The organism is Xanthomonas albilineans, from assembly GCF_009931595.1.
Lineage (GTDB): Bacteria > Pseudomonadota > Gammaproteobacteria > Xanthomonadales > Xanthomonadaceae > Xanthomonas_A > Xanthomonas_A albilineans.
The window spans coordinates 288,358-346,028 of the sequence record NZ_CP046570.1 but is presented as its reverse complement, the minus strand read 5'-3'; the positions used below and the strand labels follow the sequence as shown (position 1 = coordinate 346,028).

Here is a 57,671-nt window from a genome sequence, read left to right as displayed (position 1 = left end):
GGCCTGAGCGTGGTCGGTCTGTTCCTGGCCGCCAGTTATCCGTATCTGAAGCGCTATACCTATCTGCCGCAGGTTTACCTGGGCATGGCCTTCGGCTGGGGCATTCCGATGGCCTTCGCGGCGGTGCGTGGCGAGGTGCCCGCGCTGGGCTGGCTGCTGTACGCGACCAACATCCTGTGGTCCACCGCCTACGACACATGGTACGCGATGGTCGACCGCGAAGACGATCTGCGCGCTGGATCCAAGTCCACCGCGATCCTGTTCGGCAAACTGGACCTGCTCATCCAGGGCATCCTGTACACGCTGATGTTCGTCGCGCTAGTCTGCGTCGGCCAACGCGCCGCGCTGGGAATCTGCTACTGGGCCGCACTGGGCGTCGCCGCGCTGCTGGTGGCAAGCGAATTCTTCATCGCACGGCATCGCGAACGCGCTGCGTGCTTCCGCGTGTTCTTGCACAACAATTGGGTGGGCCTGACGATCTTCGTCGGCATCGCCGTCGCGCTGGCGCTGCGCGCGCGGTAGCTTCCGCGCGCCGGCGATGCGCAATTTCTCCAACCATCGCGTCGGAAACCATTGCGGTCATTGGCTCTGTCCACTCGCCGCGAAAAACACGCCAGACGCCACGGCTGCAAGACATGCTCCACCGCAGCGGATCGGCAGCACGTGGCGCTCACGGCACCCGCGCCACCACCCAGGCATCGACCCTGGTCACGCCCGCGCGACGCAACGCCTGCGCGGCCGCATGCAGCGTCGCGCCGGTGGTCATCACATCGTCGATCAATGCCACATGCGCCGGTAACACCGCCGGATCCGGCACGGCGAACGCACCGCGCAGGTTGCGCCGACGTGCCCGCGCATCCAGCTCGGACTGCGCAACGGTCGCACGCACGCGCTGCAAACCGTGGCACACCGGCACATCCAGCGCGCGCGCCAGCGGCCGCGCCAATTCCAGCGCCTGATCGTAACCGCGCTCACGCAGCCGCGCGGTATGCAGCGGTATCGGTAGCAATGCCTGCGGACGCGGCAACGCCGCACAGCGCGCCTGCAACAGCGCCGCCAGCAGGCGCCCGGCAACCAGATCCTGATGGAATTTGAACCGACGCAGCAGGCCATCGACCGGCGCGGCATACACACAGGCGCTGACCACCAGGTGCAGCGGCGGCGGGCAACGTTGGCAGGCACCACACAGCTGGTCCGCATCCAGTCCCGGCAACGGCAGCGCACAGTGACGACAGGCATGGGCGTTCCACGGCAAGGCATCGCAGCAGGCCGGACACAGATCCAACCCAGGCGCGCCTGGCTCGGTGCAGACCAGGCAACGCTCCGGCAGCAAGCGACGCTGTAACCATCGCCAGCAGCCGTCAACCCGATTTGCGATAGCGAAGTTGACAGGGCTTTCCATGCTCACCAGACTGCCCGCTTTCGCAGCCGCCTACAGTCAGGAAACCCCCATGCACGCTGTCGTCCGACACGACTGGCAACGCCAGGAATTACTCGCGCTGTTCGATCTGCCATTCCCGGAACTGCTGCATCGCGCCGCCCAGGTCCACCGCGAACACTTCGACCCGGCGCAGGTGCAAGTGTCCACGCTGCTCTCGGTGAAGACCGGCGGCTGCCCCGAAGACTGCGCATACTGCCCACAGGCGCAGCGCTACAACACCGGCGTGGAAGCGCAGAAATTGATGAGCACCGAAGCGGTTCTGAGCAAGGCACGTCAGGCCAAGGCCGCTGGCGCATCGCGGTTCTGCATGGGCGCGGCCTGGCGCTCGCCGAAGGAACGCGACATCCCCAAGGTGGCGGAGATGATCCGTGAAGTGAAAGCGCTGGGCCTGGAAACCTGCGCCACCCTGGGCATGCTCGACGGCGCGCAGGCGCAGGCGCTGAAGGCCGCCGGGCTGGACTACTACAACCACAATCTGGATACCGCCCCGGATTTTTACGACACCATCATCCACACCCGCCAATACCAGGATCGTCTGGACACCCTGGCCCACGTGCGCGACGCCGGCCTGAAAACCTGCTGCGGCGGCATCGTGGGCATGGGCGAGTCGCGCGACCAGCGCGCCGGGCTGCTGCAAGCCCTGGCCAATCTGCCTGTGCATCCGGACTCGGTGCCGATCAACCGCCTGGTGCAGGTCGCCGGCACGCCCCTGCACGGCACCGCCGAACTGGATGCGTTCGAATTCGTGCGTACCATCGCCGTTGCCCGCATCGTCATGCCGCAGGCGATGGTACGGTTGTCGGCCGGGCGCGAGAGCATGAGCGACGAATTGCAGGCACTGTGCTTCTGCGCTGGCGCCAACTCGATCTTCTATGGCGAGAAACTGTTGACCACCGGCAATCCGGACACCGAGCGCGATCAGGCGCTGTTCGCGCGGCTGGGGCTGCGGCCGATGCAGGTGATGGTGGATGCCGACGCGCACGATCATCCCGGCACCGTGCATGCGGACATCACCACGCCGACCGACACGCCCCACGACACCGCGCTGGCCTGACCCGCGAGGGTGGCACCGTCCCAACGCATCCATCGGCCCGGTCATATCGGCCATCATCGCCACGCGCTACGCTAACTGGTCAATTTGCCCGCACCCACCGCCATGGCCCGCCCCGACCTACACGACCGCCTTCAGTCCTTGCGCAGCTTGCGTCAGGCGCATGGTCGTCTACGCGTGCGGCGCAGCGTGGGCCGGCGCGATGGCGTTCGCCTGGAACTGGACGGCCGCTGGCTGACCGGCTTCTGCAGCAACGATTACCTGGGCCTGGCGCAGCAATTCGAGGTAATCGCGGCACTGCAGGACGCGGCTGCACGCGACGGGGTTGGGTCCACCGGCTCGCACCTGATCTGCGGCCACCACGCGCTACACGACACGCTGGAACGCGAGATCGCCGACTGGCTCGGCTACCCGCAAGCACTGCTGTTCAGCAGCGGCTTTATCGCCAATCTCGCCGTACAGCAGGCACTGTTGAGCGAAGAGGATGACGTGTGCGTGCAGGACCGGCTCAATCACGCCAGCCTGCTCGACGCCGCCCGCCTGGCTGGCTGCCGCCTGCGCCGCTATCCGCACCTGGACGCCGAGGGTGCGATGCGCCAGCTCAAACACGCCGCCGAGGGCGCGGCGATGCTCGCCACCGACGGAGTGTTCAGCATGGATGGCGACATCGCCCCGCTGCGCGCGTTGGCGCTGGTCGCGCGTACACAACAAGCGTTGTTGTATGTGGACGATGCCCACGGCGTCGGCGTCGTCGGTCCGCATGGCCGCGGCTGCGTGGCCGAGGCCGGACTCGGCGCGGACGAGGTGCCGTTGCAGTTGGTGACGTTGGGCAAGGCACTGGGTGGTTATGGCGCGGTGGTGGTCGGCAACCCCGTGCTGATCCAACACCTGGCCGAAACCGCACGTCCGTATCTCTACACCACCGCGCTACCACCGGCGCAAGCCGCCGCCACGCTGGCCGCGGTCAAGTTGGCGCGGCGCGACCAATGGCGGCGCGAGCGTCTGCTCGAACTGATCGCGGCGTTCCGCGGCGGCGCGCGCCACCATGGCCTGGAGCTGATGGCCTCGGAGACGCCGATCCAGCCCCTGCTGTGCGGCGACGAGACCAGCGCGCTGGCACTGTCGGCAGCGCTGGAAGAGGCCGGGTTTCTGGTCTCGGCGATCCGCCCGCCAACCGTGCAGGAAGGCAAGTCGCGGCTGCGGGTGACGCTGTCGGCCTTACACACGCAAACGCAAGTGCAGGCGCTGCTGGATGCGCTGGCATTGGCCCGAGACCGTCTGGCGGCGCATCCGCTCAGCGTGCCCGCGTGAGCGAAAGGACGCGCGCTGCATGTCCCCGTGGACGACGCTGTTCGAGCTCGGTTGCCGCCACAGATGGCGCCGTATTGGCGACCTCCCCATTGCCTATGGCGGATGTCGCACGCTGACGTGCCTCGGAGTGGTCATGGGCTGGCAGCGCTACAACGACGACGGACCGAACACCGCGCCGCCTCGCTCCTGCTGACGCTGCGCGTGGCACGCCGAATGAAATTGCCACGATCTCCTCTTTACCTTCGCGACGACGAGCGACGATGCACATCGAAACCCTGGGACATGGCCCCGATCTGGTCCTGCTGCACGGGTGGGCACTGAACGGCGGCATCTTCGCACCGCTGCTCGAACGCCTGTCGGCGCAGTACCGCATGCACGTCGTGGACCTACCCGGACATGGCCACAGCCGCGAGGACGACACGCCGCTGGCACTGCCGCATGTGGTCAGCGCAATCGCCGCGGCCACACCGCCAGCGGTGTGGCTGGGCTGGTCGCTGGGCGGCTTGTTCGCGCTGCATGCCGCCGCAACCCAACCGCAAGTGCGTGGCCTGGCAATGCTGGCGGCAACGCCACGCTTCGTCCGCGGCAGCGATTGGCCGCATGCGGTGGCACCGGAGGTATTCGCCCAGTTCGGCCACGACCTGACGGAGGACTACCGCGGCACGCTGGACCGGTTCCTGGCACTGGACACGCTCGGCTCGGCGCACGCGCAGGCCGAATTGCGCACATTGCGCGCCACCCTCGGCGCACGCAGCGAGCCCGATGCGCAGGTGCTGCAGGACGGACTGACGCTGCTCGAACGCAGCGATCTGCGCCGCGCCCTGCCCAGCCTGCGCGTGCCCAGCCTGTGGATCGGCGGCCAACGCGACCGCTTGGTTCCGCCCGCGGGCATGGCCGCCGCCGCCGCGCTGGCGCCGAACGCACAGTCGTTATGCATCAAGGGGGGCGGCCACGCGCCGTTCCTTGGTCATGCAGACGACGTCGCCGAGGCGCTAGACGGATTTCTCTCCGCACTGGCGTAACGCCGTATCGCCAGAGGCATGCGCGGCGCTGGCTGCCAGCGTCGCGATATCCGATCATCGCCGAGTCATTCAAACGGAGCGCGCGCATGGATCTGGGAATCGCCGGCAAATGGGCGCTGGTCTGCGCCGCAAGCAAAGGGCTGGGCCTGGGCTGCGCGCGGGCGTTGGTCGACGAAGGTGTACACGTGACGATCGTGGCGCGCGGTCAGGAAACGCTGGAGGCGGCCGCGGCGCATCTGCGCACACGGCCTGGACGCGGCGAGGTGATCGCCGTGGCGGCGGATATCGCCACCGAATCCGGCCGCGCCACCGCACTGGCTGCCTGCCCGCAGGTGGATATCCTCATCAACAATGCGGGTGGCCCACCACCGGGGGACTTCCGCACTTGGGAACGCGAGGACTGGCTGCGTGCACTGGACGCCAACATGCTGGCGCCGATCGCCTTGATCCGCGCCACCGTCGACGCGATGCAGGCACGCGGTTTCGGCCGCATCGTCAACATCACCTCGGCCGCGGTCAAGGCGCCGATCGACAGCCTGGGCTTGTCCAATGGCGCGCGCGCCGGCTTGACCGGCTTCGTCGCCGGGCTGGCACGACGCACGGTGGCATACAACGTCACCCTCAACAACCTGCTGCCCGGTCAGTTCGACACCGACCGACTGCGTGGCAACATCGCCCACGCCGCGCAACGCGAAGGCGTGGATGCGGCAACCCTGACCGCGCGCAAGCACAGCCAGATCCCTGCCGGACGTTTCGGCACGGCCGAGGAATTCGGCGCGGTCTGCGCTTTCCTGTGCAGCGTGCAGGCCGGTTATCTCAGTGGACAGAATCTGCTACTGGACGGCGGCAGCTATCCGGGGACGTTCTAGGAGCAGGACTCGGGAAAACATGTCCGCAACCGGCGATGCGACATGGATGGTGCCAACCCTCTGCAACGCCACTGCGCAGGGCCGCGCGCTGCCTCGCGGCCACGGCACCAGGCGTCTGGCCGTAGCAATAGGCGATAATGCGGCGATGACGTCCTCTGCATTCGACCCTCAGCATATCCGCCGGGCATTTTCGCGTGCCGCCGCCAGCTACGACGCTACCGCGGCGCTACAGCACGAAGTCGAAAAACGCCTGCTGGAGTCGCTGGACTATCTCGGCGACCGCGTACCGCAAGTGGTGCTGGACGTGGGCAGCGGACCAGCGCATGCCGCGGCGACGATGAAAAAGCGCTGGCCACGCGCGCAGGTGATCGCCCTGGATCAGGCACTGCCGATGTTGCAGCAAGCCAAGCGCCATGCCGGCTGGTGGAAACCGTTCGGTCGCATCTGCGCCGATGCACGCGCGCTACCACTGGCCGAACATAGCGTCGATGTGATTTTCAGCAATCTCTGCCTGCAGTGGGTCGAAGATCTACCGGCGGTGTTCGCCGGCTTCCGTCGCATCCTGCGCCCCGGCGGCCTGTTATTGTGCTCCAGCTTCGGCCCGGACACGCTGATCGAACTGCGCGAGGCCTTCGCCCAGGCAGATCGCGAAACACCGCACGTGAGCCACTTCGCGCCGATCGCACAGTTCGGCGATGCACTGATGCTGGCGGGTTTCCGCGACCCGGTGCTGGACCGCGACCTGTTCACCCTGACCTATCCCGATCTCACCGCATTGATGCGCGAACTGCGCGCGATCGGCGCCACCAACGCGCTGCACGCGCGCCGCCACACGCTGACCGGACGCGGTCGTTTCGACGCCGCCAGCGCCGCCTACGCAGCGCTGCGCACCTCCGAAGGCAGTCTACCCAGCAGTTGGGAAGTGATCTACGCACACGCCTGGGCGCCCCCGCCGGGCACACCGATCCGCGAAGCCCACGGCGAGATCGCCGCAATACCGCTGTCGGCGATCCCGATCCGCCGCCGCGACGCAGTCAGATAGCGCGCGACCAGCATCTGATTTCGGTAAGGTCCCAGGCGCGAATCAGGCCGGGACATGATCGATCCAACCATGCAGCATATTGCGATTGCCGACCCGGACAACCTTGCCGCTTGTGGCCAAGATGGTCGCTACGCATTGCGCGGCGGACGGCACGCTTGCACACAGCGTCAGTTGGCCTGCTCCAGCAGATCACGATGGAAGAAATAGACCTCCTGGAGCAGAAAGGGCCACCGCGTCTGGAAGCTGCGGAAACGGCTGCTCGGAGTCGAAGAAGCCAAGGCGTCGATCTGCAATTCCCGACATAACCTTAGCGCGCGCGCCATGTGCAGGGGATCGCTGACCACAATGACGCGACGCAGCCCATGCGCACGCATGATCTGACGCGCTTGGATCAAGTTTTGCCGGGTGGTCCGCGAGATCGTCTCGATCAAAACCGCGTCGGCAGGCACACCCTGACGCAGCGCATAGCGGCGCGCCACCTGCGCCTCGGCGAAGCGGGCACCGTTACCGAAGCCACCGGTGAAGATCAGCGTTGGCGCATAGCCGCGTCGGTATAAGTCCAGCGCATGGCGGATGCGCTCCTCGAATACCGGCGAGGGCTTGGCGTCGTAGGCGGCGGCGCCGAGTACGATGATGGCATCGGCCGGCGCGGCCTGATCGCGATCACCGACCCAGACGATGTAGATCACCACGCCCAATAGCCACAGCCCCAGCAGGACGCACAGGCGAATGGTCCAGAGCAGCCAGCCACACCATCGCCGCGACTTCGAACCGTGCTTCACGGAAATGTCTCCGAATCGGGGTGGCCGGCACACAGGCTCCTCACCCCGCAGGGCACGGCTAAGCCGGTCAGCACCGCCCTGCGTGCCATCTGTGAGTACGCCTTTCCTTCAGGCTTGAACGCCTTGCCCCGCGCCGCTCTCCTCATCGCATCCTCGCGGCGCGCAAGGACTTCGGTGTAATCGTGCGGCAGGGCGACGTCACGACCGCCCAGGGTGCTGCTCCGTTCGTCGCAGATGGTTCGGCGAGCCTGCGCATACTGCACGCGCCCACGACAGCGTCCGGCGCCCGCGAATGCAGCACCATCGGGGTGAACTGGGCATGGGTGGCAATACGCGCCAGCGCCATGACGTCGCCGGATTCGGGCAAGCAACATGAGACCATGCGCAAAAGGTTAACGTATCGTCCCGAACGCACAGCGTCGGCGGCCGCCATCAAGTGACCGCTGTTGCACGCGACTTAAGTATTTAACCAACCGACACACGAATTAAGGACGCATTCAATGCAGCAGGCCGAATCTGTCATTCAGCCCCCTGGACAGCAAATACCATGACACTGCGCCTGATCTGCGCCGCTGGATTGCTCGCCACGTTGGGTGGCTGCGCTACTTACGATTATGCAGGCGGTAACGAGGGCGGCTACTACCGCGGTGCACCCTCGGTCGAGTATCGCTACCCCGCCGGCTACTCCGAGTACGCCTACCCGTACGGGATGGCTCCCTACGCCTATGGTCCCGGATACTACGGATACTACGGGTATTACAGTTACGGGGTTCCGTACTACTACTACCATCGCGACAGCTACCACGGCGGCGATGGCCCGCCACGCCCCCATCCGGTGCTCATGCCACCGAGCGGAGGCATCGGTATTCCGTCGCCATTGCGTCAACAAACCGTCGATCGCCCGCCACGCTCCCATCCGATGCTCGTGCCACGGGGCGGAGGCATTGGTATCCGGACGCCATTGCGTTAAAATCGACGATGGCGCGGTCGCGGCCATCGTCGCTACGGCAACGGCTGGTACTTATGCTGCGGCTGCTTGCACTGCACCCTAGTAACCTTGGGCGCAGCAATGTGACACGCAACACATTACAAGCCTTATCAGGGGCTTGCGGCGGTGCCACTGCAAGACGCACTCTAGCTCCTACGGCGTGCCGCTTACGTCGCTTCACGACCTGATAGAGTTGCCATCGTCTTAATGTCGACGTCCGACAGGGAATTTGGATCCCCCCTGTTCCAGCCCTGTCGGATGTCGGCGCCCAAAACAAAAGCCCCGGTCAGCCAGCCGGGGCTTTTTGCTTTCAAGCATCGATCGACCTCGGCCACGGTCAAAAAAAGGGCCGGTAGTCCCCCGACTACCGGCCCCGGCTCCCCCGACGCACGCGTGACTGGCCCCTGTTCCAATTCCAGTCATGCGCCCCTGACGCATTTGCCACGTCGGGTGCAGTGGGGATATCTGCAGATTGCGTGCCAACTTGAGACTCGAACCTGCAAATTGTGATTTACATCACAAATAATTTTGTGTTTTACACGGCCTTAAACCTGCACCACACTTTTGCCCGCACCCACGCCGGCTGACGAGTACCCCATGAGCGACTCCTCCTTCTACCGCTATGACGTGATCGTGATCGGCGGCGGCCATGCCGGCACCGAGGCGGCGCTGGCCTCCGCCCGTGCCGGCGCGGGCACCCTGCTGCTGACCCACAACATGGAAACGGTGGGAGCGATGAGCTGCAACCCAGCCATCGGCGGCATCGGCAAAGGCCACCTGGTCAAGGAAATCGACGCACTAGGGGGGGCCATGGCGCAGGCCGCCGATCTGGCCGGCATCCAGTGGCGCACCCTCAATGCCTCCAAGGGTCCGGCGGTACGCGCTACCCGCTGCCAAGCCGACCGTAGCCTTTACCGCAACGCGATCCGACGACTGGTCGAGGCCCAACCCAACCTGACCGTGTTCCAGGCCGCCGTCGACGATCTGGTCATGGACGGCGAGCGCGTGCGCGGTGTGCTGACCCAGACCGGGTTGCGTTTCGAAGCGGGCGCGGTGGTGCTGACCGCCGGCACCTTCCTTGCCGGCAAAATCCACATCGGCCAGACCCAGTACGCCGGCGGCCGCGCTGGCGACCCACCAGCCACCGCGCTGGCGCAAGCGCTGCGCGACGGCCGCTTCGGCGTGGATCGGCTCAAGACCGGTACCCCGCCACGCATCGATGGCCGCAGCCTGGACTACACGGCGATGGAAGAGCAGCCTGGCGACGCGCCGCTGCCGGTGATGTCCTTCCTCGGCGATGTCGCCCAGCATCCGCGCCAGGTGTCGTGCTGGATCACCCACACCACCGAACGCACCCACGCCATCATCCGCGGCGCACTGGACCGCTCGCCGTTGTACACCGGCCAGATCGAGGGCATCGGCCCGCGCTACTGCCCCTCGATCGAGGACAAAGTGGTGCGCTTCGCCGAGAAAGCCAGCCACCAGATCTTCGTCGAGCCGGAGGGCCTGGACGTGGTCGAGATCTATCCCAACGGCATCTCCACCTCGCTACCGTTCGACGTGCAGCTGGAGTTGGTGCGCTCGATCCGCGGGTTCGAGCGGGCGCATATCACCCGCCCTGGCTACGCAATCGAATACGACTTCTTCGACCCGCGCGGACTGAAGGCTTCGCTGGAGACCAAGGCCATGCCTGGGCTGTTCTTTGCCGGGCAGATCAACGGCACCACCGGCTACGAGGAAGCCGCCGCCCAGGGCCTGATCGCCGGGCTCAACGCCGCGCGTCAGGTACAGGGGCTGGAACCGTGGTCGCCGCGCCGCGACCAGGCCTACATCGGCGTGCTGATCGACGATCTGATCACGCACGGCACCAGCGAGCCGTACCGTATGTTCACCAGTCGCGCCGAGTACCGGCTGCAACTGCGCGAAGACAACGCCGACGCGCGCCTGACCGGTATCGGCCGCGAGTTGGGTCTAGTCGATGAAGCGCGCTGGGCGCGGTTCCAGACCAAGCAGGACGCGGTGGCGCGCGAGAACGAACGCCTGCGCGGGTTCTGGGCCACCCCAAGCAACGCGCTGGGACGCGAGGTGGCGGCGACGCTGGGCGTGGCGGTCAGCCGCGAGACCAACGTGCTGGACTTGATCAAGCGCCCGGAACTGGACTACGCCGCGCTGATGCGGGTGCCATTGCTGGGGCCGGGCGTGGCCGATACGCAGGTGGCCGAACAGGTCGAGATCGGGATCAAATACGCCGGCTACCTGGAGCGCCAGCGCGAAGAAATCGCGCGCCAGCAGCGCCACGAGGACACTACGATCCCGACCGCGTTCGACTACGCGCAAGTGCGCGGACTATCGGCCGAAGTGCAGCAAAAGCTTCAGCGCGTGCGCCCACAGACCGTCGGTCAGGCACAGCGCATCCCCGGCATGACTCCGGCGGCGATTTCGCTGCTACTGGTGCACCTGGAGCGCGCGCGCCGCAGCCGGGTGGCGTAACCGGCGGGCGAGCGCGATCGCCGCTGCGCGTCTACGCCTGCGCGGCGACCGGCAACAGGCGCTGACGCAGCTGCAACGCGGCCAGGTCGATGACCTCGCCCGCCGCGCGCAACACGGCACCCATACTGACGAAACCGTGGATCATGCCCGGGTACACGCGCATGGTCACCTCCACGCCCGCCTGGCGCAGCCGCTGCGCGTAGTGCAGACCTTCGTCGTACAGCGCATCGCGATCGGCCAGCACCACCAGCGCTGGCGCGACGCCGGCCACGTCCGGAGCCAGTGCCGGCGAGATGCGCCAATCCGTGGTCACCACCGGGTCCGGGAGCAATTTACTGTCGAAAAAGCGCATCGCCGCCTCGGTCAGCGGCGGAATAACCGCGTTTTGCACGCGCGAAGGAAACGGATTGTCCGGCCGTGCGTCGGTCAACGGATACACCAGCACCTGGCAGCGCAAAGAGATGCCCGCATCACGCGCGGCCAGCGCGGCACTTGCCGCCAGCGCACCACCGATGCTGTCGCCGGCGATCGCCAGACGCTGCGGATCGGCGCCGACCTCGGCGGAATTGGCGGCCAGCCATTGCACCACCGCGATCACGTCCTCGATGCCGGCCGGGGCCGGATGTTCTGGCGCGAGCCGGTAATCCACCGCCAGCACCTGGCAGCCGGCGCGCGCCGCCAGTTGCCGGCAGATGTCGTCGTGCGAGTCGAGATCGCCGAGCACACCCCCACCGCCGTGCACATAGACGCAGGTAGGCGCCGGCAGCGACTCCACTCCAACTGGCCGGTACAGACGCAGCGGCACTGGTCCACACGGGCCCGGCGCCTGCGCCCCGCGCACCTCGGCCATCTCCAAAGGCGGAAAGCCGAACTGCGACCCTAATGCAGAAAACTTCGCGCGCGCGGCGGGCAACGGCAATTGCTCTATCGGCGGTTGCCCGGACTGTTTCATCTGATCGAAAAAACGAACGACATCTGGATCGAAGTACATCGTTAACCCTCCCCGACGGCTGCGGAAACTGTTGCATCAAGATTGTTATTTTCAATAACCATTTTCGCAAATAAACGCAATCGCAGTGCGAGGCATGGATCGCGCCGCGATCATGCGACCAGCACCGATGACACCCTGCGATGGGCGCCAAGCGCAGGCACGACAAGGCAATACACGCCACTTCGCCTAGCCAGGTCATAGTGAAGCCGCCACGTCACCGCATTGCGCCGCAACATGGGCGTGCGCGAAGATGCGCGCCGCGGATCAATCGTCGCTGGCGGCGGCTTCACGGCCCTGTTGACGGATGAGCGCTTCCTGGCGTGCATCCTCGATCGAGGCACGCACCGCACGCACGTCGGCACGGCGGGTGTCGAACGCGAAACGACCGCTGAGCGGGCTATCCGGGAGCAGCGCGCCCTTCTCGTAGAGCGCCCACATCTCTTCGCCGTAATGGGTGACGTTGAGGTCGGGGGCGAAGCGACCCAGGCAGTCGCGCAGGTTGTGCACGTCGCGCAACAGCATGGCACGCGCAGCGTTATTGCCGGCAGCGCTGACCACCTGCGGAAAATCGATCACCACCGGGCCATCGGCGGCGACCAGCACGTTGTATTCGGACAGATCGCCATGGATCAGGCCCAGGCACAGCATCTTGGCCACATCGCCGATCAGCCGGGCGTGGAAGGCGCGTGCTTGCTCCGGCAGCAATTCCACTTCGCTCAGCCGCGGCGCGCTCTGCCCCTCGGCATCAGTGACCAGTTCCATCAACAACACACCGTGGAAGTAGCCACGCGGCTGCGGCACATGCACGCCAGCATCCACCAGTTGATACAACGTATTGGCCTCGGTGTCCTTCCACGCGGCCTCCTGTTCGCGACGACCGAACTTGGTGGCCTTGCCCATCGCCCGCGACTGACGGCTGCCGCGTACCTTGCGTCCCTCCTGATACTGCACCCGCGCCTGGAAACTGCGCTGGGCCATGTCCTTGTAGACCTTGGCGCACAGCACGTCGTCGCCAGCCTGGACCACGTAGACTGCCGCCTCCTTGCCACTCTTGAGCGGACGCAGCACGCCATCGATAACGCCGTCATCGATCAGCGGTTGCAGGCCCGGGGGAATCTTCATCGGTTGCAGGACCACCATGCGTGGGGAAATGCGATTATGGCCTAAGCCTGCCACAGTACCGAGACGCATATACCACTGCAGCACAGCGCCGACCGCGAACGATGCGCCAATGACCTTCTGCGCGGCGCATCGCGGGCGATGTCGCAGCACCGCCCGCGTTGGCACGGATACCAGACTCCCGCACAGGCGGGCACTGACGCCAATCGTAACCGTGCCCGACCAACCGTCAGGGTGTACCAACCTGGGCGTCGGCACCACCACCCAACACCTGGTACAGCGTCACCCGATTGCTGGCATCCTGCAAACGCAGTGCGATCAACGCCTGCTGCGCAGCGAACAGCGAGCGCTGTGCATCCAGCACCGCCAGGTGACCATCCAGGCCAGCACGGTAGCGCGCGTCGGCCAGCGTGTAGCTGCGTTGACTGGCGTCGACCAACGCCTGCTGCGCGGTGAGTTGCGCTTCCATATGATCCTTCGCAGCCAGGGCATCGGCGACTTCGGCGAAAGCGGACTGAATCGCCTTCTCGTACTGCGCCACCGCGATGTCCTTGCCGATCTTGGAGGCGTCGAGCGACGCCTTCAACGCACCGCCATGGAAGATCGGCGCGGTGATGCTGGGCACGAACGACCAGGTGCGGGCGCCGGCCGAGAACAACGTGGACAAGGCATCGCTACTGCGGCCGGTGGACGCGGTGAGGCTCAGCGACGGAAAGAACGCCGCGCGGGCCGCGCCGATGTCGGCATTGGCCGCCTGCAAACTGTGCTCGGCGGCAAGCACATCCGGACGTTTCAGCAGCACCGACGAGGACAGGTGCGCTGGCACCGGTGCCAGCGCAACGCTGCGATCGATCGCCTGCGCGCTCGGCAATAACGCCGCGTCCACGGGAGCACCCACCAGCAACTGCAAGGCATCGCGCGCCTGCGCCAACTGCGTGGCGGCGCTGGCGGCACTCACCCGCGCGGCTTCGACACTGGTCTGCTGTTGGGCCAAGTCCAGCGCCGACACGGTACCGACGCTGTGCTGGCGTTCGGTCAATTGCAACGTCTGCGTCTGGCTGTCCAGGGTCTGCTGCGCGAGCGCGAGTTGCGCCTGATCGGCGGCGACCGTCAGCCATGCCGCGGCAACCTGCGCAATCAGGCTCAGACGCACGCTGCGCTGGGTTTGCGCACTGGCCAGCCAGTTCTGCAACGCCTCCTGCTTGAGGCTGCGCAATTGCCCGAACAAATCCAACTGCCAACTGCTGAGACCAACCTGCAACGTATCGCTGACGTTGATCTGCGAAACACCCGTATCGCTACTGGCGGCGCTGACTCGCTCGCGGTTCTGGCTCGCGCTGGCATCCAGCGACGGCAACTGCGCGGCGCGCTGGATGCGGTACTGCGCGCGCGCCTTGTCGATCGAGAGCATCGCCACGCGCAGGTCGCGGTTGTTTTGCAACGCAAGCGCGATGGTCTGGCGCAAGCGCGGATCCAGAAACACCGCCTGCCAATCCGGCATCACCAGCGTATCGGCGGGCTGGCCCGCAGCGTGCGCGGCGCTTGCATCGGCAGCGGCAAGATTCGCAGGCACCGGCGCCGCCGGGCGCACGTAGTGCGGCGCCAGGGTGCAACCGGCCAACGCCAGTAACGTGGCGGCAGCCACGCTCGCACGGCAGAGCGCGCTCATGACCCCACCTCCTCGCTCGCCACCCTGCGCTCGGGGAACAGGCGGCGCACGATCACATAGAACAACGGGACGAAGAACAGGCCCAGAGTGATCGAGGCCAACGTACCGCCAGTGACACCGGTGCCCAGCGAGTGACGCGCGGCCGAGCCGGCACCGTGACTGAACATCAGCGGCAGCACGCCAAGCAGGAACGCCAGCGAGGTCATCAGAATCGGCCGCAAGCGCATCTGCACCGCGTGCAGAGTCGCGGCCAGCAGGCTTTCACCGCGATGTTCCAGATCGCGGGCGAACTCGACGATGAGGATGCCGTTTTTGGCCGACAAACCAACCGTCGTGAGCAGGCCCACCTGGAAGTAGACATCGTTCTCCAGGCCCCGCAGGGTCATCAGCAGCACTGCGCCAAAAATGCCTACCGGCACCGCAAGCATCACCGCGAACGGGATCGACCAACTTTCGTACAACCCCGCCAGGCACAGGAACACGAACAACAGCGAAATCGCGTACAGCGCCGGTGCCTGGTTGGCAGACAACTTCTCTTGATAGGCCATATCAGACCAGGCATAGCCAAAGCCATGCGGCAGTTGCTTGCTCAACTCCGCCATCTCGTCCATCGCCGCGCCGGAGCTGACCCCCAACCTCGCCTGCCCGGTGAGTTCCATCGCCGACACGCCGTTGTAACGTTCCAGCGCCGCCGGCGCGCTGGTCCAGCGGGAGGTGGTGAAGGCGGACATCGGCACCATGTCGCCGCCGGTGTTGCGTACTGTCCAGCGCTCCACGTCCTGCGGCGCCATGCGTGTATGCGCGTCGCCCTGCACGTATACCTTCTTGATGCGGCCCTTGTAGATGAAGTTGTTGACGAAGTCGCCACCGAGCGCACTGTTGAGCGTGGCATTGATGTCGCCCGGATCCACGCCCAGCGCCTGCGCCTTGTTGTCGTCGATCTTGACCGCATACACCGGCGCATCCTCCAGGCTGGCGTAGCGCACATTCATCAACTTGGGATCATCCGCAGCCAGGCGCAGCAGCTTGTCGCGCGCGGCCAACAGGGCAGCGTGGCCAGCGCCTTCGTAGTCCATCAACTCGAAGGTGAAACCGGAAGCGTCGCCGAGGCCGGTGATCGCCGGCGGCGAGGTCACGAACAGATCCGCATCGGGCACGTCGGCCAAGGCCTTTTTGAGGCGTTCGGCAATGGTCGCGGCATCATCGTCGCGGTCGTCCCAATCCTTCAAACGCACGAAGGCCATGCCGACGTTCTGGCCGGAGCCGGTGACGCTGAAGCCGGCGGAAGACAGTACCGAGCGGACTCCAGGATCCTTCATCGCGACCTGGGTCAGCCGGTCTGCCACCATTTGGGTCTGCTCCAGGGTGGAACCCGCCGGCAGCTTGACCAGCACGTTGAGCATGCCCTCGTCCTCGTCGGGCAGAAAGGCGCCAGGCAAACGCCACAGCAGCACACCGGTGACGACCAGCAGCAACGCGTAGGCGAGCAAACCCAGCGCACGCTGTCCAAGCACACGCTCGACCACTGCGCGGTAGCGCTCGGACATATGACGAAAGCGCGTGTTGAACCAGATAAAGAACCAGCCAAGACGACCGTGCGAACCGATTGGTGCTTCGCCCTGGTGCAGCGGCTTGAGGATGGTCACGCACAGCGCCGGGGTCAGGGTCATCGCCACCAACACCGACAGGATCATCGAGGCGGCGATGGTGATCGAGAACTGCCGGTAGATCACCCCGGTGACGCCATTGAAGAAGGCCATCGGCACGAACACCGCCGTCAGTACCAGCACGATGCCGATCAGCGCGCCGCCGATTTGTTGCATCGAGCGCAGGGTCGCTTCTTTCGGTGACAGCCCTTCCTGGCCCATGACCCGCTCCACGTTCTCCACGACCACGATCGCATCGTCCACCAGCAGGCCGATCGCCAACACCATCGCGAACATGGTCAACGTGTTGATCGAGTAGCCGAACGCGGCGAGTACACCAAAGGTACCCATCAGCACCACCGGCACCGCGATGGTCGGGATCAGCGTGGCGCGCCAGTTCTGCAGGAACAGATACATCACCGCCACGACCAGCAGCACCGCCTCGATCAGGGTGATGACCACTTCCTTGATCGAGGTGATGACGAACGGGGTACTGCTGAAAGCGACATGGTAGTTGTAGCCATGCGGCCAGTACTGTTTGAGTTCGCCCAGGCGCTTTTCGATCGCCTTGGACACCTCGACCGCGTTGGCGTCGGAGTTGAGCTCGATACCCAGCGACGCCGAGGGTTTGCCGTTGAAGCGGGAAAGGGTGCCGTAGGTTTCCGGACCCAGGCCGATCCTGGCCACGTCGGATAAGTGCACGGCGGCACCGTCGGGATCGCTCTTGAGCACGATCGCGCCGAACTGCGCCGGCGTCTGCAAGCGGCTGCGGGTGGTCACGGTCGCATCCAGGCGCTGCCCCCGCAGCGACGGCTGGCCGCCGAGCTCGCCCGCCGACACGTCGGTATTCTGCGATTGCAGCGCGTTCTCCACATCCGATGGCATCAACGCGTACTTACGCAGCTTTTCCGGGTCCAGCCAGATGCGCATGGCGTACTCCGAACCAATCGGCTGGATATTGCCCACGCCGCTGATGCGGCTGATCTGGTCGTCAATGCGCGACTCCATGTAATTGGCGACATCAAAACTGTCCATGCTGCCGTCGTCGGAGGTGAACGCCACCACTTCGAACAGCGAACCGCTGGACTTGGTGATGATCAAGCCGTTCTGCTGCACCGCCTGCGGCAGGATCGACATCACCGACTGCAACTGGTTCTGCACCTGCACCTGGGCGGTGTCGGGGTTGGTCCCGGTCTGGAACACCAGATTGACCTGCGCAGTGCCGTCCGAAGCACTGGTGGAGGTCATGTACAGCAGATGATCCAGGCTTTGCTGCGACTGCTCGATCAACTGAGTGACGGTGTTTTCCACGGTCTGCGCCGAGGCACCGTTGTAGGTGGCGCGCACGGTGATGGTCGGCGGGGCCATCTGCGGATAGCGTTCGACCGGCAACGCATGGATGGCCAGCATGCCGATCAGGACGATCACGATGGCCATGACCCAGGCCACCATCGGGTGGTTGACGAAGAAGCGCGACATGCGGAAGTCCTCAGTCGGCCTGGGCGGCGCCAGGCACCGTTGGCGCGGCGTCGAGTTCGGCGGCGCTGACCGGATATGGCGTCACCGTCTTGCCGATCTCGGCGCGGCTGCCGTTCACCACGATGAGCCGCTCGCCCGGCTTGAGTCCGTCCTCCACCACCCAATCGTGGCCCAGCGCGTCGCCAGTGCGAATGTGGCGTTCCACCACCCGGTTATGCGCGTCGAGCAGCTTGACCAGCGGCTCGCCCTTGCTGTCGCGCGTGACCGCCTGCTGCGGCACCAAGATTGCGCCCTGATTGGTGGCCATCGGCAGCACCGCGCGTAGATACATGCCTGGCAAAAGCAGATGTTCCGGATTGGGGACCACCGCACGCAGGGTAACGTTGCCGGTACCGGCGTTGACCTGGGTACCGACGAACTCCAACGTGCCCGCATGCGGATACGTACTGCCGTCCTCCAAGCGCACCTGCACCTGTGCCTTGCCGTCGATGGCGCGGATGCGTCCAGCGTCGAGCTGGCGGCGCAGCGCCAGGATCTGCGTACTGGACTGAGTGACGTCCAGATAGATCGGGTCCAGTCGCTGGATCGTGGTCAGCGCGGCATCCTGCGCGGCGGTGAGCAGCGCGCCGACGGTATAGGCCGAGGCGCCGGTGCGGCCAGAAATGGGCGCGGTGATCCGGGTGTAATCCAAATTGATGCGCGCCGCCTGCAGCCCCGCCTTGGCCGCGATCACCGCCGCCTCGTCCTGGCGCAGCGCGGAAATCGCATCGTCGGCGTCCTGTTTGCTGGCCGCGTCCATCCCGACCAGGGTGCGGTAACGCTCGGCCTTGGGTCGCGCACTGGCCAGCGCCGCCTCGGCCTGAACCAGATTGCCACGGGCGATGTCGTAGGCGGCCTGATAGGGCGCCGGGTCGATCTGGTACAGCGGCTGCCCGGCCTTGACCTCCTGGCCCTCCACGAAGAGTCGCTGGCGCAGCAGCCCGCCGACCTGCGGCCGCACATCCGCCGTCTCGTAAGCCACCGTGCGCCCGGGCAGAGTGCGCTCTACCGGAAGCGCATGGGCGCTCAAGGTCATCACCCCGACCCGCGACAGCGACACAGCGGACGGCTTATCGCCAGAGCAGCCACCGACGCCGACGACCAGGGACGACAGGACGACCAACGGCAATAGAGCACAACAGGAGAGGCGACGGAGCCCCGGAACGACGTCGTACATGGGCGATGATACGGCTGTGATGAAACTGTCAACGATACTCCACTCATGTGTCGCACTGCACCATCGGCAACACGAACGTGTTGTACAGCCTTCACAAATGCGGGAGAAACGTCGGAAAAACCTGCCTCTGGCCCACCGCAAATAACGGTGGATTTATGTCAGCGAACGTAAATTTCGATAATGGAGCATTTTCCCGTTAGCTGCCGCCATCGACGTGGACGCGCGGGCCAACCGTAGCGTAGACGGTTCAGCGTGCACGCAACGCCAGCAAGGCCGCGGCCGCCAGCAGTAAAGGCAGCGTAAAGATCATGTACAGCCGCGACGGCTCCCACCCCGCATCGATCAACAAGCCCACCGTCGGCGGCGACAGGATCGCGCCGAGGCGGCCGATCCCGATGGCCCACCCCAGGCCGGTGCCGCGGATCCACGCATCGAATACCACCGGTGCGGTCGCGTACAGTCCGGACATCGCCGCGAACACGGCCGCACCGATGAACAGTGCAATCGCGAAGGCCGCCGCCAGTTGGGTGCTGTAACCGGCAAAAACCAGCATCGCCAGCGCCGCCAGCAGGAACATCCCCAAGGTCAACCAGCGCAAGGACCAGCGCACTGCCAGCCAACCGAACACACCGCCGCCGACAATCCCCCCCAGGTTGAGCAAGGTCCCGCCCGTGATCCCCTGCTGCACCGACATCCCGGCGGCGACCAATAACTTGGGTGTCCAGCTCAGCACGAAATAGAACGCGAACATGTGCAAGAAGAACGCCAGTGCGAGCAACAGCGAACGGCGACGCATCGCACCGACGAACAGCACGGCATAGCCCTGGCGTGGAACGGCATCGCGCCGCGGCAACGCGGGCAATTCCGATAATGGCGCCTGCCGCATGCGCAGCAACGTCGCGTTGAGCTGGGCCAGCGCGTTGGGCGGGCGCCGACCAATCAGGAAATCCAGCGACTCGGGCAAGCACGCCAGCACCAGCGGCATAAACAGCAGCGAACACCCCGCGCCGAACAAAAATACCGCATGCCAGTGCAAGTGCCAGTGTTCGAGGATCAAGTCGGCGATCACGCCACCGAATGCGGCACCGATCGGATAGCCGGTGGTCTGCAACACCACCGCCGTGCTGCGCCACTTGGCGCTGGCGTATTCGGCGGTGATCGCCCCCACGCCGGGAAACATGCCGCCGATGCCCAGGCCGGTGAACACCCGCAAGACCCAAAGCTGCTGCACATTCTGCGCCATCGCCGAGGCTCCCATGCCCACGGTGAGAATCGCCAGGCAACCCAGGATCAGGCGCCGCCGCCCCCAACGATCGGCCAACGGCGCCAAGCACAACGAGCCCACCGCCATACCGATCAAACCGGCACTGAGCAAGCCTCCCAGGAGCTTGCCGGATAACTGCCACTCGTCGGACACATGCGATGCGGTGAATGCCATCACCATCACATCGAAGCCATCGAGCATGGTCAACAACACGCAAATCCCGATGGCCATCCATTGGAAGCCGCCCATGCGGTCCTGCACGAGGGAGCCTGGTACAGCGGCAGCATGCGGCATGACGAAATTCCTACAGGGAAAATGGCGGAAAGACAGCAGCCGGACGCTACCGCGCTTGCCTGACCCGATGCAATGTACTGCGTTGCATTTAACATTGACGTATCGCGTGACCCAACCCGATGCGCAAAAAGACCGAGCATGCCCAAGGCCCGCATCGCGACGATGGCACCGGCATCCGCGCGCCCTGCACGGCGGCGGCTGGGTTGGCACGCAGGCTATCATCGTCCGCCACTCCGGCCATTGGCCGCCATCGTCGCAGACCGCCATGCCCCCGATCCGCCCATTCCTCGATAAGACCCCTCAACTCGGCGACCGCGTCTACCTGGACCCGGCCTGCACTATCATCGGCGACGTGGTGCTGGAGGAGGACGTGTCGGTGTGGCCAGGCACAGTGATCCGCGGCGACGTCAACCATGTGCGCATCGGCGCACGCAGCAATCTCCAAGACGGCACCATCGTGCACGTCAGCCACCACAGCCCATACAACAAGGCCGGCTACCCCACGGTGATCGGCGCGGACGTGACCGTCGGCCACGGCACCATTTTGCACGCCTGCACCATCGAAGATCTGTGCCTGATCGGCATGGGCGCATGCATCCTCGACGGCGCCACCGTCAGGAAATACGGATTTGTCGGCGCTGGCGCGGTGGTCGGCCCGGGCAAGACCGTGGGCGAGCGCGAGCTGTGGCTGGGCAACCCCGCGCGGCCGGCGCGCCTGCTCAGCGACAAGGAAATCGAGAGCCTGCACTATTCCGCGCAGCACTACGTGCGGCTGAAGGACCAGTACATCGGCGTTAACGACTAGCCTGCTGCACGCGATTGCATGTCAGGTGGCAACTGACGACCCGCTTCGCGTTCGCTCATCGCCTGCAACAGCTTGTGCTTGAACCGCCAGACGACTGGGTGTAGCTCACACCCATCTGCCGCATCAGCTTCAATGCCGACAGATTCGTCATGCTCTAGCCCCGGCTGCAACCTCCTCTCGGAGCGGCTTCGGCACCGGCATCCCCTATTCGCAGTGCTTGGGAACTGGCTTGACATCCACCGGAGTGGTCTGCCCATCCGCGCCTACGCGATTGACAGCTAACACCTCCTATTTTTTCGCTAAAAATCCATTGAATTTTAAAGTCGCTGATATCGAGAGGCTGACTTGTTCACCCCACCAAGAAGGACGATCTAATTAGTCGCCGTGCGGGCCATGTAAATTTTTGATTTCCTGCGCAAAACCAAAAACAAGGTGAAGTTAATCTGAGACTTACTAAACCTTTTCCCGACTTCAAACGGAATCGACCACGAAATTTTTTATCCATCGCTGTCAGAGATGGCAAGACTTTCACACATGACCTGACGGAGCATCGCTCAGCACATCTTCAAGCGAGGAAAAACCTGATCTTCATCCTTATCACGCCGCCACATCCACATATTCCACCCGACTCGACGGCAGCGCAATCACTTCGCCATCCTCGCGCATGCCGGCTAAATGCAACCCGATTGCTTCGCGAATCAAACCGCCCACCTCCGCGATCGTCGCTCCTGTCGCGACACACCCCGGCAAATCCGGCACGTAAGCAGAGTCGTTGTTACCGGCTTGCTCGATGACAACGGCGTAGCGCATGGCGATTCCCTCTTCAGGCCGGCCTGCTTCAAGATGCTGTTCAACATGCCGGCAGCCACATCATCGCTCGGCTTGCCGGGGCCACTGTCAGCGACCCGGGTAGACGCGGTGCTTGAACTGGCGATGGCTGCCAATCTGGCCGACTTGGTGCCAGCCTGCGTCCTTGAGGTATTGCAGCACATCGTAGGTTCGGGGGCATGTTCGCGGTCCTTGCGAATGCGGAGCCAGCCAGCGGAAGAGCGCCCTCTTCATTTCAGACGCCCTCTCCCGCCTGGGCAGGAGAGGGGCAATACGTTATTGCATCGGGAGTTGGTCAAACCCCAACCGGATTCGCCTTCTCCGGATCGATCTTGTACTGCTTGATCGCCTTCGCCACGTCCTTGCCGGTCATCTTGCCTTCCTTCGCCAACGCGGCGATGGCGGCGTGGGCGATGTAGTAACGGTCCACCTCGAAGAAGCGGCGCAGGTTGGTGCGGGTATCGCTGCGGCCGAAACCGTCGGTGCCCAACACCGTGTAGCCCATCGGCACGAAGGCGCGGATCTGGTCGGCAAAGCCGCGTACGTAGTCGGTGGCGGCGATGGCTGGACCTTGGCGGCCTTCCAGCAGCTCGGTGACGTAGGGCTTGCGCTGCGTGGCTTCCGGATGCAGGCGGTTCCAACGCTCGACGTCGAAACCGTCGCGGCGCAGTTCGTTGAAGCTGGGGCAGGACCAGATGTCGGCAGTGACGCCGAAGTCCTTTTCCAATAGCTCAGCGGCGGCGATGGCTTCGCGCAGGATGGTGCCCGAGCCCAACAGTTGCACGCGCAGTTCGCCCTTCTTGAGCTTGCCGGCATCCTTGAGCAGGTACATGCCCTTGATGATGCCGTGCTCCGCGCCCGCCGGCATGTCCGGGTGGGCGTAGTTCTCGTTCATCAGGGTGATGTAGTAGTACTCGTCCACCTGCTCCTGCATCATCCGCTGGATGCCGTACTGCATGACCACGGTAACCTCGAAGCCGAAGGTCGGGTCGTAGCTGCGCACGTTGGGAATGCCGCCGGCGACGATCTGGCTGAAGCCGTCTTCGTGTTGCAGACCTTCACCGTTGAGCGTGGTGCGACCAGCGGTACCGCCGAGCAGGAAGCCGCGGGTGCGCATGTCCGCCGCCTGCCAAGCGATATCGCCCACGCGCTGGAAGCCGAACATGGAGTAATAAATGTAGAACGGCAGCATCGGCACGTCGCTGACCGAGTAACTGGTGCCGGCGGCCATCCACGAGGAGATCGCGCCCGGCTCGCTGATGCCTTGTTGCAGCACCTGGCCGGACTGATCTTCGCGGTAGAACATCAACTGATCCGCGTCCACCGGCTTGTACTTCTGGCCGAACGGGGCGTAGATGCCGATCTGCCGGAACATGCCTTCCATGCCGAAGGTGCGCGCTTCGTCGGCCACGATCGGCACGATGCGCGGGCCCAGTTCCTTGTCGCGCAGGGCGATGTTGAGGCTCTGCACGAAGGCCATGGTGGTGGAGTAGGTGCGCTCGCCGCTGTCCTTAAGCAAGCGCTCGAACTTGTCCAGGCCCGGTGCGGGGATGGACAGGCTGGCCTTGCGACGACGCTGCGGCAGGTAGCCGCCGAGCGCGGCGCGGCGCTGCTGCAGATACTGCACTTCCGGCGAATCCGGGCCGGGGTGGTAGAACGGCACCTGCTCGGCGTCGGCCAGTTGCTTGTCGCTGAGCGGGATATTGAAGCGGTCGCGGAACGCACGCACGGCGTCGTCGTCCAGCTTCTTGGTCTGGTGGGTCGGGTTCAGCGCCTCGCCGGCCGAGCCCATGCCGTAGCCCTTGACCGTCTTGGCCAGGATCACGGTGGGCATGCCCTGTGTGTTCACCGCCTGGTGGTAGGCGGCGTAGACCTTGTGCGGATCGTGGCCGCCGCGGTTCAAGCGCCAGATGTCCTCGTCGGACAGGCCGGCGACCATGGCTGCGGTCTCCGGATATTTACCGAAGAAATTGGCGCGGGTGTACGCACCGCCGAAGGCCTTGCAGTTCTGGTATTCGCCATCAACGGTTTCCATCATCAGCTTGCGCAGCACACCGTTGCTGTCCTTGGCCAGCAGGGCGTCCCAGTAACCGCCCCACAGCAGCTTGATGACGTTCCAGCCACCGCCACGGAACACGCCTTCCAACTCCTGGATGATCTTGCCGTTGCCGCGCACCGGGCCGTCCAGGCGTTGCAGATTGCAGTTGACCACGAAGATGAGGTTGTCCAGGCCTTCGCGGCCGGCCAGGGCGATGGCGCCCAGGGTCTCGGGTTCGTCGCTCTCGCCGTCGCCGATGAAGCACCACACCTTGCGGTCGGATTTTTCGATCAGGCCGCGGTGTTCCAAGTACTTCATGAACTGCGCCTGGTAGATGGCGCTGAGCGGGCCCAGGCCCATCGACACGGTGGGGGTTTGCCAGAAGTCTGGCATCAGCCACGGGTGCGGATAGGAGGAAATGCCCTGCCCGCCCACTTCCATGCGGAAATTGTTGAGCTGGTCTTCGCTGATGCGGCCTTCGAGGAAGGCGCGGGAATAGATGCCCGGGGAGCTATGGCCCTGGATATAGAGCAGGTCGCCGGGGTGCTGCTCCGAGGGCGCACGCCAGAAGTGGTTGAAGCCCACGTCGTACAGGGTGGCGCTGGAGGCGAAGGACGCGATGTGACCGCCAAGGTCGCCCGGCTTGCGGTTGGCGCGCACCACAGTGGCCATTGCGTTCCAGCGGATGATCGAGCGGATCTTCCACTCGATGGCCGCATCGCCTGGGCTCTTGGCCTCGTTGGCGGGAGAAATGGTGTTGACGTACTCGGTGGTCGGCGAGAACGGCAGATAGGCGCCGGAGCGTCGGGTCAGTTCGACCATGTCCTCCAGCAACTGATGCGCGCGCTCGGGGCCTGCGATATCGATGACGGCCTTGAGCGATTCGATCCACTCCTGGGTTTCAGTGGGATTCGGATCGTTCTGCAGCACCTCGTTCAACCAATTCATAACGCTCCCGTAGGTCGCACGCACGCGCGCGATGGCTGTGTTCTCTTGAAGCTTGCAAGTGTAGCGCAACCGCCCGCCTGGGCCTCGTACGCCAGCGTATGGATGGGGCGTGCTGTCGCATTGAGCCTGGGACACACACTGGGCCAAACACGCCGGACGGAGGCGGCTGCGCTTATGATCGGGCCCCCGGCCCCTACGGAGTGCCGCCATCGCCGCCTCATCGTCAACCCAGGACGCCTTTGCGGTCGCCTGGCGGCACAGCTTGCGCACGCGGCTATTGCTGTGGGTCAGCCTGCTACAGGCGGCATTGCTGCTCGGCCTGACCCTGCTGTTCTACCTGGGCGCGCGGCACGTGGTGGTGCGTAACGCGCGCGAGGAAGTGGCCCGGCTGACCCAGCAGACCGCGCGCAGCCTGGAGGCCACACTCGGCTCGGTGCAGGTGAGCGGGCGCACGCTGGCCGCGGCCGCGGCCGGCGTAGGGCGCCAACCATTCAACCTGCGCAGCCTGTTGCAGGCCACCTTACAGGGCGACCCGGACATCGCCGGCACCATGTTGGTGATCGAGCCGGGCACCCTGAAGAACGACGACCGCGGCTTCGCCTGGCGCCTGCAGCGCACGCGCGACCGCGTGCTGGAACAACCCGTCACGGCACTGGACCTGGACGACCAACGCATGCCGTGGTACCGGCGCACGCTGGCGGCAACGGCACCGTGGTGGTCCGAACCATACAGAGATGCCTCGGCTGGCGGCGCATTCCTCACCAGCTACAACCTGCCACTGCGCCTGCCGGGCGATGGTCCGCAAGCGCAGGCGATCGGCATGGTCCGCGTTGACGTGCCGTTGCAGCGGCTGCGGGCCATCGTCGCCAAACTGCCGGCCAAAGCCGGACTGCAACCGATGCTGCTGTCGCCGGATGGGCTGTTCGTGCTGCACCCGGACCCGACACTGCATTTTCACCGCGCCCTGGAAGCGCAGGTGGCGCGCGCCCGGCCGGACCTGTCGCCGCTGGCCGCGGCGGTGCAGACGCGCACACCGGTCCGCTTCGTCCACACCGCGCCCGACGGCGAGCGCTATCTGACCGAAAGCGCGGTGGTCGGCGACACCGGCTGGACCTTCGCATTGAGCGTGTCCGAGCGCTACATCCTGGCCGGGCTCAACCGCATCGTCATGTGGGGCGGACTGGTCAGTGCCACCGCGTTGGCACTGTGGCTGTGGCTGCTGCACCGCTATACCGCGCGGCTGGCAGGGCCGCTGGAGGACCTGACCGACTCGGCGGTGCATTTGAGCCAGGGCGCGTTCGACTACCCGCTGCGGCACATGGAACGGCAAGACGAGGTGGGGGTGATGGCGCGCGCCTTCGACAGCGCGCGCACCTCGATCAAACAGCAATTGCAGGAAATCGCCACACTGGCGCAGGCGCGGCAGCGCATGCAGAGCGAGCTGTCGATCGCGCGCGAAATCCAGCATGCCATGCTACCGGCCGCACGCACTTTCGACAGCGCACACAAACACCTGGAAACCTATGCGCTGCTGGAACCGGCGACGATGGTCGGCGGGGATTTTTACCAGTTCGTCGAGACCGAACCGGGGCTGCTGTGGTTCGTGGTCGGCGACGTCTCCGACAAGGGCGTGCCGGCGGCGCTGTTCATGGCCCGGGCGATCACGGTGCTGGAAGTGGCCGCACGCCGGCACACGCGGCCGGACGCGATCCTGATCGCGGCATCGCAGCGGCTGGTGGAAGGCAACGAACCATGTATGTTCGCCACCGTGCTGTGCGGCTTGATCAACGTGCATAGCGGCGACTACTGGCTGGCCAGTGCTGGCCACGAGCCGCCGCTGCTGCTCGACGCCGACGGTCATGCGCAGATGCTGTCGTTGGAATCGGGCCCGCCACTGGGGCTGGAGCCACAATCGCACTACCCGGTGCTACAGGGGCGGCTGGCCACCGGTGCCACACTGCTGAGCTACACCGACGGCATCACCGAAGCGATGGACGCACACAACCGGCCTTATGGCGAGGCGCGCCTGCTGGCCGCGCTGCAACCCGGTGCCGATGCGCAAGCGCAGTGCCTGGCGATACTGACCGATGTGCAGGCATTCACCGAACCTGCGGCACAGTCCGACGACATCACCCTACTGGCGATTCGGCTACACCACGGCTCGGCCGCGGAGACGACCGCATGAAACAACGGCTATACATGGCACCGGCACTGGACACGTTGGCGCAACTGACCGACACCCTGGAAACCGCGTTGCTACACCACGGCGTGCGCACCGATCACGTGCAACGCGCCCGGCTGATCGTCGAAGAACTGGCCTGCAACACACTCGAACATGGCCACCTGCGCCGCGAGCAGACGCCGATTGAGCTGATTCTGGAACTGGAACGCGCCACGCTGGTGTTGGAATTCCACGACAGCGGCCCCGCCTTCGACCCACGCAGCGCACCGATACCAGACCTGGACGCGGACATCGCCGAGCGCCCGATCGGTGGGCTGGGGCTGCACCTGGTCAAGCAACTGGCCGACCGCATCGACTACCACCACGACGCTGGCCGCAACGTCGTGCGCATCACCTTGCTGCACCCCTTCGACCCTGCTTCCCAGGAGTTTCCCGCATGACCACGTTGAGCTTGCAAATCGACCCAGCGCAGGACAAGCGCCAGCGCATCACCCTGAGCGGGCGTCTGGACACCCACACCTACCAGACCCTGGACGAGGCGCTGGCACCGTTGCTGGCCACGCCAATCACCACCCTGGTGCTGGACCTGTCGCAACTGGACTACATCAGCAGCGCTGGCATCCGCTCGATTTTCAAAGCGCGTAAGCTGCTGGCCGCGCGCGACGGCCAGGTGCTGGTGGTCAACCCGGCGCCGCAAATCCGCAAGGTCTTCGACCTGGTCAAGGCGGTGCCGTTGAACGAGATCTTCACCTCGATCCAGGAACTGGACGACTACCTGGACGAAATGCAACGGCGCGTGGTGGAGCAGGGCGACAGCTGAACACAGGGTATCGCCACGGAAAATGAGCGGCGAAAGCGCTGGGGCTGCATGCTCCGTCGCTTGAGTAGACACGCATTGAGTTTGTGATGAATTTTACGCCAAGGAGTTCGGTAGAACCGTACTTTCTGACCAACTCATTCACAGACATGCGAAGAGGCGGCTACGCAAATGGACAAAGCATTCCACGAGATAGACCCTCGCGGCATCACGCTGAATCCCGACGGATCACTCAACTTCGCCAACCATCGTTTGCGGGCAGCAGCGATTTCCTCAGGAAACAAAGGGGCCATTCGCCCGTTGAGCGAGAATGCGGGGAAATGCACGAACTCCGGCACATGCACCGCCACTAACTATACTTGCAGCAACAGCGGAAACTGCCAAAGCTCATCCAATGTCGGCGCTTGCAGCGGTTCGCCCAGCCCACAACCCGGCAATGGATGAATCAGACGATGCTCAGTGAAACCATCGTCGCCGAGGCGCTTTCCCCACGCATTTTCTCACTCATCCTATTGCCGACGGAGAAGTGCAATTTCCGCTGCACGTATTGTTACGAAGACTTCGCAACAGGGCGGATGCAACCCAAGGTCGTCGACGGCATCAAGGCCTTGATCTCCAAGCGCGTGCCGTCTCTGGACCGACTGAATATTTCCTGGTTCGGCGGCGAACCGCTGCTGGCCCGCGAGGTCGTGATGGACATCGGCCAGCATGCGCACGCGACATGCGCGCAACATGGCGTGGCATTCAATGCCGGCTTCACCACCAACGGTTACCTGCTGGAACCGGACTTGCTGCAACGGCTCGTCCAATTGCGCCATCGTGAATTCCAAATCACCCTGGATGGCGATGCCGACTGGCACGACAAAACCCGCATCACCGCCAACAAGGGCGGCACATTCCAGAAAATATGGTCCAACCTCATCGCCTATCGCGCGCTGCCATCGGACTTCGCCATTTCGCTGCGCCTGCACTTGCATCAAGACAATATCGATTCGGTCAAACGGCTCTATACCAAGCTGCATCGCGAACTCTTGGACGACCCTCGTTTTTCGGTCTATTTCCACAAAGTCTCCAATCTCAACCCAAGCAGCAGGATCGAAGAAACAGTGTTGCCGCGCGACCGTTACCTGGAAGCGATCGCCTACATCACCGACAACGCCGAGCGCACAAAAAACAGCGAACGCCCCATCTCCGAAGAGCATCTGGATGGCTACATTTGCTATGCAGCCAAACCCAATTCCTTGATGATTCGCGCCAACGGCCGGATTGGCAAATGCACCGTTGCCCTCAACGACGACCGCAACGATCTCGGGAAGCTCCATGCCGATGGCACCATCGAGATTGCAAACGACAAACTACGCTTGTGGATGAATGGATTTTCGGATCTATCCGAACAATCGCTGGGCTGCCCGCTCTCGAGCTTGGCCACGACAAACTTGGCCACTATATAAGGTGAATCCGCATGCCGATCCGCATCGACCCAGACAAGATTTCCTTGGGAAAAAACGCAGAAGTGTTGTTTGAAGAGCAGGAAACCTCGACCGCGATTGAAGCATTGGCAAGCCAGCGTTTTGGCACATTGTCAACGAACGAAGTCTGCAATGGCACGAATCCTTCATGTAACAACACAAGTAATTGCTCTTTGGGCAGCAACACCAACTGCAATAACAAAGGTAGCTGTTTCGCTCCGAATCCAGGGCCCGGCCATGGGCCATGATGCATGCACACATGACAGGTAGACCACCATGACAACCCACAGCAACGACAGCCGCCGCAACTTCCTTCTCGGCACGGCCGCCACCGCGATCGCCGCGATCATACCCGTGGCAACGGCGGCGGCGGTCAATCCCGTCGCCACGCAGGCGCCGGCACACGGCCGCGCACTTCCCGAAACACAGACCTTCATGATGCAGGTGCTCGGCGATCTGCGCCAAGCACCGACCGGCCTGCAACTTGCCCCTGGCCAACTCTCCGAGCCGATCACGCTCGCGGGCAACGGCACCTATCGGGTGAAGATCAGCCCCACGGACATCACCACGCGCTTCGGGCCGATTTACAAACTGGTTCTGGCCGATGCCCATGGCACGCCGCTTGAAGAAATGAATATCGGCAGCGACACCACCGCAACCTTCACCCGCCACGGCGTGCAGGTCTACGCGCTGTCGATCGAACAAGCGCTGTAAGCATCTATCGCCACGCCCGATTGCGCTTGAAAACGCGAACGCCCGCGGTTCGGCGGGCGTTCGCGTTGCCGGAGGCGGCGCCAGCGCGGCGACGCCTCGTCCATGCATCGGCTTACTTTTCTTGCAGCAACGCTTCCGTGGTGATGCGGATCTTGACCTCGTCGCTGACGTTGGGAACGTAGGCGCTCAATCCGAAATCGCTACGCTTGACCGTGGTGGTGGCGTCGAAGCCCAGCGCCTGCACCTTGTGCATCGGATGCGGACCGGCGCCATTCAGGGTCACCGCCAGCACCACCGGCTTGGTCGTGCCCTTGATGGTCAGATCGCCGGCCACCTTCAACTTGTTCGCACCAGCCGCGGTGACCTTGGTGCTCTTGAAGGTGGCGGTGGGAAATTTGGCCGCGTCGAAGAAATCGGCGCTCCTCAGGTGCTCGTCGAGCTTGGCGGTGAAGGTGTTGAGACCCGACAGCGGCAGGGTCACGTTGACGCTGGATTTGCTCACGTCCTGGGCGTTGTAGACCAGCGTGCCCTCGACGTCGCCGAAATTGGCGGACGGATTGGAGAAGCCGAAGTGACTCCACTGCACCAGCACGTCGGTATGCGCGGGATCGAGTTTGTAGGTGCCGGAAACACCTTTGAATGCGGCGGCGGCGGCCGGCGCGGCGAAGGCCGTGCTGACCGGCTGGGCGCCGACGACGGCCAGAGACAGGGCGAGCGGAAGCAGGAGATTGCGGGTCTTCATGGAGAGGCTCTCTTGGTTGAAATGACGAATGGCATTGCAGCAGGCAGGGAGCCTGCGACCGCCCGGACAATGGCCGGGCCCGATTTACGCAATCCGTGCGGCCTCGTCGAAACTCAGGCGTGGCAAGCGCGGGTACAGACCCTTGGGATCGCCATGACCGAGGTTGACCAGGAAGTTGGACTTGATCGTGGTACCAGCGAAGAATGCTGCATCGACCTTGGCGTTGTCGAAGCCGGACATCGGGCCGGCATCCAGACCCAGCGCGCGCGCGGCCAGGATGAGGTAAGCGCCCTGCAACGAACCGTTGCGGAACGCAACCTCGCTGCGGCCTTCGCGCGGGCCATCGAACCAGCTCTTGGCGTCGGTGTGCGGGAATAGATAGGGCAGCTTTTCGTGGAAGTCTTCGTCGTGGGCCACGATCACCGTCACCGGCGCGGCCAAAGTCTTGGCCAGGTTGCCTTCGGACAGCGCCGGCTTGAGTTTTTCCTTGCCCTGCGGCGAGGTCACGAACACGAACCGCGCCGGACTGCCATTGGCGCCGGTCGGCCCCCACTTCACCAAGTCGTACAGGGCGCGCAACGTGGCTTCGTCGACCGGCTTGTCCAGAAACGCATTCTGGGTCCGGGCGGTGCGAAACAACTGATCGAGGGCGGCGGCGTGCAGGGCGGCGGACATGCGGGATACTCCTGTGTTGACAAAAGCGCCAGATGACGGATGAAGCGCCATCCCAACGCGAGGTAGCCAGTGTAGAGTGAAGCGACTGTCGCAACAGCCCATCACGCTGCAATGGATTACTACCAAAGGTGAAACGATTGGATGAGTGTTGGGCGATAAGCGACGGACATGCCGGTAACGCTCGCCAAGCCGAGGCCTTGGCTGCTGCACTGGCCGTGAACCCGGCACAACCGCCACAGACGCTCGTGTTGCAACCGCACATGCCATGGCGCTGGTTGGCTCCGCGGCGTCTGCCCGGCGCGACACGCGCTTACGGCCCTGACTTCGCCGATCTGCTGCGTCATCCGCCAGCGCTGGCAATCGGCTGCGGCCGCCAAGCCGCGCTGGCCACGCGCCTGTTGCGCACGCGCGGCAGCCAGGTGGTCCAAGTGCTGGACCCTCGCCTGCCAACGCGACATTGGGACATGCTGGTCGTGCCGGAGCACGACCGCCTGCGCGGCGACAATGTGCTCACCCTGCTTGGCAGCCTGCATCCGGTCGACGATGGCTGGCTGGCGCAGGGACGCGCGGCCTTTCCCGAACTGGGAATGTTGCCCTCGCCGCGCACCGGCTTGCTGGTCGGCGGCCCTGCGGGCCTAGCACCGTGGAACAGCGCACAGGCCAGCGCCGCCTTCGACGCGATTGCCACGCACCTGCGTGCAACTGGCGGTAGCATCCTGGCCAGCGCCTCGCGGCGCACGCCAGCGGAAGTCGCTGCCGCGCTGCGGCGTGTCTTTGCCGATTTACCGGGCGTGATCTGGTGCGATGAGCGCGACGGCGCGAATCCCTATGCCGGCATTCTTGGCTGGGCAGAGCGCCTGGCCTGCACGCCGGACTCGGTGAACCTACTGTCCGAAGCGTGTGCTACGCGCACGCCGGTACGCGTGCTGATGCCCGAACTAGCCTGCGGTCGTGCCCAGGCTTTTCATCGTGCGCTGCACGAGCGCGGACGACTCACTAGTACACATGATGCCGGCGACGCTACTGCCGCCGGCATCGAACCACTCCGCGAGACCGCACGCATCGCAGCGCGTATTCGCGAGCATCTGCGAGCGGGTTGAACAGCAACACCCGACAGCACGCCCACGTCGAGGGTGCGACGCGGGCGAATGCTTTTACGCGCGGTAACTTACGGATTGCTGGGAGAGCGCGGCACGCCCGCCGGCGCCGCATCCAACGCACCGATCAGCAGGCGCACGTCCGGCGTCCCCAGGCCCACCGTGTAGTTGTACTTGCCCTGGAGCGGCACATCGTTGCTGACCACGCCGTTGTAACCCGGAATGTCGCGGTGGAACGCTTTCGGATAATTGGCCGCCAGCCGGTACAGGTACGGGTTGAGATTTCCCTGACGCCCCTGCTTTTCCACCAGCAGCGCGGCGACGCTGGCGAACTCAGGCGCGGCGACGCTGGTGCCGATGGCTTCATGCATTTGACCATTGTAGGCCAGCAACGCCGCACTGGCGCCAATCTTGCGGCCTTCCTGGCAAGGCTGCGTCGCCGAACCAGGACAACCGCCGACCAGCATGCCGACATCGGGCACTAGCCGCATCTGCCCGTAGCGGCAGCCCAGCGCCCGCAATTGATAGAGCGGACGGTTGAAGATCGTACTGACGCCTCCACCAGCCCCCCAATAGCCACCGGCCAGTATCGCGCCCTTGCCATAATAATCCTTGGCGGTCAAGGGATCGGCATAGGCGGTTTCGCGCAGGTAGCTGGAGTCCGCACTGCCCTGTTTGTATGCGGTGAACAGATTGCCGCCACCGACCGCAGTCACGTGCGGATCGGCGGCGGGATATTGGACGCCAAGCACATAGCGACCGTCCTTACCATCGACCAAGTAATTCGTGTCCGCACAACCCAAACCGCCGTTGTCGCCGCTGGCAGCGATGAAGGTGATGCCCTGCGCGCTGCCCTGCCGAAACAGTTCATCGTAGGTGCGCAATAGCGAGGTTAAGTCCTTGCCGCCGTTGTAGGCTGGAGTTCTGTACAATTCGCAGCCGCCGAGCGAGAGACTGACTACGTCCGCCTTGTTGTCCCGCACGATCTGCCGATAACCGGCGTAAATCGATTCATCGCTGAAATCAGGTATCACGTACAGAATGACATTCGCCCCCGGCGCACCGCCCAGCACCGTTTCCACATCCAGCGCCGCCTCGGGCGCTGCGCTACTTTTATCATTGATGACAGGCTTGGCACCGGCCACATAACGGCGCGCATATAACTTCGGATTGACATGGCCTGCACCATTGCGGCTGAAATTTTGCTGGTTAAAAAATAGATCCACGTCCGAGTCCAGCACATCGCTGGCCATCAGGATGGCGACGGTTGTGCCAGTCCCGTCGAGGCGGCGGTGATGGCCGGGCGGCCCGATCATCGCCTGGTAGGACGGATAGTCGTAGGCCTGTTTCAGATCGTTGTAGGCATAAGGGCCGGTGGGGCTATTGAGGTTGTCCAGCTGTGCCTGATTCAGTTGCTTTATTATCGAATTCACCTGATACGGCGGCAGACCGCGGTCCAGGCCGATGACGGTAGCGCCACTGTCGCGCAGGGGCGCAGGCAATTGCAGGGGACTGTCGGAGGCGAGGCGGTCCCGCTTGCCCGCTTGCAGATCCGCAGTCAAAGACACAGCGAACAGACGCTCGACATCGTCCGCGCTGGCGCTGACGTGCAAGGTCTCGCCCTGCTGGGTGACGGTCATATGCGCGCCCTCCAGAGCGGCACGCACCTGCGCCACCTGCGCCGGGAGTGGGCCGAAGCGGCTCGCGAATTCTTCAGGCTTCAACCACTGATGGTAGTGCGGCGATTGCGGATCCTGCATCTCCGCCAGCAACGCGTCCAAGCCTGCTTGATCGCGCAACGGAAGATGCACATCGAAGGTGACCGGGGCAGCACGTAGCGCGGTGGTCATCGCATCCAGCGTGCGGTTCTGGAGCGTGGGGTTCTGGGTTGCTTGTGCGCCACTACACAGGAGCATGGCAGCGGACAAGACCGTGGTCAGCAACCGCTGGTGAGGCATACGATTAATCATGGGAGATATCTTCATATAATATATAAATAGAGCAGGTGAACCTTATGCACACCTGCCGCGATGCCAGATCCGCATCGCGCCCACGTCGACGCTGCGACGCGGGCGCGTGCTTTTACAGCGCGGCCTTACGGATTGCTGGCAGAACGCGGCACGCCCGCCGGGGCCGCATCCAACGCCCCGATCAGCAGACGCACGTCCGGGGTGCCCAGGCCCACCGTGTAGTTGTACTTGCCCTGGAGCGGCACATCGTTGCTGACCACGCCGTTGTAACCAAGAATGTTACGGTGGAACGCTTTCGCATAATTAGCCGCCAGCCGGTACAGGTATAAGTTGAGATTTCCCTGACGCCCCTGCTTTTCAACCAGCAGCGCGGCGACGCTGGCGAACTCGGGCGCAGCGACGCTGGTGCCGATGTACCCATGGAATTTACCCTTGTAGGCCGCCACCACCGCACTGGCGAAAGGCACACGGCCTTCCTGGCACGGCTGCGTCGCATTATCGGGACAACCACCGACCAACATACCGACATCGGGCAACAGCCGCATCTGGTCGGAACCGCCGCCCAGCGCCCGCGATTGATAGACAGGACGTTTGAAGATCGTACTAACACCTCCACCAGCCCCCCAGTAACCACCGGATAGCATCGCGCCCACATTGTAATAATCCTTGGAAATCAAAGGATCGGCATAGGCGGTCTCGCGCACGTAGCTGGAGTCGCCGCTACCTTTCTTGTAGGCGGTGAACAGATTGCCACCACCGACCGCGGTCACGTGCGGATTGACTGCGGGATGGTCGACACCCGCCACAAAGCGACCGTCCTTGCCATCGACAGCGTAATTCGTGTCCGCACAACTCAAGCCGGCGTTGTCGCCGCTGGAAGCAATGAAGGTGATGCCCTGCGCGTTGCCCTGCCGGAACAGCGCATCGTAGATGCGGAGTACCGGGGTGCCGTCCTTGCCGCCGTTGTAGGCTGGGGTGAAGTACAACTCGCAAGCACCGAACGAAACACTGACCACATCGGCCTCGTTGTCCTGCACGATCTGCCGATAACCGGCGAGAATCGATGCATCGCTGATATCAGGTATCACGTACAGAATGACATGCGCACCCGGCGCACCGCCCATGGCCATTTCCACATCCAATGCCGCCTCGCCCCCTGCACCGTCGATTTCCTCGTTGATTCCAGGCTTGGCACCGGCCACATAACGGCGTGCGTACAGCTTCGGATTGACATGGCCGGCACCATGGACGCTGAAATTTTCCTCGTCAAACAGCATGTCCACGTCCGAGTCCAACACATCGCTGGGAATCAAGATGGCGATGGTCGTGCCAGTCCCGTCGAGGCGTTGGTGATGGCCAGCCGGACCGATCGTCGCTTGGTAGGACGGATAGCCGTAGGCCTGCTTCAGATCGTTGTAGGTATAAATGCCGTTGGGACCACGGCGGTTATCCAGATTGACCAGCGGCATTTGCTTGGAATCCAAATGATACGGCACCGAGCCGCGTTGCAGGCCAGTGACGACGGCACCGCTATTGCGCAGGGCCGGCGGCAATTGCAAGGGGCTGGCAGCCGTCAGGCGAGCCTGCTTGCCCGCTTGCAGCTCCAAGGTCAAAGGTGCGGCGAACAAACGCTCGACACTGTCCGCGCTGGCGCTGACGTGCAAGGTCCCGCCCTCTTGGGTGACGTTCATATGCTCGGCCTGCAGGGCAGCACGCACCTTCGCCACCTGCGCCGGGAGCGGGCCGAAGCGGCTCGCGAATTCGTCAGTCGTCAACCAATGATGGTAGTTCTTCGATTGCGGATCCTGTCTGTCCGCCAATAACGTGTCCAGACCTGCCTCATCGCGCAACGGTAGATACACATCGAAGTTGACGGGTGTAGCGCGCAACGCACTGGTCATCGCGTCCAGGTTGGCGTTCTGAAGTGCGCCGTTCTGGTTCTGGACCGCTTGGGCACCACTGCACACGAGCATGGCAGCGGACAAAGCGGTGATCAGCAACCGCTGTTGGAGCATACGATCAATCATGGGAAATCTCTCCATTGGGTAGAGCAGGTGCGCGATGCATCGCGGCAGGTGTACATAAGCCTGACGCGGCACACACAGCCTGGCACAAAATTTTACTGACAGCAGGGGATTAGGAACGACTTAGCCGATGACAGAAAAAATCCATCGTCATTACGCTTGATTCGATAAAAACCACTATGGACATTTGCAATGCATAAGTTACTGCTTATTGCATCCAAAACTTTGACGCCATCCCATATTTGAGATTTTGGAAATAAAATACTCCGCTGTTCGAACGATGAAACGCCGCGCATCGACTTAATCGCACATGCACATCGTCACGCCACGCCCCTTACCATCCCGCGCCTTAATTCCGCGTAAAACACAATGCCTGCGCAGCAAACCTGAAATGCCGCTAGCTGAAACGTCGTTAACGCAATGTCGATGCACTCTCTCCGCGAATTTACCGCGTGCCCCTACATGGCTTACCGATCCTCGCCGCGTTGTTGTCGCTCCACTCGTCGCCTCGCCGATGCTGCTCATAAACCCTATGCGTTGCTCGCTACGCCACGCATGAATCCCATTTTAATAAATGGACAAAACCAGATCCAACAGGCACGGCGCATCATCGTCCTCATCAACATGCGCCATGTCCCGAACCTGATCGCTTTCAACGACAGCGCTCAAACGAGCGCTCGCCGCTGTTTGACACCATCACGCCACGGCAGATGTTCCTAACCGTAGACGCACACTTGCGAACGCGTGCATTCTGTCCAATCACAATTCAGAGTACATGCGATGATTCAAACTCCCCCCTGGTTATTGGGCTGTGCAATGGCGATAGTAGCGGTCACGGCGATGGCCGCATCGCGCGAGAGCAAACCGCTGGTGATCGGCCATCGCGGCGCCAGCGCGCTGCGCCCGGAACACACGCTGGCGTCTTACGCCAAGGCCATCGCCGACGGCGCCGACTACATCGAACCGGATCTGGTCTCGACCAAGGACGGCGTGCTGGTGGCGCGCCACGAAAACGAGATCGGCGGCACCACCGACGTCGCTACCCATCCAGAGTTCGCCGCGCGCAAGACGGTCAAGCAGATCGACAGGCAGCGCGTGGAAGGCTGGTTCACCGAAGACTTCACCCTGGCCGAACTGAAGACCTTACGCGCACGCGAGCGCCTGCCAGAACTGCGCAGCACCGCCTTCGACGACCAATTTCAGATCCCCACTCTCGACGAGATCATCGATTTCACCGCGGCCGAGTCGGCCACGCGCGGACGCCTGATCGGTCTGATCCCGGAAATCAAGCACGGCACCTACTTCAGCACGCACGGCCTGGCAATGGAGGGCAGGCTGCTGAAGACACTGGACGCACACACCTACACGCGCCGCGCGCCGGTGGTGATCCAGTCGTTCGAAATCGGCAACCTGAAAGCACTGCATCGCACACTTGGCCGCACGCATCCGAATGTACGCCTTGTGCAGCTGCTAGGCGACCCGAACGCGCGCCCAGGCGATCGCTTGAACGACGGTCCGACCTACGCGCAGATGGGCACTGCCCAGGGGCTGCGCGCAATCGCCAAATACGCACAATGGGTCAGCCCGAACCTGCGCGCGATCGTGCCGGTGGATGCGGATGGCGCTTTGGCCGGGCCAACGGCTTTCGTCGCCGATGCACATGCGGTTGGCTTGCAGGTGGTGCCCTATACCTTCCGTCCCGAAAACAGCTTTTTGCCCAAACAACTGCAGGACGCGCGCGGCCCTGCCGCGATAAACGTCGCCGGCAGCATCGCCGAAATACACGCATTGCTCGCCGCCGGCATCGATGGCTTCTTCACCGACGACCCGGCAGTGGGGCGCGCAGCGGTGGATGGCACCCCGCCACCGACGCGTTGACGTCGCGATGCCGACGGTTGTCTGACAGCCTATCCAACGTCGTGTTCCGCTCAGCGCGCGGCAGCATCGCTCCCGCGGCCCTCGACGAACGACAGGCCCAAGCGCGCAGCCACGTCGCGGATCGTCGCACGTGCGGCTTCGATTTCGACACTAGGGGCGGTCAATTGCGCACGCCGGTCCAGCGTGCATGACAGGCCAGCCTCCACCAGCACTGCATGTGCGGCATGCAGGCGCGCAGCCATCGTCGCCTCCAGCCAGCCGGCGTGCGCCAGCACGTCGATCAGCGTCGCGGTATCGCGCGGCTGTAGCAGCGCCGGTTGTTGCGCGGCACCGAGCAGCACGCCTGCCTGTGTCAGGAATTCCAGGTCGATCAATCCACCGGCGCCCTGCTTGAGATCGAAGCGCGCGGCATCGCTGCGGTCCAGCTCGGCCCGCATGCGCGCACGCATGCCACGCACCTCCTCGCACAAGGCCCCAGCTTCGCGCGTGCGCGCCAGAGTCTGCTCCCGCACCTGTTCGAAACGCTGCAACAGCGCGCTATCGCCGGCGACGCCACGCGCGCGTACCAGTGCCTGATGTTCCCACGTCCAGGCACGGTCGCGTTGGTACTCGCTGTAGCTCGCTAACGACGACACCAGTGCGCCCTTGCCCCCATCCGGACGCAAACGCACATCAATGTCGTACAGACGCCCACCACCGGTGACCGTACCGAGCAGCGCGATCACCTTCTGTGCCAGCCGTGCGAACCAGCGCCCGCTCTCCATTACCTTAGGTCCATTGGAGACCTCGACGCTGGACGGATGGTCGTACAGAAACACCAGATCCAGATCCGAACCGATGCCCAGTTCCAGCCCCCCAAGACTGCCGTAGCCGATGATCGCGAAGCTGCCGCCAGGTACCTGACCATGCGTCGCGACAAGCTCGGCATGCGCCAGACGCAGCACCGTCACCACCACCGCTTGGGCCAGTTGCGCGAGCTGACGGGTGCTGTGGAGCACAGGCTGACGTCGATCAAGCGTGGCCAACGCAATGCGGAAACTCAACGCCTGACGCGCTTCGTTGAGACTGCGCAGTGCCGCCTCCGGATCGTCGTCGGCAGCGGCCACGGCGCTATCGCATAACTGCTGCATTGCGGTCGGCTCCGGCATTGGCGCGGTCACGCGGCTGTCGAGCAATTCGTCGAGCAGCAGCGGATGTGCGACCAGACGCTCGGACAGGAAGGCGCTACGTGCCAGCACATCGACCAGCCGTTCCAGCGCACTGGGTTGCTCGTCGAGCAAGGCAAGGTAACTTGCACGACGCAGCACCGCCTGTAGCAAGCCGAGCACCCGGTGCAGCGCGGCATCGGCCTGCGCCGCGCGCGCGGTGGCATGCAGCAGCGCCGGTACGACACGATCCAGACGCGCGCGGGCGGCATCGGACAGACGACGCACCCCCTGCGACTGCGCAAACCCGCGCAACGCCTGATCGGCCGCTTCGGCCGCGGCAAAGCCGGCCTCGCGCAACACCTGCGCACGATCGCCGGCAGCCATATTGCGCCAGTAATCGGCTAGCGCGTCCGACGCCGGCGTGCGCCCGCGCGGCGCCAACAATTGGGCGAATTCGGCAGCAACACGGTCGCGCTGGCATTGCAACGCCGCATACAACTCGGCCCAGTCGGCATAGCCGAGACCGAAGGCGATGCGCGCGCGGTCCAATGGATCTTCCGGCAACGCATGCGTCTGCGCATCGCGTAGCATTTGTAGGCGATTCTCGACCCGACGCAGGAAACAATACGCCTGCGCCAGTGTTGCTCCATGAGCTTCCGCAACCTGACCGGCCGCGATCAATGCGTGCAAAGCAGACAATAAGCGGGGTTCGCGCAGTGTCGCTTCGCGGCCGCCGCGAATCAGTTGCAGCGATTGCACCAAGAACTCGATCTCGCGAATGCCGCCAGCACCACGCTTGATGTCGTCCAGGCGATCGTGGCGGGCCACTTCGGCGATGATCGCCGCCTTCATCGCGCGCAGACCATCGAGCGCGGTGTAGTCCAGATAGCGTCGGTATACGAACGGACGTAGCGACTGCAGCCAGTGTTCACCAGCGGCGACATCTCCGGCCACCGTGCGCGCCTTCAGCCATGCATAGCGCTCCCAGTCGCGGCCTTCACGCTGGAAATATTGGTCCATGCCGGCGAACGACAACGCCACCCGGCCGGCATTGCCGAATGGGCGCAGACGCAAGTCCACGCGGTGCACGAATCCATCGATGGTGGTTTCGTCGAGGAGCCGAGCCAGGCGCTGGCCGAGACGCGCAAAGTACTCCTCGGCGGCAAGCGGACGCGCGCCATCGGAATCGCCTCCCTGCGGATAGGCATAGACCAGATCCACGTCGGAAGAGAAATTCAATTCGCCGCCGCCGAGCTTACCCAGGCCAAAGACCACCAGCCGCTGCACACTGCCATCGGCAGCACGGACTACGCCGTGGCGCGCGGCGAACTCGCTTTCCAGCGCCTGCAATGCAAGCGCCAGGCAGTCTTCGGCAAGCTGCGTGCTGCCGGCAAGGGTCGTCTCGACGTCGTCCAGTCCCACCACGTCGCGCCACACCAGGCACGCCGAGGCGGCGGCACGATAACGGCGCAGCAGCGCAGGCCACGTCGCCGGTTGCGCCGGGTCCAGCACCGGCAACGGCAGCGGCGCCGGATCCGGTTGCGCAAGATGGGCGAGCAACGCTGGCTGCCGGCACAGCGTGTCGAGCAGAAAATCGCTGGCAAGCAGGGCACGCGCAAGGTCAGCATCGAAATCGGGACAGGACGGCCATGGCTGTGCCGCCACGGCTTGGCGCAACCGCGCCAGCTGACGGGCGAGCGTGGGCTGGAGAACTGCGGGGACCGATTGAGCGACAGTGGACATCGGCAGATTCTGGCATTGTCGCGTGCGCGCAGACAGCCTCTACGTATTAACGCCAGCGCAGCAACAACAGGCATAGACAGCATATGCGGCACAGTCGGCCAGAACCAACGACAAGGGCGCAATAAAAGAGACGGCGTGATAGTCGACGTCCCCGATTCCGAGGGGACAGCATCAAACCTGAGATTTCAGCTCGACCAACCAATCCCCGAGCCTACCACCTGCAACAGGTCATGACAGCATCGTCGCTATGGTCTGGGTTTGACCAATCGATACTACTTTTTGCCGCCGACTTTTGCGGCCTTATCGTCGACATGCGCGCATAACAGACCATCGCCGCAAGGCACTATGTCCGAGCGCCGGAAGAGTCTGCATCGCGTGCTGGATGTTCGTGCCGCTGAACTGATGCGACATGCCGAAGCCGTTGCTCTTTTGCTCGGCCACAATGCCGCTTTTGTCGGCGTTGAAGTGCAAATGATCCACACGAGTCAGCCCACGCTCCCGAGCATTCAGAGCCACACTTGGGCGAGCTTTTGTTCGTCGGCACTATTCCGTAGGATTTCGAGGGAGGTGGGGCAGAGAAAATATCGCCGTTAAAAAAACCCACTGGCAGCGAACTGCCAGCGGGCTTTGCTCCCTCCCCCACGTCGGGATGCGGCATGATCTTGAGCGCGTTTTTAGAAGAATGCACGCTGCAGTGCAAAATAAAACTGCATAGTTCATTTTGTTTGGATACTGCGCTTTCTGTCTACATTTTCCAGCACACAGCGTCCTATGACGAATCGGACCGAAGCGCAGGATGCACTCATGAATAATGGATGCCGATGTCTGCGCAACCTGGAGATGAGGACGTCTGGTACTGTGCGCCAACGATGTGGCCGAGCCATCATTGAAGCAATTTCAATCGCACTCCAGCGGAGAACACCCCTCGCGCCACAATCACCACTATCAGGGATCATGGCGCACTGTCGGATCCAGCGAGCAGTTCTGGCGCGCACAGGAACGCCAGCTTGCGTGCACGCGGCAGGCGTTTGAGCACCCATTCGGCGCGGGCAGCGGCGGCACGGTCCGGGTAGAGCCGGCTTGCCAGTAACCGTAACGGCGGATTGGCACGGGTGTACTTGGCGCCGCTGCCGCGCAGGTGCGCCTGGTAGCGCGCCTGCAGGTCGGGGGTAATGCCGGCGTAGTAGCTACCGTTGCGGCATTCGAGCAGATACAGGAACCAGGGTGTGGACACGGCCATGGTTGCATTATGCCGACCAAGCGGTGGCGCTGAACCGCTTGCATCCGATCTTTAACGCAAAACCACCCCCTTGCCAGCGCATGACACACACCGGCATACCGCAGTCACCACACAGGCGGATAAGGTCACCACCGGCGCGCAGCCGCCGATGCCCAAGCTCTCTCCCTTGGACATCGGCGGCGCGGCCGGCTCTATTGTTTAACGCATGTACCGAGCACGGCGCCAGATGCCGATGCTGCACTCAGGCCGCCTGCGCCGTTCCCGCACGGCGCCGCGCCCGCACGGCCTGCGCCAAGCGTTCCAGCACCTGTACCGAGGTGTCCCAATCGATGCAGCCGTCGGTGATGCTCTGACCGTAGACCAGCGGCTGGCCGGGACGCAGATCCTGGCGACCACCACGCAAATGGCTTTCTATCATTACGCCAACAATGCGAGGCTGCCCGGCTTCGAGCTGGCTGGCGATGTTCTGGATCACCTTGGGTTGGTTATCCGGATTCTTGGCGCTGTTGGCGTGACTGGCATCGATCATCAGCCGCGCCGGCAACCCGGCTTTCTCCAGCACCTGCGCGGCGGCAGCGACGCTATCGGCGTCGTAGTTGGGTTGCATGCCGCCGCGCAGAATCACGTGGCAATCTGGATTACCGGCAGTGGCCGCGACAGCGGTGTATCCATCTTTGGTCACTGCCAGGAAATGGTGCGGATGCGAGGCCGCACCAACCGCATCGACAGCGATCTTGACGTCGCCGCTGGTGCCGTTCTTGAAACCGACCGGACACGACAGGCCGGAGGCCATCTCGCGATGCACCTGACTTTCGGTGGTACGCGCGCCGATCGCGCCCCAGGCCACCAGGTCGGCGATGTATTGCGGCGAGATGATGTCGAGGAATTCCACGCCGGCGGGCAGGCCGAGGCGGTTGATATCGCGCAGCAGACCCCGCGCCAGACGCAAGCCCTTGTTGATGTCGAAGCTGCCGTCGAGATCGGGATCGTTGATCAGGCCCTTCCAGCCAACCGTCGTGCGTGGTTTCTCGAAGTACACCCGCATCACGATCTCCAGCGCATCGCCATAGGTGTCGCGCAACGGGCGCAAACGCTGCGCATACTCCAACGCCGCCACCGGGTCGTGGATCGAGCAGGGACCGATCACCACCGCCAAGCGGTCGTCCTGGCCATGCAAGATCGCGTGCAGCGCCGCGCGCGCGGTGGCGACGGTCTGCGAGGCGCTCTCATCGCAGGGCAACAAGGCCAGCAGTTGCGAGGGCGGGGTCAGCGGTTCGATCTTGCGGATGCGCAAATCGTCAGTATGGGGAGCCATGGGCATTTCTCATCGGGTGGCTGGGTGGTGCCAGATCCAGCGGCATGAAAAAAGCCGCCAGGTTCGCTGGCGGCTTTCGGGATGCGGCTGAAGTGTCCTTCAGCTTGAACGCCATCCTTCCTCCGCCAGCGGCATCGGAAAGCCGTAATACCAAAAGTAAAAGCTGCGGCAGGAAGCGATCATGGACACAGTGATAGCACAGGGTTGGAGAAAACACCACAGTTGCCGATGCAACCGATACGGCCGTGAAGCAGGCACGGAGGACTGGACATGCGCAGCATAAAAAGCATCGCTTCCATCGCATTGCCGGGCACCGCGACCGGTCACGCGGAAGAAAACGTAAACCATCGGCAACTGTAACTTTACCGAACTGCCCGCTATGGCACTTAAAAATCGAACACATACTCCGCCGCCACTTCGCGACCGACCGCGTCGTACAGCGTGGTGTTGTAGAACTGGTAGCCGTAGTAGCGCTCTTTGTTGTCGTAGCCGACGGTGTTGAACACGTTGTTGACGTACAGGTTGACCTTCATCTTCGGCGTGATGCGGTAACCGGCGGTGAGGTTCCAGTACAGCGCCGGGCCGACGCGGCCGAAGTAGCGGATGGTGCTCTCGCCGAAGTGGCGGTTCCCTCTGTCGGTGACCCGGCATTCGGCCGAGGGACTAGGCTGATAGCCGTCGTCGAAGCGCGTGCAGGTCCCCCAATTCACCGCCTCGGTGGAACCGAAGCGTTTGGCATACACGGTCAGATCCAGCGGGCCGCCATTCTCCCAATGCACGCTGCCGCGCAGCTTGGTGCGGACCTTTTGATCGCGCAGGTTCTTGTCGTCGTCGGTGCGGTAGGTCTGTTCGTGATAGCCGATCAGGTTGTTGTAATCCAGCGCGAAGTTGAAGTTGCCCCAGCGCGCGGTGGTCATGCGGTACTTTAGTGCGGCGTCGATACCGGACACACGCATCTGCGCGATGTTGATCGGCCCTTGTTCGATGCCGGTCACGCGGCCGGCGGCATCGCGCGACACCCGCGAAACGATGCGCGTGCAGTATTCGGCGCCACCGGGATTGACCCACACGCCGCCAGCAGTGGTCAGGCCGGTGCGACACCCCGCCTCGGCGCTGAGGACCTCGTCGCGATTGAGGTCCTTGATCATGTCCTGCAGGCGGATCTTGTAGTAGTCCGTGGTCAGCGACAGGCCTTCGGTGATATCCCAGACGAAACCGGTGGTCACCGAGCGTCCGTGTTCCGATTCAAGGTCCGGGGTGCCGCGACGATTGACCTGCATCAGGTAGTAGACGTCGCTGTTCTCGGCGTTGCAGGCACCGGTGAGGTAATACCCTTTCTGGATGCAGCGATATTGATCGATCACCGTTTGCTGGGTCGAGCTGGGTTCGCCGAGCACGTATTGCATATCCGGGGCACGGAAGCTGGTGGCGACGCTACCGCGCAACAACAACGTGCTGAGCGGTCGCCATTCCAGCCCTGCGCTCCAGGTGGTGTCGCTCTGCGTGCCGATGGCCGTGCCGAGATCGCTGCTGTAGGAGCGATAGTCGCCATAGCGGTCGTGACGCGCCGCGAGGCTTGCATTGAGCGAGGACAGCAGCGGCACATTGAATTCGATGCCGCCGGAATAACGCAGGCGTTCGCCACCGCCATGATCGACCACGTCCAGCGGATAGCAGTTGTTGGCGCAGGGATCCGGCACGAGTCGGTAGCCTTGCTTGGCCACTTCGCCGACCGCGGCGAACTTGATCGGCCCAGCCCATCCCTGGATCAGTTCACCGGTGATGTTGGCGCTGGCCTGGTTGACCCACGAATCGGCGCGGTTATCCGCCTTGACCGCCAACGCGTTGTACTGGGCACCGGTGAGTGGCTGGTACCAACGGTCTTCGTTCAGCGCGTAGATCGGCGTTCCGTCGGCGGTACTGCCCAACTGCGGGCCAAGGAAGTAGTCGGTAGCCTTCTGGGTGTCCACCGTCCGCACGTACTCGTCGACGGTATAACGCGCGCGGCCAATCGCCACTTCCCAATCGAAGCGGTCGGCGAGGCGGCCCTTGAGGCCAGCGCTCAGATCCCAGGAAAATTCCTTGGTGATATTGGCCAGGTTCTTCCAACCGCCGGATTCGTAGCGGGTCAACTGGCGGATCGCATACAGGTTGCGATCGCTATCGGTATCGTGGAACGGGCCCAGGTAGACGTAGGGCGGATCATAAGTCCAGTAGCCACGGCTCTTGGTCGTCGACAGCGTACTCCAGGCCTGCACGCCATTGTCGAAATCGAACGTGCCGTACAGATACGCCGAGCCGTTGTCGCCGCCCTTGGCGGCCAGCCAGTCGGCGTAGTCATGCGCCATCCCGCAATAGCGACCGCGATTGCGCACCGTATCGCTGTTGTAGTCATAGCTCAGCCGCTGCGCATCGATGAACTGGCCACCGAAGCGCGCGCAGGTGCCGCTGGGCGGAGCCAGGCGTTGATTGCTGTCGGCATCGATCAGGCTCAAGCCGGTGAATGGATTGAAGCCATATTTACGCGCCTGCGCGGTCCAGTTGCTGTACGACTCGTCGTTCTGAGAATCCATCTTCGGTCGTTCGCCCACCGACAGCGGATCGCGCCGCGTCCACTGCAATGCGTAGGTGAGATTCCACTTGTCGCCGCCGTGACCGCCGACCCAGGACAGGTCGAACACGTCGCGCCCACCTTCGGTCGCGGTGCCGCCACGCACGCGCAACTGGTTGCCCGTGTAGCCCTTTTTCAGGATCACGTTGATGACGCCGGCCACGGCATCGGAGCCGTAGATCGCCGATGCACCGCCGGTGAGGATCTCAATCCGCTCCACTGCCGCAGAAGGAATATTGGCAAAGTTGGCGAAGTTGCTCTCGCCGGCATAGGGCTGCGGATAGTCGGCGACACGATGGCCGTTGACCAACAACAACGTGCGCCCGGGACCGAGGTCGCGCAGGTTGATCGGCGCGGCGTTGGGCGTATGCGAACCGTATTTGGTATCGGCCTCGACGCTGCCTTGCTGGTTAAGCGTCTTGAGCACGTCGTAGACGGTCAGAAAGCCTTCCTGCTGGATCTGCTGTGCGCTGATCACCAGTACCGGCTCGACACCCTCCACCTCGGCGCGCTTGATCCGCGAACCGGTGACCACGACCTGACCGAGATCGGTGGCATCGGCGTCCGGACTGGCGCTTTGCGCCCGCGCGTCGGGGGCGGCATACAGCGCCAGCACGATGCCGAACGCGAGGGTGGTGAAAGACCGGATGTGCATGCGCTGTCCCCTGCGGCTAGAAATGAAGGTGCCGTCGCAACGCGACGGCGTGCAGCGTCCTTTTCGCCGCCTCGCGCCCACGGCAGCGCCGCGCATGCCACCGGCACGCGCCACCCTGCGCCGGCCACGGCGCACAGAAAAAGGACGAACATACGGGCCTACAGCTCCCCTGATACCCGTACTTCCTAAGCTGCATGGCGTCGACAACCCTGTCAACACACTGACACGGGAGAGCTGTAGACGGTTTCGACATTGTGCGTGATTCGCCATCGCGCAGATGGATTCCCGCCGTAGCGTGGCGGCTGCCAGGAGACGGTCCGTGTACCGGCAACACGGTGTCCGACTCATCCTCGATTGCAGCGAAACGACGTATCGCTGCGGCCGAAGATCGACCAGCTGGTGCTGTCCAGAGATGTGCTGATCGAGTTGGCAGACCAGGGCAACCCTGGTGACTCGCACGCGCTGTGCAAGTACAGCGTTTAGCGCATCGACATGCCGACCCCGATGAGCATCGCAACCGTGGCCGGCAACGGACAAAAAAGAGCCCCGCATCGCTGCGGGGCTCTTTTGACTGCGTGACGCAGGGTCTGCAAAGGCCGGCTGGATCAGAAATCCATGCCGCCCATGCCACCCATGCCACCGCCCATACCGCCCGGCGCGGCCGGCTCGTCCTTCTTCGGCGCTTCGGCCACCATCGCCTCGGTGGTGATCATCAGGCCAGCGATCGAGGAAGCGTTCTGCAGCGCCGAACGGGTCACCTTGGTCGGATCCAGGATACCGAACGCGACCATGTCGCCGAACTCGCCTTTAGCAGCGTCGTAGCCGAAGTTGCCGGTGCCTTCCTTGACCTTATTGAGAATCACCGACGGTTCTTCACCAGCGTTGGTGACGATCGCGCGCAGCGGCGCTTCCATCGCGCGCAGCGCGATCTGGATGCCGTGGGTCTGATCTTCATTGTCGCCCGTGAGCGAACCGATCGCGCTCAGCGCGCGCACCAGCGCCACGCCGCCGCCGGGGACCACGCCTTCTTCCACTGCGGCACGGGTGGCGTGCAGGGCATCTTCGACGCGTGCCTTCTTTTCCTTCATCTCGATTTCGGTCGCAGCACCGACCTTGATCACCGCCACACCGCCGGCCAGCTTGGCCATGCGCTCCTGCAACTTCTCCTTGTCGTAGTCGGAGGAGGTCTCGGCAATCTGCAATTCGATCTGCTTGATGCGCGACTCGATCGCGGCCGTATCGCCGACGCCATCGATGATGGTGGTGTTCTCCTTGGAAACCTGTACCTTCTTGGCGCGGCCCAGATCCTTCAGGGTCGCCTTCTCGAGGGACAGACCCACCTCCTCGGAGATCACGGTGCCGCCAGTCAGCACCGCCATGTCTTCCAGCATCGCCTTGCGGCGGTCGCCGAAGCCAGGAGCCTTGACCGCCACGACCTTGACGATGCCACGAATGGTGTTGACTACCAGAGTCGCCAGCGCCTCGCCTTCCACTTCCTCGGCGACGATCAGCAGCGGCTTGCCGGCCTTGGCCACGCCTTCCAGCAACGGCAGCAGGTCACGCACGTTGGAGATCTTCTTGTCGTGCAGCAGGATGAACGGATCGTCCAAGTCGGCCGACTGGCTCTGCTGGTTGTTGATGAAGTATGGCGACAGGTAGCCGCGGTCGAACTGCATGCCTTCGACCACATCCAGTTCGTTGACCAGGCCCGAGCCTTCCTCGACCGTGATCACACCCTTCTTGCCGACCTTCTTCATCGCATCGGCGATGATGTCGCCGATCGACGCGTCGGAGTTGGCGGAGATGGTGCCGACCTGGGCGATGGCCTTGTCGTCGGCGGTGGGCTTGCTGATCTTCTTCAACTCGACCACGGCGGCCGCAACCGCCTTGTCGATGCCGCGCTTGAGGTCCATCGGGTTCATGCCGGCAGCCACGGCCTTGGAGCCTTCGCGGATCAGCGCCTGCGCCAGCACGGTGGCGGTGGTGGTGCCATCGCCGGCGTTATCGGACGTTTTGGAGGCGACTTCCTTCACCATCTGTGCGCCCATATTTTCGAACTTATCCGCCAGTTCGATTTCCTTGGCGACGGAGACGCCGTCCTTGGTGATGTGCGGGGCACCGAAGCTCTTCTCGAGCACGACGTTGCGGCCCTTCGGGCCAAGGGTGGCACTGACGGCATTGGCGAGGATGTTGACACCGCGCACCATGCGCGAACGGGCGTCTTCGCCGAAACGGATATCTTTGGCAGCCATATGGGTAACTCCGGAATGCGTGATTTGGGGATGAGGAATCGACCGGCAACGCCGGGCTGAGAGCACAGGGAGCGCACTGCGCGTCCCGCGTCCAACCCCGCGCTGAGGCTTTTAGCCGACGACGGCCAGGACGTCGTCTTCGCGCAGCACCTTGTACTCGACACCTTCTGACTTGTAGCTGGAACCGGCGTACTGGCCATAGATGACCTTGTCGCCAACCTTCAGCGCCGGCGCGCGCACGCTGCCGTTGTCCAGCGGCTTGCCGGGGCCTACAGCCACGACTTTGCCCTTGGTGGACTTTTCCTTGGCCGAATCCGGGATCACGATGCCGCCGGCGGAGATTTCGTCGGCTTCGATCGGCTGGACTACGACGCGGTCGTAAAGCGGCTTGATGCTCATTGAGAGAGACCTCTTAAGTAATTGACTGGTCTAAAAAATTTCGGCGGTATTAGCACTCGCGCATGACGACTGCCAGCAACGCTCGCGAAAAAACCCGGCACACCGGGATGCGCAAGATGTAGTGCCACGACCAGAGATTTCAAGGGCCGGAAGCAAAAAAATTTCGCTCAGGCTGTTCCACAACACACACCAACCTCCAGGCAGCACCCTGGGCACCCCGCCAAAGCCACGGCGACGTCCTTATACTGTGGATGTATGGCCTCGCCCGCGCTACGCTTGTTGTTCAGCACCTGCCCCGATGTGGCCAGCGCCACTCGGATCGCGCTAGCACTGGTCGGCGAACGACTGGCCGCCTGCGTCAGTCGCATGCCGGGCCTGCACTCCACCTACCGCTGGCAGGGTACGGTGGAGCAGACCGACGAAGTACTGCTGCTGATCAAAACCGCTGCCGACCGGCTGCCCGCATTACGGCAGCGGCTATGCGAACTGCACCCTTACGAGGTCCCCGAACTGCTCGAAGTCGAGGTTACAGATGGCCTGCCCGCCTACCTGCAATGGCTACATGCCCAAACCCGTGAAGAACTAGAAGAACCATAACTAGAAGAATCATAAGCCGATGAACTTGCTCCATCGTGTCACCGCCCTGTGCCTGCTGGCCATGGCCGCCTTCCCCGCCTTAGCGATCAGCGAAAAAGACCTGCTGCCGGTGGACCAGGCCTTCGTGCTGAGCGCGCAGGCGCCCGAGCCCGGCCGCATCGTGCTGCACTGGAACATCGCCAAGGGCTATTACCTGTATCGGCACCGGATCGCGGTACGGGTGATCGACGGCTTCAAAGCCAATCCAACCCTGCAACTGCCGGCCGGACACAAGAAGACCGATCCGTATTTCGGCGAAGTGGAAACCTACCGTAACGAACTAACCGCCGTGCAAAGCGGCCTCGCCGCACCCGGCACCACACGCCTGCAAATGGAAGTGCGCTACCAGGGCTGTGCCGACGCCGGCGTGTGCTACCCGCCGCAGAAACGCATGCTCGAGGTGATGCTACCTGCGGTCGTTGCCGCGGATGCGGCGCCGCCCACCACGTCTGCGCTGCCAAGCAACCGCTCAGGTGCCGAGGAAAAACCGCTGTTCGGCCCCAGTGCCGCTACCGACGCGCTGCAAGGCCTGCCGCTGCCGTCGGACCAGGCCTTCGGCTTCGAAGCCATCGTCAGCGACGGCAATACGTTGCTGTTGCGTTTCACTCCCGCGCCAGGCTACTACCTGTACCGTGACCGCACCGCGCTGGCGCTGGAAGGCGCTCCCGGCATCCGCACAGGCATGCCGCGCTGGCCGCAGGGCCGCTCACACCAAGACGAGCATTTCGGCAACGTGGTGGTCTACTTCAGCCAAAGCGAGGTGACCGTACCGCTGCAACGGCAGCGCACCAATGCCGCCGAGGCGACCTTGGTGGCCACCTTCCAGGGTTGTCAAACCGACGGCATCTGCTATCCGCCCATGACGCGGCGCGTGAAGCTGTCGCTCCCCAAAGGCACGCTCACTCCGCTCAATCAAGCGACGGTGACGCCGCTACTGGTGAGCCCACTGGACAGCCGCCAGACCGACGCCAACAACGCGACCACCACTGCCAGTCAAGCGACAGCGCCTACGCCCAAACCCACGCCGGCTGCCTCGGCGCACAGTGACGCACGCCGCGCCCCGCCGCCGCACGCACCGCAAAACCTGCTGTGGATCCTGCTGCTGGCACTGGGAGGCGGCCTGGTACTGAACCTATTGCCGTGCGTGCTGCCGATCCTGTCGTTGAAGGTCCTGGGCTTGGCACAAAGCGGCGAAAGCCGCAGCCGCGCTCGCCACCATGCGCTCTGGTACACCCTGGGGGTATTGACCTCCTTCGCCGTGGTCGGCGGTATCGCCGTCGCCGCGCGTCTGCTGTGGGGCTTCCAATTGCAGCGCCCGGGCTTCGTCGCAGTGCTGGTGTATCTGATGTTCGTGGTCGGGCTCAGCCTGTCCGGCGTGTTCACCCTCAGCACCAATCTCGGCGGCCTGGGCCAATCGCTGTCGGCACGCAGCGGACCGGTCGGCGATTTCTTCACCGGCGTGCTGGCCTGCGTGGTGTCCAGTGCCTGTATCGGCCCATTCATGGGTCCGGCGCTGGGCTATGCGCTGACCGCACCACCGGCCACGGCCATGCTGGTGTTCCTGACCCTGGGCCTGGGCTTGGCGCTACCGTTCCTGCTGATCGGCTTCGTGCCGTCCCTGGCTACGCGGCTGCCCAAGCCGGGGGCGTGGATGGAAACGCTCAAGCAAGTGCTGGCGTTCCCGATGTACCTGACCGCGATCTGGCTGCTCTGGGTGCTGGGCAAGCAGCGCGGGGTGGACGCGGTGGCCTTGCTGCTGATCGGCGCCACGCTGCTGGCCCTGGGCCTGTGGTGGTTCGAGCGCGCACGCTGGCGCGGCCATGCGCTGGGGATGCGCGCGGCCAGCGTATTGCTGCTGCTGGCGCTGTTGCCGGCCTGGGGCGTGACCCGACTGCCTCCGCCCAGTGCCACGATGGAAGAGGGCAATACCGTGGCCTATTCGCCAGAAATGCTCGACCGTCTGCGCACCGACAACCGCGTGGTGTTCGTCAACATGACCGCGGACTGGTGCGTCACCTGCAAGGCCAATGAGCGCAACGTCTTCCGCAGCGACGCGTTTCGCGACACGCTCAAACGCGTGGACGCGGTGTACATGAAGGGCGACTGGACCAACGAGGACCAGCGCATCAGTGCCTTCCTCGCCGAGCACAAAGCGGTCGGCGTGCCACTGTACGTAGTCTACGGCCCCGGTGCGCCGCCGACCGTGCTGCCACCAGTGCTGACCCAGGCCGTAGTCGAAGACGCGCTGCTACGCGCGGCACGATGACCGCCACGCCGCGACGCCTGCTTGTGGTCGCGGCGGTCGCGGCGGTGCTGGGGATGATCGCCGCGCAGGGATGGCAACGTACGCGGCTGACGCGCTCAATTCCTGCGGCGCCCGCCGACGATCCCGCCGCACACGCGCTCGCCGCACGGCCAGGCGAGCACGCACCGACGCTGCGCCTCACCACGCTCAATGGCGAACGCATCACCCTGGGGCAGTTCCACGGCAGGCCGCTGTTGATCAACGTCTGGGCCAGTTGGTGCGAACCGTGCGTGCGTGAAATGCCGGAACTGGAGCGTCTGGCGCGCAGGCCAAGCAAAGGCGGCTTGCAGGTGTTGGGCATCGCCCTGGACCGGGTCGAGGACGTGCGCGCATTCCTGCAACGGGTGCCGATCGGCTACCCGATCGCGCTGGAGACCCCCGGCCCGACCGACGCCAGCGTGCGCCTGGGCGACACTCGGGGCTTATTGCCTTATAGCGTGCTGATCGACGCCGATGGCCGCATTGTGAAACAGAAACTCGGTCCGTTCGCCGCAGGCGAGGCCGAGCGCTGGACACGCGACAGCAGCTCGCCAGCGTATTGAACGGCACAACGCAGGCGATCCGGCACGGATTGGAACCGTGGCACCACAACGCCGACAAGATGCTCTTGGACGCGCGCCTAGCCCAGCGCAGAAGGGAATCGGCAAAGTCAAACACATGTTTAAAACATCTGCAACTTCGCCGAACTGGACAGCAATGCCGGCTTCGCGCAGACTGCCGCCCTTTCCAATGCTGTGTCCCCGATGGCGCGACTGCTGCTACTGCATGGTCCAAACCTCAATCTGCTCGGCAGCCGCGAACCGGACGTGTACGGGCACGCCACGCTGGCGCAGATCGATGCGGCACTGCTGGCACAAGCCAATGCCGCTGGTCACCAGTTGGACAGCCTGCAATCCAACGCCGAGCATGTGCTGGTGGAGCGCGTGCAAGCCGCACGCGACGATGGTACCGCGTTCATCCTGATCAACCCGGCCGCGTTCACCCACACCTCGGTGGCGTTGCGCGATGCACTGGTGGCGGTGGCGGTTCCATTCATCGAAATCCACCTATCCAATCCGCATAGCCGCGAGCCGTTCCGCCACCACAGCTATTTCAGCGATCGCGCGGTCGGTGTGGTCTGCGGATTCGGTGCCGACAGCTACCGCTATGCGATGGACGCGGCGCTGACGCGGCTGGGAGCGGGCGCATGCGCCATCCAGGCACGCAGCATTCCTGTCTAAGTCGCCGGGCAACGCGCCCGGTCTTTATTCCGATTCACCTCACGAGGCCGTTATGGATCTGCGCAAAATCAAGAAGCTGATCGACCTACTGGAAGAATCCAATCTCGCCGAGATCGAGATCAAGGAAGGCGAGGAAAGTGTGCGCCTGGCGCGCACGCCCAAGGGCATGGTCGGCAGCGCGCCGCAGTATGTCGCCGCACCGCCGGCGGCGGTGCCTGCACCGACCGCCGCGATGCCGATGCATTCGCCGACCGAGGCCTCCACCGGCGGCAGCGCCAAGCCCGGCAACGCCCTGCCCGAGGGCCACGTGCTACGTGCGCCGATGGTCGGCACCTTCTACACCTCGCCGTCCCCGGACAAGCCCGCGTTCGTCAGCGTCGGCCAGACGGTGAAGATCGGCGAGACCCTGGCGATCATCGAAGCAATGAAGATGTTCAACCCGATCGAAGCCGACGTCGCCGGCACCATCGTCGCGATCCTGGGCGAAAGCGGCCAGCCCGTGGAGTTCGACCAGCCACTGTTCGTGATCGGTTGAAGCCCGGGACTCGGGACCGAGACACGTGACTCGGAAAAGCAAGCGCGCCCCGCGCCGATTTGCTTTTCCGCGCCCCGCGCCCCGGATCACGTGTCCAGAACCACATCCCGCGTTCGGAATCCTTTCCCATGCTAGATAAAGTCGTCATCGCCAATCGCGGCGAAATCGCCCTGCGCATCCTGCGCGCGTGCCATACGCTGGGCATCCGCACGGTCGCGGTGCATTCCACCGTGGACCGCAACCTCAAGCACGTCGCCATGGCCGACGAGTCGGTGTGCATCGGCCCGGCCGCGTCGGCGGAGAGCTACCTCAATATCCCGGCACTGATCGCCGCGGCCGAGGTCACCGACGCGCAAGCCATCCATCCTGGCTACGGCTTTTTGTCGGAGAACGCCGACTTCGCCGAGCGCGTGGAGCAGTCCGGCTTCATCTTCATCGGCCCCAAGGCCGACACCATCCGCCTGATGGGCGACAAGGTGGAAGCGATCCGCGCGATGAAGGCCGCCGGCGTGCCCTGCGTGCCCGGCTCGGGCGGTCCACTGGGCGAGGACATCGTCGCCAACACCAAGATCGCGCGCGAAATCGGCTATCCGGTCATCATCAAGGCCGCTGGCGGTGGTGGCGGTCGCGGCATGCGTGTGGTGCATTCGGAAGCGGCGTTGAAGGCGGCAATCGAGACCACCAAGTCCGAGGCCAAGGCCGCTTTCAGCAACGACCAGGTGTACATGGAGAAATTCCTGGAGAATCCGCGCCATGTGGAGATCCAGGTGCTGGCCGACGGCCAGGGCAATGCCATCCATCTGGGCGAGCGCGACTGCTCGATGCAGCGTCGCCATCAAAAAGTGGTCGAGGAAGCGCCGGCACCGGGCATCACCGAGGAACTGCGCAACGAAATCGGCAAGGTCTGCGTGGACGCCTGCATTCGCATCGGCTATCGCGGCGCCGGCACCTTCGAGTTCCTGTTCGAGAACGGGCGCTTCTACTTCATCGAAATGAACACCCGCATCCAGGTGGAGCATCCTGTCACCGAGCGCATCACCGGCATCGACCTGGTCTGCGAACAATTGCGTATTGCTGCCGGGCACAAGCTGAGCATCAAGCAAAAAGACATCGTGCTGCGCGGCCATGCGATCGAGTGCCGCATCAACGCCGAGGATCCGGAAACCTTCATGCCCAATCCAGGACTGATCACCGGCTTCCACCCGCCCGGCGGCCCCGGTGTGCGCGTGGACACCCACATCTACAGCGGCTACAAAGTGCCACCGAACTACGACTCGATGATCGGCAAGTTGATCGTGCATGGCCCCGACCGCGAGACCGCGATCGCACGCATGCGCGTGGCGCTGAGCGAGATGGTGGTGGACGGCATCAAGACCAACATTCCGCTACAGCAGCGGATCATGCGCGACAAGGGCTTCCAGGCCGGCGGACAGAACATCCACTACCTGGAAAAACGCCTGGCCGAGCGCAAGAACAAGTCGATTGCGTTGGTGTAACCAAGCCCCTGGCTCCGGATGGCGGCGCATGCGCTCCGGAGCCAAATCGCGATCCAGTGCCGTGACGAAAAAACGGCAACGTCTTGCCGCCATCGCAAGTCGCAACATGCCGTTGGTCCTGTACAACGCCGCCGCCATGACAGCAACACATGCGGCTTACACCTGGAAAACGCCAAGTCCCGAGTCCGCAACTCGCCCTCACTCACCTGATCGCCCGCCGACCGATGCCGTTCCTCGAACTGACCTTGCGTTGCACCGACGCCACCCAGCCCCGTTACGAAACTGCGTTGGAGGATGTCGGCGCGCTGGCCGTCACCTTGCTCGATGCCGATGCCGACACCAGCAACGAACGCGCGATCCTGGAACCGGGCGTGGGCGAGACACCGCTGTGGGGCACACTGGTACTCAGCGCGCTGTTCCCTGAGGAGCAGGATGCGTTGCTGCTACTGGCCGCGCTGGACGCGTTCGACCCCGGACTGGACTGGAGCCAAGCCACTTTCCGCAAGGTCGACGATCAGGACTGGGAGCGCGCCTGGCTGGATCAGTTCCAGCCGATGCGCTTCGGCGCGCGCACCTTCATCGTGCCGTGGAACCACGTGCTGCCGGAGGAGGCCAGCGGCGCCGACGCTGCCGTGGTGCGTCTAGACCCCGGCCTGGCATTCGGTTCCGGCACCCATCCGACCACCGCGCTGTGCCTGCGCTGGCTGGACGCACTGGCCAGCGAGGGCGCGCTGGCGCAGGCACGAGTGCTCGACTTCGGCTGCGGCTCGGGCATCCTGGCGCTGGCAGCGCTGAAACTGGGCGCAGCGGCAGCCGTCGGCGTGGACAACGACCCGCAAGCGCTGCTGGCAAGCCACGACAACGCCGAGCGCAACGCCATCGGCGCCCGGCTGGCGGTGTACTTGCCCGCCGACGAACCAACCGCGACCTATCCAGTGGTCGTCGCCAACATCCTCGCCTCGGCGCTGGACGTGCTGGCGCCGACCCTGGCAGCGCGCGTCGCGCCGGGCGGACGCATCGCGCTCTCCGGAATCCTGCACGGCCAGGAGCAGGATCTGTTGCAGCGTTATGCAGCATGGTTCGAACAATTGCGTACCGAGCAGGACAGCGACTGGATACGCATCGACGGCGTGCGCCGCACCTGAATCCACTGCCATTGCCTCCTAGATGGACGGTGTGCTCGACGATGACCACCTCGCCTCCCCACCACGCGCACTGCACAGGCAGCTCACAGCATAGCGATGGCATCAGGACG

General features: G+C 63.9%; 45 protein-coding genes (1 of these 45 running past the window's edge). 24 read left to right on the top strand and 21 right to left on the bottom strand.

What is annotated here, in order from left to right; genetic code table 11:
• A protein-coding gene (gene ubiA, locus XaFJ1_RS01455; protein WP_012914915.1) for a 4-hydroxybenzoate octaprenyltransferase crosses the window boundary here: on the top strand, window positions 1-522 show its 3' portion. 381 nt of this gene lie to the left of the window's left edge; the window shows 522 of its 903 coding nt (coding positions 382-903); its start codon lies off the left edge, out of view; the stop codon is at window positions 520-522.
• A gap of 148 nt (window positions 523-670) precedes the next feature.
• Here ubiA and XaFJ1_RS01450 read toward each other — a convergent pair whose 3' ends face one another.
• The gene (locus XaFJ1_RS01450; RefSeq protein ID WP_012914914.1) at window positions 671-1,402 is read right to left on the bottom strand and encodes a ComF family protein; all 732 of its coding nucleotides are present in this window, start codon (window positions 1,400-1,402) and stop codon (window positions 671-673) included.
• 49 nt (window positions 1,403-1,451) lie between these two features.
• Between XaFJ1_RS01450 and bioB the strand changes: the two genes are divergently transcribed.
• The 5 genes from bioB (at window position 1,452) to bioC (ending at window position 6,736) form a co-directional block, all read left to right on the top strand.
• Window positions 1,452-2,495, top strand: a complete 1,044-nt coding sequence (gene bioB, locus XaFJ1_RS01445; protein ID WP_012914913.1) for a biotin synthase BioB — start codon at window positions 1,452-1,454, stop codon at window positions 2,493-2,495.
• A gap of 102 nt (window positions 2,496-2,597) precedes the next feature.
• Window positions 2,598-3,803, top strand: coding sequence for an 8-amino-7-oxononanoate synthase (bioF, locus tag XaFJ1_RS01440; RefSeq protein ID WP_045756686.1), 1,206 nt, complete (start codon window positions 2,598-2,600; stop codon window positions 3,801-3,803).
• A 260-nt stretch (window positions 3,804-4,063) separates the two neighbouring features.
• On the top strand, window positions 4,064-4,825 hold the full coding sequence (gene bioH, locus XaFJ1_RS01435) for a pimeloyl-ACP methyl ester esterase BioH (RefSeq protein ID WP_012914911.1): 762 nt from the start codon (window positions 4,064-4,066) through the stop codon (window positions 4,823-4,825).
• 86 nt (window positions 4,826-4,911) lie between these two features.
• On the top strand, window positions 4,912-5,694 hold the full coding sequence (locus XaFJ1_RS01430) for an SDR family oxidoreductase (RefSeq protein ID WP_012914910.1): 783 nt from the start codon (window positions 4,912-4,914) through the stop codon (window positions 5,692-5,694).
• A gap of 145 nt (window positions 5,695-5,839) precedes the next feature.
• On the top strand, window positions 5,840-6,736 hold the full coding sequence (gene bioC / locus XaFJ1_RS01425; protein ID WP_012914909.1) for a malonyl-ACP O-methyltransferase BioC: 897 nt from the start codon (window positions 5,840-5,842) through the stop codon (window positions 6,734-6,736).
• Between the two features lie 167 nt (window positions 6,737-6,903).
• On the opposite strand, the gene XaFJ1_RS01420 is transcribed toward bioC, so the two are convergent.
• Window positions 6,904-7,518 carry a YdcF family protein gene (locus tag XaFJ1_RS01420; protein ID WP_012914908.1) on the bottom strand — a complete coding sequence of 205 codons (615 nt, stop codon included), beginning with the start codon at window positions 7,516-7,518 and terminating at the stop codon, window positions 6,904-6,906.
• A gap of 547 nt (window positions 7,519-8,065) precedes the next feature.
• Between XaFJ1_RS01420 and XaFJ1_RS16425 the strand changes: the two genes are divergently transcribed.
• A complete protein-coding gene (locus tag XaFJ1_RS16425) occupies window positions 8,066-8,488 on the top strand; it encodes a hypothetical protein (protein WP_012914907.1) in 423 nt (140 codons plus the stop codon).
• A gap of 615 nt (window positions 8,489-9,103) precedes the next feature.
• Complete coding sequence (gene mnmG / locus XaFJ1_RS01410; RefSeq protein ID WP_012914906.1) at window positions 9,104-10,996, top strand: tRNA uridine-5-carboxymethylaminomethyl(34) synthesis enzyme MnmG; 1,893 nt, start codon at window positions 9,104-9,106, stop codon at window positions 10,994-10,996.
• 31 nt (window positions 10,997-11,027) lie between these two features.
• On the opposite strand, the gene XaFJ1_RS01405 is transcribed toward mnmG, so the two are convergent.
• From XaFJ1_RS01405 to XaFJ1_RS01380, 6 genes are all read right to left on the bottom strand, one after another.
• Window positions 11,028-11,987, bottom strand: a complete 960-nt coding sequence (locus tag XaFJ1_RS01405; protein WP_012914905.1) for an alpha/beta hydrolase — start codon at window positions 11,985-11,987, stop codon at window positions 11,028-11,030.
• Between the two features lie 264 nt (window positions 11,988-12,251).
• Complete coding sequence (locus XaFJ1_RS01400; protein ID WP_012914904.1) at window positions 12,252-13,109, bottom strand: PA4780 family RIO1-like protein kinase; 858 nt, start codon at window positions 13,107-13,109, stop codon at window positions 12,252-12,254.
• Between the two features lie 226 nt (window positions 13,110-13,335).
• Window positions 13,336-14,775, bottom strand: coding sequence for an efflux transporter outer membrane subunit (locus tag XaFJ1_RS01395; protein ID WP_012914903.1), 1,440 nt, complete (start codon window positions 14,773-14,775; stop codon window positions 13,336-13,338).
• On the bottom strand, window positions 14,772-17,900 hold the full coding sequence (locus tag XaFJ1_RS01390) for an efflux RND transporter permease subunit (RefSeq protein ID WP_012914902.1): 3,129 nt from the start codon (window positions 17,898-17,900) through the stop codon (window positions 14,772-14,774). Before XaFJ1_RS01390 ends, XaFJ1_RS01395 begins: the two co-directional genes overlap by 4 nt.
• A gap of 10 nt (window positions 17,901-17,910) precedes the next feature.
• Complete coding sequence (locus XaFJ1_RS01385; protein WP_045756684.1) at window positions 17,911-19,116, bottom strand: efflux RND transporter periplasmic adaptor subunit; 1,206 nt, start codon at window positions 19,114-19,116, stop codon at window positions 17,911-17,913.
• 247 nt (window positions 19,117-19,363) lie between these two features.
• Window positions 19,364-20,674: an MFS transporter gene (locus tag XaFJ1_RS01380; RefSeq protein WP_012914900.1), complete on the bottom strand. Its 1,311-nt coding sequence runs from the start codon at window positions 20,672-20,674 to the stop codon at window positions 19,364-19,366.
• 265 nt (window positions 20,675-20,939) lie between these two features.
• Here XaFJ1_RS01380 and XaFJ1_RS01375 point away from each other — a divergent pair, with 265 nt between their 5' ends.
• Complete coding sequence (locus tag XaFJ1_RS01375) at window positions 20,940-21,479, top strand: gamma carbonic anhydrase family protein (RefSeq protein WP_012914899.1); 540 nt, start codon at window positions 20,940-20,942, stop codon at window positions 21,477-21,479.
• A 597-nt stretch (window positions 21,480-22,076) separates the two neighbouring features.
• On the opposite strand, the gene XaFJ1_RS01370 is transcribed toward XaFJ1_RS01375, so the two are convergent.
• Window positions 22,077-22,289: a type II toxin-antitoxin system HicB family antitoxin gene (locus tag XaFJ1_RS01370; protein WP_012914897.1), complete on the bottom strand. Its 213-nt coding sequence runs from the start codon at window positions 22,287-22,289 to the stop codon at window positions 22,077-22,079.
• 313 nt (window positions 22,290-22,602) lie between these two features.
• Window positions 22,603-25,293, bottom strand: a complete 2,691-nt coding sequence (aceE, locus tag XaFJ1_RS01365; RefSeq protein WP_012914896.1) for a pyruvate dehydrogenase (acetyl-transferring), homodimeric type — start codon at window positions 25,291-25,293, stop codon at window positions 22,603-22,605.
• A 208-nt stretch (window positions 25,294-25,501) separates the two neighbouring features.
• Between aceE and XaFJ1_RS01360 the strand changes: the two genes are divergently transcribed.
• The 6 genes from XaFJ1_RS01360 to XaFJ1_RS01335 all read left to right on the top strand — a co-directional run bounded on the left by XaFJ1_RS01360 (window position 25,502) and on the right by XaFJ1_RS01335 (window position 30,475).
• Window positions 25,502-27,478: a SpoIIE family protein phosphatase gene (locus XaFJ1_RS01360; protein WP_045756683.1), complete on the top strand. Its 1,977-nt coding sequence runs from the start codon at window positions 25,502-25,504 to the stop codon at window positions 27,476-27,478.
• The gene (locus XaFJ1_RS01355) at window positions 27,475-27,915 is read left to right on the top strand and encodes an ATP-binding protein (RefSeq protein ID WP_045756682.1); all 441 of its coding nucleotides are present in this window, start codon (window positions 27,475-27,477) and stop codon (window positions 27,913-27,915) included. Before XaFJ1_RS01360 ends, XaFJ1_RS01355 begins: the two co-directional genes overlap by 4 nt.
• Window positions 27,912-28,295: an STAS domain-containing protein gene (locus XaFJ1_RS01350; RefSeq protein ID WP_012914893.1), complete on the top strand. Its 384-nt coding sequence runs from the start codon at window positions 27,912-27,914 to the stop codon at window positions 28,293-28,295. The genes XaFJ1_RS01355 and XaFJ1_RS01350 overlap by 4 nt, the downstream gene beginning before the upstream one ends.
• Window positions 28,296-28,744: 449 nt before the next feature.
• On the top strand, window positions 28,745-29,743 hold the full coding sequence (locus XaFJ1_RS01345) for a radical SAM protein (protein WP_187388420.1): 999 nt from the start codon (window positions 28,745-28,747) through the stop codon (window positions 29,741-29,743).
• Between the two features lie 11 nt (window positions 29,744-29,754).
• On the top strand, window positions 29,755-30,009 hold the full coding sequence (locus tag XaFJ1_RS01340; RefSeq protein WP_146084038.1) for a hypothetical protein: 255 nt from the start codon (window positions 29,755-29,757) through the stop codon (window positions 30,007-30,009).
• A 28-nt stretch (window positions 30,010-30,037) separates the two neighbouring features.
• Window positions 30,038-30,475 (top strand): hypothetical protein, encoded by a 438-nt coding sequence (locus tag XaFJ1_RS01335; RefSeq protein ID WP_012914891.1) that lies wholly within the window; start codon window positions 30,038-30,040, stop codon window positions 30,473-30,475.
• A 112-nt stretch (window positions 30,476-30,587) separates the two neighbouring features.
• Here the strand turns inward: XaFJ1_RS01335 and XaFJ1_RS01330 are convergent, their stop codons facing one another.
• Together XaFJ1_RS01330 and XaFJ1_RS01325 are read right to left on the bottom strand one after the other, a co-directional pair.
• Window positions 30,588-31,217, bottom strand: coding sequence for a YceI family protein (locus tag XaFJ1_RS01330; protein ID WP_012914890.1), 630 nt, complete (start codon window positions 31,215-31,217; stop codon window positions 30,588-30,590).
• 84 nt (window positions 31,218-31,301) lie between these two features.
• Window positions 31,302-31,892 carry a malonic semialdehyde reductase gene (locus tag XaFJ1_RS01325; protein ID WP_012914889.1) on the bottom strand — a complete coding sequence of 197 codons (591 nt, stop codon included), beginning with the start codon at window positions 31,890-31,892 and terminating at the stop codon, window positions 31,302-31,304.
• A 128-nt stretch (window positions 31,893-32,020) separates the two neighbouring features.
• Here XaFJ1_RS01325 and XaFJ1_RS01320 point away from each other — a divergent pair, with 128 nt between their 5' ends.
• Window positions 32,021-32,992, top strand: a complete 972-nt coding sequence (locus tag XaFJ1_RS01320) for a mitochondrial fission ELM1 family protein (RefSeq protein ID WP_045756680.1) — start codon at window positions 32,021-32,023, stop codon at window positions 32,990-32,992.
• A 68-nt stretch (window positions 32,993-33,060) separates the two neighbouring features.
• Here XaFJ1_RS01320 and XaFJ1_RS01315 read toward each other — a convergent pair whose 3' ends face one another.
• Both XaFJ1_RS01315 and XaFJ1_RS01310 read right to left on the bottom strand, forming a co-directional pair.
• Window positions 33,061-34,959 (bottom strand): S53 family peptidase, encoded by a 1,899-nt coding sequence (locus XaFJ1_RS01315; protein WP_012914887.1) that lies wholly within the window; start codon window positions 34,957-34,959, stop codon window positions 33,061-33,063.
• Window positions 34,960-35,084: 125 nt separating this feature from the next.
• Entirely contained in the window at window positions 35,085-36,986 is a 1,902-nt protein-coding gene (locus tag XaFJ1_RS01310; protein ID WP_012914886.1) for a S53 family peptidase, read from the bottom strand.
• Window positions 36,987-37,799: 813 nt separating this feature from the next.
• Here XaFJ1_RS01310 and XaFJ1_RS01305 point away from each other — a divergent pair.
• Entirely contained in the window at window positions 37,800-38,861 is a 1,062-nt protein-coding gene (locus tag XaFJ1_RS01305) for a glycerophosphodiester phosphodiesterase (RefSeq protein WP_012914885.1), read from the top strand.
• A 50-nt stretch (window positions 38,862-38,911) separates the two neighbouring features.
• On the opposite strand, the gene glnE is transcribed toward XaFJ1_RS01305, so the two are convergent.
• The 7 genes from glnE to XaFJ1_RS01275 all read right to left on the bottom strand — a co-directional run bounded on the left by glnE (window position 38,912) and on the right by XaFJ1_RS01275 (window position 50,224).
• Entirely contained in the window at window positions 38,912-41,752 is a 2,841-nt protein-coding gene (gene glnE / locus XaFJ1_RS01300; protein ID WP_045756679.1) for a bifunctional [glutamate--ammonia ligase]-adenylyl-L-tyrosine phosphorylase/[glutamate--ammonia-ligase] adenylyltransferase, read from the bottom strand.
• Between the two features lie 300 nt (window positions 41,753-42,052).
• Entirely contained in the window at window positions 42,053-42,232 is a 180-nt protein-coding gene (locus tag XaFJ1_RS16455) for a hypothetical protein (RefSeq protein WP_045756678.1), read from the bottom strand.
• A 472-nt stretch (window positions 42,233-42,704) separates the two neighbouring features.
• Window positions 42,705-42,992 carry a GIY-YIG nuclease family protein gene (locus XaFJ1_RS01295; protein ID WP_012914881.1) on the bottom strand — a complete coding sequence of 96 codons (288 nt, stop codon included), beginning with the start codon at window positions 42,990-42,992 and terminating at the stop codon, window positions 42,705-42,707.
• Window positions 42,993-43,233: 241 nt separating this feature from the next.
• Entirely contained in the window at window positions 43,234-44,307 is a 1,074-nt protein-coding gene (locus XaFJ1_RS01290; RefSeq protein WP_012914880.1) for a 3-deoxy-7-phosphoheptulonate synthase, read from the bottom strand.
• Window positions 44,308-44,693: 386 nt separating this feature from the next.
• Window positions 44,694-47,573 (bottom strand): TonB-dependent receptor plug domain-containing protein, encoded by a 2,880-nt coding sequence (locus tag XaFJ1_RS01285; RefSeq protein WP_012914879.1) that lies wholly within the window; start codon window positions 47,571-47,573, stop codon window positions 44,694-44,696.
• Window positions 47,574-48,178: 605 nt separating this feature from the next.
• Window positions 48,179-49,825 (bottom strand): chaperonin GroEL, encoded by a 1,647-nt coding sequence (groL, locus tag XaFJ1_RS01280; RefSeq protein WP_012914878.1) that lies wholly within the window; start codon window positions 49,823-49,825, stop codon window positions 48,179-48,181.
• A gap of 111 nt (window positions 49,826-49,936) precedes the next feature.
• A complete protein-coding gene (locus tag XaFJ1_RS01275) occupies window positions 49,937-50,224 on the bottom strand; it encodes a co-chaperone GroES (protein ID WP_012914877.1) in 288 nt (95 codons plus the stop codon).
• Between the two features lie 255 nt (window positions 50,225-50,479).
• Between XaFJ1_RS01275 and cutA the strand changes: the two genes are divergently transcribed.
• From cutA to prmA, 7 genes are all read left to right on the top strand, one after another.
• Entirely contained in the window at window positions 50,480-50,821 is a 342-nt protein-coding gene (cutA, locus tag XaFJ1_RS01270) for a divalent-cation tolerance protein CutA (protein ID WP_012914876.1), read from the top strand.
• A gap of 19 nt (window positions 50,822-50,840) precedes the next feature.
• Window positions 50,841-53,126 carry a protein-disulfide reductase DsbD family protein gene (locus XaFJ1_RS01265; protein ID WP_012914875.1) on the top strand — a complete coding sequence of 762 codons (2,286 nt, stop codon included), beginning with the start codon at window positions 50,841-50,843 and terminating at the stop codon, window positions 53,124-53,126.
• Window positions 53,123-53,707: a TlpA family protein disulfide reductase gene (locus XaFJ1_RS01260; RefSeq protein WP_012914874.1), complete on the top strand. Its 585-nt coding sequence runs from the start codon at window positions 53,123-53,125 to the stop codon at window positions 53,705-53,707. The genes XaFJ1_RS01265 and XaFJ1_RS01260 overlap by 4 nt, the downstream gene beginning before the upstream one ends.
• A 201-nt stretch (window positions 53,708-53,908) precedes the next feature.
• Window positions 53,909-54,385, top strand: coding sequence for a type II 3-dehydroquinate dehydratase (gene aroQ, locus XaFJ1_RS01255; protein ID WP_012914873.1), 477 nt, complete (start codon window positions 53,909-53,911; stop codon window positions 54,383-54,385).
• 52 nt (window positions 54,386-54,437) lie between these two features.
• Window positions 54,438-54,920, top strand: a complete 483-nt coding sequence (gene accB, locus XaFJ1_RS01250) for an acetyl-CoA carboxylase biotin carboxyl carrier protein (protein WP_012914872.1) — start codon at window positions 54,438-54,440, stop codon at window positions 54,918-54,920.
• 128 nt (window positions 54,921-55,048) lie between these two features.
• Window positions 55,049-56,416 (top strand): acetyl-CoA carboxylase biotin carboxylase subunit, encoded by a 1,368-nt coding sequence (gene accC / locus XaFJ1_RS01245; RefSeq protein ID WP_012914871.1) that lies wholly within the window; start codon window positions 55,049-55,051, stop codon window positions 56,414-56,416.
• A 224-nt stretch (window positions 56,417-56,640) separates the two neighbouring features.
• A complete protein-coding gene (prmA, locus tag XaFJ1_RS01240) occupies window positions 56,641-57,561 on the top strand; it encodes a 50S ribosomal protein L11 methyltransferase (RefSeq protein ID WP_012914870.1) in 921 nt (306 codons plus the stop codon).
• Window positions 57,562-57,671: the final 110 nt, after the last annotated feature.

Excerpts from the sequence above, each read along its gene's own strand:
- accC (WP_012914871.1), top strand. The coding sequence starts at position 55,049 with ATGCTAGATAAAGTCGTCATCGCCAATCGCGGCGAAATCGCCCTGCGC.
- XaFJ1_RS01265 (WP_012914875.1), top strand. The coding sequence starts at position 50,841 with ATGAACTTGCTCCATCGTGTCACCGCCCTGTGCCTGCTGGCCATGGCC.
- accB (WP_012914872.1), top strand. The coding sequence starts at position 54,438 with ATGGATCTGCGCAAAATCAAGAAGCTGATCGACCTACTGGAAGAATCC.
- XaFJ1_RS01370 (WP_012914897.1), bottom strand. The coding sequence starts at position 22,289 with ATGCGCTACGCCGTTGTCATCGAGCAAGCCGGTAACAACGACTCTGCT.
- bioB (WP_012914913.1), top strand. The coding sequence starts at position 1,452 with ATGCACGCTGTCGTCCGACACGACTGGCAACGCCAGGAATTACTCGCG.
- XaFJ1_RS01400 (WP_012914904.1), bottom strand. The coding sequence starts at position 13,109 with ATGAAGATTCCCCCGGGCCTGCAACCGCTGATCGATGACGGCGTTATC.
- XaFJ1_RS01395 (WP_012914903.1), bottom strand. The coding sequence starts at position 14,775 with ATGAGCGCGCTCTGCCGTGCGAGCGTGGCTGCCGCCACGTTACTGGCG.
- XaFJ1_RS01260 (WP_012914874.1), top strand. The coding sequence starts at position 53,123 with ATGACCGCCACGCCGCGACGCCTGCTTGTGGTCGCGGCGGTCGCGGCG.
- cutA (WP_012914876.1), top strand. The coding sequence starts at position 50,480 with ATGGCCTCGCCCGCGCTACGCTTGTTGTTCAGCACCTGCCCCGATGTG.
- prmA (WP_012914870.1), top strand. The coding sequence starts at position 56,641 with ATGCCGTTCCTCGAACTGACCTTGCGTTGCACCGACGCCACCCAGCCC.
- XaFJ1_RS01330 (WP_012914890.1), bottom strand. The coding sequence starts at position 31,217 with ATGAAGACCCGCAATCTCCTGCTTCCGCTCGCCCTGTCTCTGGCCGTC.
- XaFJ1_RS01405 (WP_012914905.1), bottom strand. The coding sequence starts at position 11,987 with ATGTACTTCGATCCAGATGTCGTTCGTTTTTTCGATCAGATGAAACAG.
- XaFJ1_RS01355 (WP_045756682.1), top strand. The coding sequence starts at position 27,475 with ATGAAACAACGGCTATACATGGCACCGGCACTGGACACGTTGGCGCAA.
- XaFJ1_RS01375 (WP_012914899.1), top strand. The coding sequence starts at position 20,940 with ATGCCCCCGATCCGCCCATTCCTCGATAAGACCCCTCAACTCGGCGAC.
- mnmG (WP_012914906.1), top strand. The coding sequence starts at position 9,104 with ATGAGCGACTCCTCCTTCTACCGCTATGACGTGATCGTGATCGGCGGC.
- glnE (WP_045756679.1), bottom strand. The coding sequence starts at position 41,752 with ATGTCCACTGTCGCTCAATCGGTCCCCGCAGTTCTCCAGCCCACGCTC.
- XaFJ1_RS01430 (WP_012914910.1), top strand. The coding sequence starts at position 4,912 with ATGGATCTGGGAATCGCCGGCAAATGGGCGCTGGTCTGCGCCGCAAGC.
- XaFJ1_RS01380 (WP_012914900.1), bottom strand. The coding sequence starts at position 20,674 with ATGCCGCATGCTGCCGCTGTACCAGGCTCCCTCGTGCAGGACCGCATG.
- XaFJ1_RS01335 (WP_012914891.1), top strand. The coding sequence starts at position 30,038 with ATGACAACCCACAGCAACGACAGCCGCCGCAACTTCCTTCTCGGCACG.
- XaFJ1_RS16425 (WP_012914907.1), top strand. The coding sequence starts at position 8,066 with ATGACACTGCGCCTGATCTGCGCCGCTGGATTGCTCGCCACGTTGGGT.
- bioH (WP_012914911.1), top strand. The coding sequence starts at position 4,064 with ATGCACATCGAAACCCTGGGACATGGCCCCGATCTGGTCCTGCTGCAC.
- XaFJ1_RS01315 (WP_012914887.1), bottom strand. The coding sequence starts at position 34,959 with ATGATTAATCGTATGCCTCACCAGCGGTTGCTGACCACGGTCTTGTCC.
- bioC (WP_012914909.1), top strand. The coding sequence starts at position 5,840 with ATGACGTCCTCTGCATTCGACCCTCAGCATATCCGCCGGGCATTTTCG.
- XaFJ1_RS01295 (WP_012914881.1), bottom strand. The coding sequence starts at position 42,992 with ATGGCCGTGTCCACACCCTGGTTCCTGTATCTGCTCGAATGCCGCAAC.
- groL (WP_012914878.1), bottom strand. The coding sequence starts at position 49,825 with ATGGCTGCCAAAGATATCCGTTTCGGCGAAGACGCCCGTTCGCGCATG.
- bioF (WP_045756686.1), top strand. The coding sequence starts at position 2,598 with ATGGCCCGCCCCGACCTACACGACCGCCTTCAGTCCTTGCGCAGCTTG.
- aroQ (WP_012914873.1), top strand. The coding sequence starts at position 53,909 with ATGGCGCGACTGCTGCTACTGCATGGTCCAAACCTCAATCTGCTCGGC.
- XaFJ1_RS01350 (WP_012914893.1), top strand. The coding sequence starts at position 27,912 with ATGACCACGTTGAGCTTGCAAATCGACCCAGCGCAGGACAAGCGCCAG.
- aceE (WP_012914896.1), bottom strand. The coding sequence starts at position 25,293 with ATGAATTGGTTGAACGAGGTGCTGCAGAACGATCCGAATCCCACTGAA.
- XaFJ1_RS01345 (WP_187388420.1), top strand. The coding sequence starts at position 28,745 with ATGCTCAGTGAAACCATCGTCGCCGAGGCGCTTTCCCCACGCATTTTC.
- XaFJ1_RS01450 (WP_012914914.1), bottom strand. The coding sequence starts at position 1,402 with ATGGAAAGCCCTGTCAACTTCGCTATCGCAAATCGGGTTGACGGCTGC.
- XaFJ1_RS01325 (WP_012914889.1), bottom strand. The coding sequence starts at position 31,892 with ATGTCCGCCGCCCTGCACGCCGCCGCCCTCGATCAGTTGTTTCGCACC.
- XaFJ1_RS01305 (WP_012914885.1), top strand. The coding sequence starts at position 37,800 with ATGGCGATAGTAGCGGTCACGGCGATGGCCGCATCGCGCGAGAGCAAA.
- XaFJ1_RS01285 (WP_012914879.1), bottom strand. The coding sequence starts at position 47,573 with ATGCACATCCGGTCTTTCACCACCCTCGCGTTCGGCATCGTGCTGGCG.
- XaFJ1_RS01275 (WP_012914877.1), bottom strand. The coding sequence starts at position 50,224 with ATGAGCATCAAGCCGCTTTACGACCGCGTCGTAGTCCAGCCGATCGAA.
- XaFJ1_RS01385 (WP_045756684.1), bottom strand. The coding sequence starts at position 19,116 with ATGTACGACGTCGTTCCGGGGCTCCGTCGCCTCTCCTGTTGTGCTCTA.
- XaFJ1_RS01390 (WP_012914902.1), bottom strand. The coding sequence starts at position 17,900 with ATGTCGCGCTTCTTCGTCAACCACCCGATGGTGGCCTGGGTCATGGCC.
- XaFJ1_RS01340 (WP_146084038.1), top strand. The coding sequence starts at position 29,755 with ATGCCGATCCGCATCGACCCAGACAAGATTTCCTTGGGAAAAAACGCA.
- XaFJ1_RS01290 (WP_012914880.1), bottom strand. The coding sequence starts at position 44,307 with ATGGCTCCCCATACTGACGATTTGCGCATCCGCAAGATCGAACCGCTG.
- XaFJ1_RS01310 (WP_012914886.1), bottom strand. The coding sequence starts at position 36,986 with ATGATTGATCGTATGCTCCAACAGCGGTTGCTGATCACCGCTTTGTCC.